This window comes from Chryseobacterium sp. DT-167 (assembly GCF_058310155.1).
In genome coordinates, this window is sequence record NZ_JBZEEQ010000003.1 from 115,344 (window position 1) to 172,894 (window position 57,551).

Here is a 57,551-nt window from a genome sequence, read left to right on the forward strand (position 1 = left end):
ATAAACAGACTATTATTTCATATTGATTATTTTATTAAAAGCTTTACCACCTTGTTCTACCGTGATAATGTAGTTTTCAGCTGTATTGGGGTTTAGATCAAAAGTCAGATCCAGCTCACCATCTGTTGCAGATTTAGTTGAGTTGTAATAGATTGTATTTGAAAAATCTGATACAGTAATCTTTACAGCAGTTTTTAAACCAGAGAAATGCAGTTTTGCTTTATTTCCGTCTACAGAAAATTCAGGTTTTGCAATTTCTGCTACAGGTTTCTTATCAATGTTTACTTTCTTATCAGCACTTACATTTATTTTATATTTCTCAATTTTCTGATCAGATTCTACGATTAAATAATAAATTCCGGAATCAAGATCTTTAAAATTGTAAGATTTTGAAACATTCTCGTCTGAATTCAAAGCTTCAGAAAGTAATTCGCCATCGTTGTCACTGTAGATTGTTACAGAGACATTCTTTGCGTTTGCCACTTCAAAGGTTACCGTTTCTGCTTCGTTTTTTCCAAATGAAAGAGAAAAGTCCTTTTCTTTACTCATCGCACTCATTGAGATAGATAAGAAACCGATCATCAAAACTGATTTAAATACTTTTTTCATAATAGTAATTTTTCACTTGTTAATACTGCAAATTTAGATCAAACCTCAACGCCATTCTACTATACAATTTTCTTATATATGTGTTATTTTAACCTTAAGATTAATTATTTAAATAGTATTTGTTAATTTTGCATACAAATAATCATATTAAAATGAAACATTCGCATCCCGCCTTTGAAGCCGTAAAACCCAATCTGGGAAGCAGTTTTACAAGTTTGAAGTTTTTAAAAAACGAAAATATCAAGTCTCACGTCTGGCATTATCATCCTGAAATTGAGCTCATTTTCGTCTGTGGAGGTTCAGGAAAAAGACAAATCGGAAGTAATATCTCTTATTTTTCAGATGGGGATCTTGTTTTAATGGGAACCAATCTCCCTCATTGTGGCATGACCAACGAAAATACCAACAACGACTATGAAATGGTCATCCAGTTCAAACCTGATTTTTTGGGCGAAGAAATGTGGACTTTACCTGAAATGCAGAAGATTGCTAATTTATTGGAAAAAGCAAAAGCAGGAATTGTATTTTCCGAAAATATCAAGAAAGAAATAGGGCTAAAAATTGCAGAAATGCACGAATTGTCTTCGCTGGATAAGCTGATGAAATTTATTAAAATTCTGGAAGAGCTTGCCTCTACAAACGAATACAGAATTTTAAATGCCGGGAAATATTATCTTCAGACGCAGGTGGAAGATAATGAGAGAATCAATCACATTTTCAATTACGTAAAAGATCATTTTAAAGATCAGATTACCTTAGAAGAGATCTCTGATCTGGCAAGCATGAAAGTGCCTTCATTCTGCCGTTATTTCAAGAAAATTACCAATAAGACTTTCACTCAGTTTGTGAACGAATACAGAATTACCCATTCCCTGAAACTTCTCGCCGAACAACCGTTGAGTATTACTGACGTCTGCTTTGAATCGGGTTTTAATAATTTCAGTTATTTCAACAAAACTTTCAAAGAATATACCGGGAAAAGCCCGTCTCAGTATAGAAAAGAATTTAATTACTTATTAGATTAAGCACTTTGATATTACAAATTCAAATACCTCAACCACGTCACTTCGAGTAGGTTTTTGAAGAAAACCGTATCGAGAAGCTGATTATTATCAAACAAAAAAACCGCATTCAGAGAATACGGTTTTATATTTTTAAACTGTTGCTACAGCAACTTTTATTTTCAAAAAAATTAGTCAGCCATCACTTCACCAGACTTTCTGAAGATAAAGTTTCCATAGATATGTCTTCTGGCAAAACGGCTTGGAGAATCTGCATTCACCATTTTAATGTAGGTATTTCTTGGAACTCCGATGTATTCAAACATTTTTCCGTTCAAATGCTGAACTTTCAAAATCGATTTTTCAAGATAGAAATCCTGAATATTAGATTTCGTGATCGTTTCAGTATATTCTTCTTTATATTTTTCCTGAGTTTCAGGGTTGATGCTTACCAAAAAGTGATAGGCTTCAATGATTGATTTGCTTTTTTCTTCTGCAGCCAGTTTCCCTTCTTCATCATTGATAAATTTATCAGGATGCGTATCTTTCATCGTATTCCTGTAGATTGTTTTTAAATCTTTTAACGTAGCAGTTTTATCTACCCCAAGAAGTTTTCTGTGTTCGCCTATTCTTTTCATAACGGATGATCCTTTTTACGGGATGCAAAATTAGGCTTTTTAATTGAGAAAAGCGTAACTTATTCATTATTAATTTATTTGGAAACAATGTTTTAATTAAAATTAATAAAGTATTTGATAAAAATAGTTCTAATGCAGTGTATTATTGGCGGTATTAATGTATATAATCTCGGGATTTTTACCATCAAGATCTCTTTTTGATCTGCCAAATAATCCAACTTCAAGATCATTTGGAGATTTATTTTCAATTTCAGTGGGAGAAACATACGTGTACATTCCGTATCCGTGACCTGCAACAATCCAACCTTCGGTTTTTAATAAACGGATTGTATTAAAATCTCCTGCAGGTCCTCCTGCAAACACAGGTCCGAATTCTTTCATCATAACAATTGCTTCATCATTGATATTTTTCACCTGTGTAATATCATCAAAAATAATATAAGTACCATTTTTGAAAAGTACCCAATCCTGAAATTTAGGGCTTATTGATAATTTAACGTTCTCAATTAATTCTTTCTCACTCATTTTATTAGATTTTTTTTGAGACTTATTATTTATTGTGTCATTGATTTGTACTTGATCAGAACTAATATTTACAACCTCTTTATTCTTCATTTTTGGATGACAAGAAATTAGTAAAATTAATATTGAACTTATATAAATATTTTTCATGATTTTATTTTCCTTTGAAATTCAGCAAAAGCCTTAAAACTCTCAGAAAACCCCAGATGAAAAATCGCATCAGCATAAATGAAAATCATCACATAAAATGGAACTTCCTGCAAAGGCGTAAAGGTTGATGAGAAAATAACTGAAAGAGCAAGAATAATCGTAAGCGAGAATAAAATAATAGAAAGAATTCGTGCCCAGTTTTTACCGATATAAACTAAATATAAAAGTCCTACTGTCAGACAAAAGCGAATGATTTGTGAAATTAGTTTTTTAACATCAAGTTCTGGAACCGAAGATTGATAGAAATAAATGGTATATAAACTCACCAACAAAATTGCAGCAAAAATAGAAAAAGTTCTTCTCTGACCTTTTTTTTCCAATGGATTCATCTACGTTTTTTTCTAAGTTTAGTTTTCCTGATCAAGATAGGTCAGTTTAGCATCTTTCACAAATTCATCAAAACTCATATTTTTAGTAGCTTTAGAATTCGTTAATTCTAAAAGATAAATGACTGAGTTCGGAAGATTTCTGTTTCTGGTTGACAATCGGAATCGTTTTACCTTTTCATTTACATCTAAAAAAGGAAGTTCAGAAATTTTGACTGAAACATTATTTACATCAAAAGATGCTTTCGGATCTTTTTGCAGTTTTAAAAATCTTTTCTGAGTTTTATCGGTAGTTTCATCAAGAAATTTATTCATCTGGTAATCCGTAAGAAGTTGAGGATAAACCAGTCCTTGCTGTAAGACAGAAACAGTTAATTTATCAGCTTTTTCAAAAAAAAGCGCTTTATTATCAAAAAGAATATGGTTATCTTTTGTAATGATTTTACCCTCAAACTTTTTATAATTTTTCTTTTTGTATTCATTTTTAAAATGCTGAACAGCGTGTTGATCTCTTGAACTCAATACTTCTTTTTTCTGTCCAAATACTGCAACAGAAAATAACAAACAAAGTATTACAGAAAACTGAAGTTTCATAATTTCTATTTTTTATAAATATTTTACAACCTGTTTTTGATACGCAAATGCTGAAGCAGCATAATGGTTTTTGCATCTTTGATCTCACCGGAATCAATCATTTCAAGGGCTTTTTCAAAATCAATTTCAAGAACCTCAATGTCTTCACCTTCATCTTCAAGACCGCCACCGTTCGTTATTTTCATTTCACTTGAATATTCGGCAATGAAAAAATGCAGAATTTCTGTGACAGAACCCGGTGACATATACGCTTCAAATATTTTCTCGACTTTTGATATTTTATAACCGGTCTCTTCTTCAGTTTCCCTTTTGATGCATTCTTCAGGATTGTCATTATCCAGCAAACCTGCGCAGGCTTCGATCAGCATTCCTGTAGAATTTCCGTTAATGTAAGTCGGCATTCGGAACTGTCTCGTTAAAATTACTGTTTTTGTGGCTGTATTGTACAATAAAATAACAGCGCCATTTCCTCTGTCATAGGCTTCTCTGCTTTGAGATTCAACGGTTCCGTCTTTTTTCTGAATATTGAAAGTGACCTTTTTCAAAGTATACCAGTTATCTGACAAGATTTCGGTTTTTTCAATATGTATGTTTGGATTTTTCATAGATTTTACAATCTTGATAAGATATTTTTTTTAATTAATTTTCAGTTAAAAGATTTTTTAATGCCGGTGTTAATTCAGGGAATTTAAATTGAAATCCTACACTTTGAAGCTTTTCGGAAGAAGTTCTGGAACCTTCAAGCAGTGCAACAGACAATTCGCCAAAGATAAGTTTCATCACAAATTCAGGAATGTTTGGCATAAACATAGGTTTATCTAAAACTTCCGCAATTTCTTTCGTAAAATTTTCATTGTCAGTATGTTGAGGTGCAGAAGCGTTGTAAGCTCCATTCATGCTTTCGTTTTTTAGAGCAAATTCATAAACCGAGCAAAGATCATCAATATGAATCCACGGAATATATTGTCTTCCTGTTCCAATTGGCGATCCGATTCCAAGTTTCACAGGAACCGACATCTTTTTCAAAGCACCTTCTTTTTCGGAAAGCACAATTGATGTTCGTACTTTTACAACTCTCTCCGCAGTACCTTTTTCTAAAAATTCGTCTGCTGCTTTCTCCCAAAGAATAACAACTTCACTCAGGAAATCATTTCCTTTTTCATCATCTTCTTTAAATATTTTTTCGGAAGTAATCGCTCCGTAAATTCCAACCGCAGAAGCCGAAATGAAAGATTTTAATTGAATATTTTTCTTTTCTAATGTTTCTAAAATCAATTTCGCAGAATCAACACGGCTTGAGATGATTTCTTTTTTTCTTTCATCTGTCCATCTTTTTTCCGAAATATTGGTTCCGGCAAGATGAATGATGTGATTGACGTTTTCAAATGCACGTTCATCAATAGTTCCTTTTTCAATATTCCATTCAAAATCATTTTCATGTTTTTTAGTTCGTGTCAGAAAGCGAACAGAATATTCGTTTTCAAGTTTTTTGGCTAAAACTTTTGCGACAGATCCGCTGGCTCCGGTGATTACTACAACTTCTTTCATGTATTGATTTTGGAATTTTTTTTAATTCTTAACAATTAAAATATAATCTTCGTCTAAAACTTTATAACCCTGATCGTAAACAAATTTGTATTCCGACCCGTTTTTATAGACTTTGATTTGCGTAAAATAATTAAAATCAAAACCTAAGCCATCAAGTTTTGACTTGGCAATTTTGGTTTTTCCTTCGATATTGATGTCGCTCAAGATACGGTAATTTCTGCGGAGTTTATTATTCACATTCCGCATCAGATTGCTAGAATCTTTGTTTTGCTTGTTGTTGTAAGCATTTCTACAGGCGTCATTGCAGAATTTTTTATCTGATCTTCCAATGATTTTTTCGCCGCATTCGAGACAGTCCATAATAATTAATTTTTCAAAGAGTGTTTGTGTTTTTTATGAAGAAGTTTTTTCCACTTATTGCTTGTAGGATAACTTCTGTTTTTTGTGATATTATTAAAAAATAAGGCGACCAAAAGTAAAATAATACATCCCGACAAAACAGGAGATAATACATACCAATATCCCAGTTCAGGAATTTTACCAGTTGAGGTCACAGCAATCAAAGCTGTTGCGCCACCTGGAGGATGAAGTGTTTTGGTATATTGCATTAAAACAATTGAAAGTGCAACAGCCAAAGGAGCGGAAAGCCATAAAATATCAGGAACAATCTGATAGACAGTAACTCCAACCAAGGCAGAAAGTACATGCCCGCCAACAAGATTTCTAGGTTGAGCAAGCGGACTTTGAATTGCTCCGTAAATCAAAACACTTGATGCGCCGAACGAACCGATAAGAAAAACATTTTCCTGCTCCAACAAATAATGAGACTGCAAAAAAGCGATGATTCCAATTCCAAAAAAAGCACCAAGAAACGACCAGAAATGTTCTTTATAATCGACAAGCGTTTCTCTATAAATCACATATTTTGATACACGGTAAGTTCTTCGTAGTGTCTTCTTCACAGTTTGGTATTAAAATTTAAATATACAAAATATCCATTTGAAAACGGATGGCAATTTCATTTGACAAATAAATTTAGCTTGAATTAATTTTTTATTGTCAGAAAAAAGTTCCAATTTTGCGCAATCAATGGGGTGCTGCACGATTGCGGCTGAGATGATACCCAGGAATCTTCCACACCTGATCCGGATAATACCGGCGTAGGGAATTTGATTTTATCATCTCATCATTTAATTTTATAAAAGTTAATTTGATGCAGGAAATTTTACAACAGACAACCTTGCCTGAATGGTTTGGGGTCTTCTTTTCGGTTTTTCAGGTTTTATTAGCCCGAAAAAACAACTCAAACAATTATCTGTTTGGTATTGCAGGAGTTTCACTCACGCTTTATGTAATGATTACCTCTAAACTTTATGCAGAGTTTACGCTCAATCTTTACTATTTAATCATGAGCATTTACGGTTGGCTTTACTGGAAATTTGGAAAGCGAAAATCTGAAACTGTGATTTCCGAAACAACAAAGAATGAAAAATTAATTACTGTTGGAATTGTCATTGGAACTTTCAGCCTTTTCTGGTTTTTTCTGACGCATTTTACCGATTCTGATGTTCCGATTTGGGATTCTTTGGTCAGTGCTTTTGCGTGGGCAGGAATGTGGTTGATGGCAAGAAGAAAAATTGAAAACTGGATTTTACTGAATCTCAGCAATATCATTGCAATTCCTTTATTGATTCACAAAGATCTTTATTTGTATGCAATTTTAACGGCTTTCTTATTCATCATCGCTATCTCTGGATACCTGGAGTGGAGAAAAATAATTAATAAAAAAGAGAATGCTTACGCCTGAAGAAATCAAAAAAGAAATGTTGGGAGCTTCTGAAGTTTCTGCGTCAATCATGAATCAAATTCATCATGAAAGATTGCTTCAGATTTGGGTTCCGAAAATCTATGGCGGATTGGGTTTTCGTTTGAAAGAAGGTTTGTCTGTATTGTTTGATTGGTCAAAAATCGATGGAAGTTTAGGTTGGATGTTGACTTTATGTTCGGGAGCCAATTTTTTCTCAAGAAATTTACATCCGAATATTGCTAAAGAATTTTTTGCCGATTCAAAAACCTGTTTCGGAGGTAGCGGAATGATCGGCGGAACTGCCGAAAAACAAAACGACGGAACTTTCACGATCAACGGGCTTTGGCATTTTGCAACCGGAGCGCCACATTTAAGTCATTTTACTTTAAATGCTACATTAACTGAAAACGGAATTCCTTTGCTTGATGAATCTGGCTGTGAAATCGTTCGTTCATTTGTCATTTCCAAAGATCAGGCAGAAATTATTCCCAACTGGAAATCGATGGGGATGAAAGCAACCGGAACCTATTCTTTTAAAGTTGACCATGTAAAAGTTTCGGAAGATTACAGTTTTGTTTATGATGAATTTTTTACTGATGATGCAATTGACAAAATTCCGTTTAGAGTTTTTGCAGATTTGACTTTGCTGGTCAATTATCTTGGAATGGCTTCTCATTTTTCGGAGGAAGCGATTAAAATTCGACCTCAACTTGATTTAAAATTGTTTAATCAAAACATAGAAAAGCAAAAAGAAAATGTAATGCATTTTGCAGACGAGATTGAAGATATACTGAATGATTTCGAATTAATAAATTTTGAAAAGCAGACAGAAATTCACAACTACTCGACAGATTTGGTCGAAAGTTTATCGCATCAGATTTTGGAGATTTATTTTCAGTTGGGAATCAAAGCAACGCATACAGATTCTGTTATTTATCAGATTTTTTGTGATTATTTTACGGCAACGCAGCATTCTAATTTTAGGAGAGAGTTTGTGGAATCTTAATTATTTGTTGGGGTTAAATAAATTTATTTCGCCATTTTGGTGATTTTATGATGGTAAGAAATAAAAGTGCAAATATGCAATTTTGCCTATTTACAGTTTAGTTTATTATTTGTTGTATTTCTGTAAGCAACGATTGTTTCTCTCCTTCAGTCAAGTTGTTGTTAATTCCATCCAATGCATATTCAATTTGATGTACATCTTGTTTACACCATTTAATCATTCTGTTAATCCCACTTTGAGTAATTATTCCTTCTTCGTTTTCAAATTTGGGAGGTGAGGACAAATGAACCAATTTAGTATAATTCTTCAAAACAAGAACTACCTTCCTATTATCTTCTTCTTGTTGCAATCCATATTTTATAAAATGGGTAGAGTCAAAGCATACAGCTTTAATTTGTACGCCATCAAATTCTGTCTGATCATGCTCGTCAAATATCCACCATAGATATTCTTTACCATCGACATAGGTTCTACTTTTATTTTTCTTGCTTATTGCCATTAATCGTTTTCTAAATTAAACATTTTATATCCATATCGTTTTTTTTTAAAGGAGTTGCAGGATTCAAATATACATAATAAAATTTACTGGAATTAAAATATTGCGTTTGTTTAAGTGGTTGATTTTTAAATGTAAATTAGTTTTCAAACGACTACAAACGTATTCAAATAATTTTCACCCGATTAAATTTCGAAACTTGAAGAATCTTTGCAACAGAGATTTGAGAAAACAGTGAACGTCTCTTATCTGAATAATTAATTAAAAAAATAAAAGTTATGTCACTAAGAAACAAAGTTACCCTAATTGGTCACACAGGAAAGGAAGTAGAAATGATGTCATTCGACAACGGAACTCTAAGAGCTACAGTATCATTGGCAACAAACGATCATTACACCAATGCAAAAGGTGAAAAAGTAGAAGAAACACAATGGCACAGTTTGGTTGCGTTTGGAAAAACTGCCGAGATCTTTCAGAAGTATGTTCCGAAAGGAAAAGAAATTGCCATCGAAGGAAAGATTACTTACAGATCGTATGATGATAAAGACGGAGTGAAGAGATATGTTACAGAAATAAGAGTAGATGAGCTTTTACTTCTAAGCGGAAAATAAATGTTAAATTCTAAAATCACAAATGATGAATATCAAAGTTTTAAAAGTAAGAATTGCAGACGAATTCTTGCTGCAAGATCAAAAAATGATTGATGATTTTCTAAACAATCACGAGATTGTAAAAGTAGAAACAGCTTTTGTACATGATGAAAGTTTCTGGTCTGTAGTTTTGTATTTTAATGAATATAAAACTGCAGTCAACAAAAATGTTGTCAAAGATTCAAAAACTGCAAAATATTCTGCTGAAGACGAAATGCTGAATCCAGATGAAATAGTAATTTTAGATGCCTTAAAAATCTGGCGCTCGGAAAAAGCAAAAGAACAGAATCTTCCATCTTATTTTATTGCAACCAATAAAGAACTCATTTCTGTAGCAAAGTACAAACCTGCAAAAATTGAAGAACTGCTTGACATAAAAGGTTTCGGAAAACATAAAATTGAAAATTATGGCGAAGAGATTTTGGAAATCTTAGAAAGTGTATGATTATTCTCAAAATAAAATACAAATGATCAAGTGAAAGTCCGGAGAAATTTTATCTCCGGCTTTCCGGGTGTTAAAAGTCCTTTCAATTCCTTATTTTTGCAAGCAATTATTCATTACCCATTATTTATACTGATTAAATATGAAGCCAAGCTTAGCAAAAGGAACGAGAGATTTTACTTCATTGGAAGTTTCTAGAAGAAAATACATCATCAATATATTACAGAAGAATTTCGAATTGTTCGGATTTCAGCCTTTGGAAACTCCAAGTTTTGAAAATCTTTCCACGTTGACAGGGAAGTATGGAGAAGAAGGAGATCGTTTGATTTTTAAGATTTTGAATTCAAGCATTAATGAAGCTAAAGATGATAAGAAAATTCAGATGCAGAATGATTTTCAGAAAGCTTTAGATAAACCTTTCAGTTCAGAAAGTCTTACTGATAAAGCACTTCGTTATGATTTAACAGTTCCTTTCGCAAGATTTGTTGCCATGAATCATGGGAAACTGACTTTCCCGTATAAACGTTATCAGATCCAACCGGTTTGGAGAGCAGACCGTCCACAAAAAGGAAGATTCAGAGAGTTTTATCAGTGTGATGCCGATGTTGTAGGAAGCGAAAGTCTTTGGCAGGAAGTTGATTTGGTGCAATTGTATTTAAAATCTTTTGCTGAATTAAAAGTTTCGGTAACCATTCACATCAACAACCGAAAAATTCTTTCAGGTTTGGCAGAGTATGCCGGAATTACAGATAAGTTGATCGACTTTACAGTAGCTTTAGATAAACTGGATAAAATTGGTAAGGATGGAGTCGTGAAAGAACTTTTGGAAAGAGGTATTTCACAGGAATCAATCGATAAATTAGATTTCTTATTTAGTCAATCCAATGATGCTTTGGAAAATCTTCTTCAGTTAAAAGAAAAATTTGCAGGAAACGAAACGGGATTAAAAGGTGTCGAAGAATTGGAATTTGTTCTGACTCAGTCGGTAAATTTAGGAGTTGATATTCAGAATTTAGTTTTTGATATTACTTTGGCGCGTGGATTAGATTACTACACCGGAGCCATTTTCGAAGTAAAAGCTGACGAAGCCCAAATGGGTTCTATCGGCGGCGGCGGAAGATATGATAATCTGACTGAAGTTTTCGGAGTAAAAAATGTTCCCGGAATTGGAATTTCTTTTGGCTTAGACAGAATTTATTTAGTGATGGAAGAATTAAATCTTTTCCCTGAAGATGCTACTTCAAACGTAGAATATCTTTTTGCTAATTTTGGAGGAGAAGAAACTTTGGAAGCTTTAAAACTGATCATTCAGTTAAGAGAAAAAGGAATTTCCGCAGAGCTATATCCTGAAAGTTCAAAAATCAATAAACAGTTTACGTACGCTGAAAAGAAAGGAATTAAAAATCTTGTTTTCTTAGGTGAAGAGGAAATTAAGAATAGAACAGTGACTTTTAAAAACCTGAAAGCTGGAGAGCAAAAGACAGTTTCTTTGGAGGAGTTTTTAGGGTAAGAATTTTGAATTTCGAACGAAAAAAATATTATAGCAATAATCACCTTTTCTTTATTGGAATGGTGATTATTATGTTAATATACGCTTTGTATACAGATAATAAATATCACAAAACTACTGAAAATGGTGTGAAGAGTTCACATATTGTTACACGTCAAAATTGTGGGAATTACCGAAGAAGCTCATGTAGTGTAGTAATTAATGTGGATGGAAAAGAATATTCAATAAAACTAAGTTTTAAAGCTTGTTCATATTTTTCTGAGCAATCAACAATCAGTGTTTATTACCTTAAAGAATATGATGAGTATATTTACAAAGTAAAAGATTACAAAGATAAGTTTAAGAGCGTATTTCTATTTCTACTGATTTCATTATTGCCTTGGACTTATTACCATAATCGCTATATTTCTAAACATTTAAAGATAAAAAAAAACAAAAACCAATGAACGAAAAATCAAGATTAGAACAAATAAAAGACGAACTCGATAAATTAGATATAAATCCTACATTTTTTGCGAGAAAAGAAATCCGCGAATTACCCAATATTCTTTCTACAGACGAAAAAATTGTTTATCTAGTCGAAGGAAGAAACAAGACATCAAAACATCACATCATTTTAGTGGGAACCGACAGAAGGCTGATTTTTATCGATAAAGAATTTATGTACGGATTGAAAGTTGAAGACTATTCTTACGATAAAGTAGCTTCCATTCAGTACGAAACTTCATTGATGTTAGCTTCAATTGATGTGAACGTTTCCGGATATATTGTAGAAATAGATGGAGTAGGAAAGTACGAAGCAGAGTTATTTTGCGAAAAAGTAAGAGATTTCATGTCTCGTCCAAAAGAATTTTCTCAATCTAAGTCTGAACCAACTATTCTTGATCAGTTAGAACAGCTCGGAAGATTAAAAGAAAGTGGTGTTTTGACAGAAGATGAATTTATTGATCAGAAGAAAAAACTGCTTGAAAAACTATAACTAAATCATGAAAAACTATTTAGAAATCAACAAAAACTCATGGAACGCAAGAGTAGAACCCCATCTGGAATCAAATTTCTACTTTGTCGATGAATTTTTAAAAGGAAGAAATTCTTTAAATTCTATCGAACTCGAACTTTTAGGCGATATAAAAGGAAAAACTATTTTGCATTTGCAGTGTCATTTTGGTCAGGATTCTATTTCCATGTCGAGGTTGGGTGCAAAAGTTACAGGGATTGATTTATCGGATAAAGCAATTCAGGCTGCGAAAGATTTAGCTGAAAAATGCGAAACAGATACTGAATTTATTTGTTCAGATGTTTACGATCTACCCAATGTTTTAGACCAAAAATTTGATATTGTTTTTACGAGTTACGGAACAATTGGCTGGTTGCCGGATCTTGATAAATGGGCAAATGTTGTCAGTCATTTTTTAAAACCTGACGGAGAATTTATCATGGCAGAATTTCATCCCATAGTTTGGATGTACGATGATGATTTTAATGGAGTTGCCTATAATTATTTTAATGAAAAGCCCATTATAGAAACCTCTGAAGGAACCTACGCAGATACTTCGGCAGACATTGTGCAAGATTATATTTCCTGGAATCATCCTTTGTCTGATGTTTTGCAAAATCTGATCAATAAAAATTTAATTGTTGAAAAATTTCAGGAATTTGATTGGTCACCATATCCATGTTTTAAGCATGTTGACGAGTTCGAAAAAGGAAAATGGAGAATCAATAAATTCGGAAACAAAATTCCAATGGTTTACGCCATAAAAGCAAAGAAAAAGTCATCATAATTGATGACTTTTTCCTTATATAAATGTAAATAATATTAAAATATGTTATCTGACCTTAGATGTTTGAAGCGGTATCTTCAACTTTGGTTTTAGCTTCATCAAATTTACTCTGAGCCTGAGAAGCTACATCATTTGCTTTGGATTTCAGATCATTTCCCCATTTGTTGAGGTTATCTTTTGCACTGTTGATTTTGTCTTTTACAGCTTGTTGCTCTTCCGGAGTAGACTTTTTATATTTCCAATATGCAAGTGCTCCAATTCCTAGTAATGCTAATAATCCATTTGTCTTATTTCCCATGATTTCTGATTTTAAAAGTTATATTAAATTGTTATACAACTAAGTATGTAAAATACGTGCCAAAAAATAAATGGGATTGATAAATAAATGTTAAAATTTAATTAAAGATTTCAAAATTTTTACCGTCATAACTTGCAAAAACCATTGTAGGATAAGAATCCTGATGATATATGTTTCCATCTTTATCAATCGCAATTGCTCCTGCAAAACCATCGATTGTTTCTAGCTCAGCGAATGTTTTGTCAAAAGCCTGTTTCAGATTCATTCCGTCTGTCACTCTAGTGACGATTTTTGTTGAGGTTGCATTGCTTACAATGTCTTCACCGACCCCTGTACAACTTACGGCACAGAATTCATTGGCATAATTTCCTGCAACTGTTGCAGAATCTGAAATTCTTCCCGGAATTTCGAAGCCTTTTCCTCCCGTTGAAGTTGCAACAGAGAGTTTTCCTTCTTTATCTAATGCAACACAGCCAACTGTTCCTTTTCCGCCAGTTTTTAATTTAGCTTCATATTCTTTTCTTCGCTGAGGAATTTCAGTTGAAAAGTTTTCAAAACCGTGTTCATTAGCGTAATTTTTAGCACCGCTTCCACCCAAAACTCTGTCATCTTCTTTCATTAATTCTTTAGCTACAAAAATCGGATTTTTCACATTCTGAATATTGATTACTCCGCTCATTTTCTGAGTTTCACCATCCATAATTGCAGCACTCATTCGGATAATTCCATCGCTTTGAATCTGTGAGCCGATTCCGGCATTATACAATTCATCATCTTCCAAAAGTGAAACTGCATAAGCAACTGTATCAAATGCTGAATGCGATTCTAAATATTGATAAGTCTTTTGAGCAATTTCTTTTAAAGAATTTTGTTTGGCAACTTTTACATCATGGCTCTGATCGCTTTCAGAGAAAAAACCGCCGTGTATTATGATTTTCATAGAGTGTATTTACTTTTAAATATATAAAAAAAGTGAAGAAATCTTCACTTTATACTTTATGTTTGAGGTATAGGATTAAACTGAGAATTTTCTATCGTCAGTTTTCTTGTCGTTAAATCATAATGATCGTTCATCGACATTACGTGAACGGTAAGATTATCAATTGAAATTGGCTCACCCAAATTGATATTGGTAAGATTGGTGTCTTTTATAAATCTTCCGTCAACAATAATTACCAATCCGGAACCTACAGCCGTCATTGTATCATTATAAATAAAAAGTCCGGTATCTTCACCTAAACCAATTCCTAAAGTTCTCGGATTATTAACAACCGCCTGAAAAAGACGACCGATTCTTCCTCTCTGTACAAAATGTGTATCAACAATCACATTGTCAATTAATCCTAATCCTTGTGTAGTTTTTATTTCTCCTTTTAGAAGAGCTTCAGAACTGCTTCCCTGATAAATCATATTTTCAGAAGCAGCAGCAGCACCTGCAGAGGTTCCGGAGTAGATAAAATCCTGCTCCATATATTTCAGTAAAATCGTATCATGAAATCTTGTACCGCCAAGAATAGAAGTTAATCTCAATTGATCACCACCGGTAAACATGACAACATCTGCAGCATTTGCTCTTGCAACAATAGCATCAGAATTGGCTTCTTCACGGTTATGTATATCAAGAATGTTGACATTTTTTGCTCCTAAAAATTCAAAAGCCTTTTTATATTCTGCACCTACAATTTGGGGAATTTGTGATGCAGTTGTGATTACCTCAATGATTGAGTTTTCTTTATTTTTTGATTCAGTGATGATTTTTCTTAAAATTCCTCTTTCAAAAAAGTTAAGATTTTTTTCAATATTCTGATCGTAATCGGTTTCTGAGAAACTGCCTTTATTAACAGCTCCCCCGATAATAATTAATTTTCCAACAGGTTTCATAGCTGGCAAAGTTAGAAAATTATTAATTGTTGAGAAAATTTCAAGGGAGTTTTAATGCATTTGTATTGATTTTAAATTGATTGTGAAATTTAAAGTTTTTTAATAAATCTTTAACGACACTGTGGTTTTTTTTAAGGTTTTACATTATCTTTGATTTTAAAAGATAATTTTATTAATATAAATTTCGGCACTAAATTATGAAAATTGAGAAGATACAAGCTTTGAGGGGTCCTAATATTTGGAGTATTAGAAGAAAGAAGTTGATACAGATGCGTTTGGATCTTGAAGAGATGGAGAATTTTCCTACCAATAAAATTGAAGGATTCCGTGAGAGAATAGAAAATCTGATTCCTTCATTAATTACTCACAGATGTTCTGAAGGTACCCACGGAGGTTTTTTTCACCGTATAGAAACCGGAACATGGATGGGGCACGTTATAGAACATATTGCTTTAGAAATTCAGACTCTTGCAGGAATGGATTCCGGATTTGGAAGAACACGTGAAACAAAAACTCCCGGAGTTTACAATGTTGTATTCGATTATATCGAAGAAAATGCCGGTATCTATGCTGCCGAACAGGCTGTGGAAATTGCCCGTGCTTTGATAGACGGAAATGAATATGATATCAATGCTTGTATCCAAAGACTAAAAGAAATCAGGGAACGAGTACGTCTAGGTCCTTCTACCGGAAGTATTGTAGAAGAAGCGGTTTCCAGAAAAATTCCTTGGATCAGATTGGGAAGCAATTCTTTGGTACAATTGGGTTATGGAGTCAATCAGCAAAGATTTCAGGCTACCATTACAGGGAATACGAGCTCAATTGCAGTAGATATTGCGTGCAACAAAGAACTGACAAAAAGAATGCTTCACGAGGCAGCAATTCCTGTTCCCATCGGTGATTTGGTTACCAATGAAGAGCAATTGCAAAATGTCATTCAGAAAATTAGCTATCCGATCGTAATCAAACCTTTAGACGGAAATCACGGGAAAGGTTCTTCGATCAACGTGAACGATTGGGAAGTTGCAAAAACAGGTCTCGAACATGCTCAGAAATATTCTAATAAAGTAATCGTTGAAAAATATGTTACAGGATATGACTTCCGCGTTCTGGTTATTAATAATAAAATGGTTGCAGCAGCCAGAAGAGTTCCTGCCCATGTAGTGGGTGATGGTGAGATGAATCTTCAGCAATTGATTGATAAAGAAAATCAGGATCCGAGAAGAGGCTACGGTCACGAAAATGTTCTTACCGAAATTGCTGTTGACAAAGACACTACAGAATTGCTTGATAAACTTCATTACACTTTATCATCAGTTCCTCAAAAAGGGGAAGTTGTTTATCTAAAATCAACCGCAAACCTTTCAACAGGCGGAACTTCGATTGATGTTACTGATATGGTACATCCGGAAAATATCACGATGGCTGAAAGAATTTCTAAAATCATTGGTTTAGATGTTTGCGGAATTGATATTATGGCAGAAAATCTTACTCAGCCGTTAAAAGAAAGTGGTGGAGCAATTATCGAAGTAAATGCTGCTCCCGGTTTCAGAATGCATTTAGCACCAAGTGAAGGTCTTCCGAGAAACGTTGCGGCTCCGGTTGTAGATATGTTGTATCCTCAAGGAAAGCAGTTTACCATTCCAATCATTGCAGTGACGGGAACCAACGGTAAAACGACAACGACAAGACTTATTTCTCATATTGTTAAAAATAACGGATACAGAGTAGGTTTCACAACTTCAGATGGTATTTATATTCAAAATACAATGCTGACGAAAGGCGATACTACAGGTCCTATTTCTGCTGAATTTATATTAAAAGATCCAACGGTAGAATTTGCAGTTCTGGAAACTGCAAGAGGTGGAATCCTTCGCTCTGGTTTAGGTTTTTCTCAATGTGACATCGGAGTTTTAACAAATATTAAAGAAGATCATTTAGGTTTAAATGACATCCACACCCTTAAAGATTTAACCAAAGTAAAAAGGGTAGTACTCGACAGCGTAAAGAAAAGCGGATGGAGTGTTTTGAATGCTGAAGATGAGTATTCAATGAGAATCGTCAATGATTTGCCAAGCAATGTAGCGATTTTCAGTTTAGATGAAAATAACGAACACATCAAAAAGTTTGCGAAGGAAGGACGTACGACCTGCGTTTATGAAGAAGGCTACGTTACAATCAAAAAAGGTGACTGGAAAATCAGAATCGGAAAAGCAAAAGATTTCCCGATTACCATGGATGGTAAGGCAAGATTCATGATTGATAATGTTTTGGCAGCAAGTTTAGCATGTTATCTGTATGGGTTCGGGATTGAGGATATTTCAAACTCACTTCGTACATTCATCCCAAGTGCGCAGCTTACACCTGGAAGACTGAACGTTTTTAAATTTAAAAATTTTAAGGTACTGATCGACTTTGCTCACAATCCTGCAGGATATGAAGCGATTGAAGATTATCTTAAAAATGTAGAATCAACCAAGAAGATCGGTATTATTTCAGGAGTTGGAGATCGCAGAGACGAAGATATCAGATTATGCGGTAAAATTGCAGGCAGAATGTTTGACCATATCATTATAAGAAATGAAAAACACCTTAGAGGAAGAACTGAGGAAGAAATTAATGGTTTGATTATCGATGGAATGCAGGATTCTGGAAGAGATGTGAGTTATGAGACGATTCCAAAAGAAATTGATGCTCTAAAACACGCTATGGGAATGGCTGAAGAAGGTACTTTCATTACTGCTTTGAGTGATGTGATTTCTAATGCCATAGATTTGGTGCAGGAATATCAGGCGAGAGAATTGCTTGAAGATGGAAAGGTTTAATTAAAAATAAAAGAGTTAAAATTTTCGGCGGCATCAAAAATGCCGCCGAAATTTTATAAAAATATTTTATGAAAGTAAGATTTAATGATCGTCAAAATTTTAAAAACTTAGATGACTATTTGGTCATAGGGTTTGGTTTTGATGAGAACAATTCGCGATTTTATTTTATTGCTGATGATAACTTCTGTATTCATCGGATGTTTACTTTGGAAGATTATATTATTGATGGTAGCCTCGCAGATTACATAAGGCGTGATAATTTGAATGGAGGAAGAGAGTTTTATTTAGAAAATGCCATAAATGATTTGCGAAAAGATCTCATCGATTATAATTATATAAATAATCCTTATTATGACCATATAAATAATCCGTATAAGAATTTTAAATATTTTGAAAATAAAGGTTATCCAATTTCAGAAGAATATGAGCGAAGAATATTAAATGAGCAGGCAAAATTAGATCGTATCGAAGGATTTTTAATGTTTGCAAACAGATATCTTTTAGTAAATTTCGGAAGAGCTAGTTATTCAGAAGGCTTTGAATTTTTTAAAGGTAATTCGTTAGACTATTTACTCGAAAAAAAGACGGAAGAGCCATATTATTTACCAGTAATTTACTACGAAAGCGAACTTAAAGAATTTATAGAAAAACTTTTAAATGAGCAAGAAAAGCGGAACTATTATGCCGATATGTTAGCAGGATTGATTAAAGCAATCTTCTTAAGGGATATAACATCTGTTCAAAGAATTAAAACCTTCTATTATGATTGTTTTGTAATAGAATATGAAAATAGTTTTTATAGCTTGTGCAAATACTGGACATCCTAAAACAAAACCTCAGAAATTTCTGAGGTTTTTTATGGTTTGAATTTTATTCTTCTACAAAAAACGCATTAGAACTTCCAATCCAGATGGCATCTTTTTTATTGAAATCAACGTTAACCATTGCTGCCTTCGTCATTCTCCCTAAATTCTCTAATAAAATAGGACGCTCATCTTCATCTCTCCAAATGTAAAGCAAACGAATCTCTGCCTTTGAAAATTCTCCGTTGATGTCTTCGAAAATAGGTTCGTAAGTAACTTTTCTTTGCAAAATATAGTTTTCTTTATCTTCAATCGCGTCTGTAATTTCTTTTGTCGGATTTAAATTAACTCCGCTTCCTGCGAATGAAAATAATGGTTTTAAGACAAAGTTTTCAAGATTTTCAGTTTCAGGAAATTGATGTAGAAAATAGCTTTTCGGAACGAACTGATGTTTCAGCATCGGTAAAAGAAATTTTGAAATTTTAAAAAACCAGTTAGGGTGAGTGATCCAGTTTACGTCTGCTTCTTCACGGAAATCAAATTCAAGCTGAAGATCAGGAATTCTATCTAATTCGTCAAAAATGACACGGTTGTAAATCCTGTTGATTTGAATCTTTTTACCTTCATGTTCGTAAAATAATTTTTTGCCTTCTTTTTTCACTTTCGTCAGGCAAACTGTCTTTATTCCCAATAATTTCTCAGTTAAAGCAAAATCTATTGCCGTCTTTTGTTTTTCAGGAAAAATTTCAAGTAAGATAACATTTTCAGGATTTTCGTTACCAACAATCAATTCTTTCAAATAATTTTGAAATTCTTCCTGTGGCATTTTACTCTTGATTTCATTTAAAAACGGATAAACTTCACAAAACGTTTCCTCAAAAACTTTCTGAAAAGCATACAAAGAAGGGAAGGCTTGTAGCTCAATGAGTTGAGGTTCTATTTCGCCGTTTTCGCTTTTGCAGATTCCAAAATCTATCGTGAAAAAGTGTGGCTGTTTGGTGTCATTCGGGACTTTGCAGTTTTCGGGAATGGCTTTTTCTAAAGTACCTTCCGGTAAAGCTTTGATTTGATCGATAATACTTTCACTCGCATCAATAAGTTTGTCCTTAAACTCATTAGTAAGAAACATCGGGCTTTCGGAAAGCCTGAAAGAAGGTGTTAAGCCGCTTTTTTCTTTTAAAATTTCTTTGAATTGTTCATATTTTTCCTGAGTAAACTCCTGATTAAACTGTTTTCGGTATTTTGAAATCATATTTCTTTTTCTTTTGTGATTTAAAAAATCGAGCAATTGTGCCCGATTTTATTGATTGCTTTATTTTTTGTTAAAATTTATGCCATTGCTTCAAGATCTTTCAAAATGTTTTTTTTTGCTAATCTCAAAAATCTTGGAAGAATCTGTGACTGGGTAAGAAGAATTTTTTCTTCATCATCCATTCTGTCAATAGTTTCCAGATATTTTTCCATCCCGAAATTTTCGATCATGGCTTGTCTGTTTTTTTCATCTTTAAGGTTCTCAATCATTCCTGCAGGGTTTGCTTCAGGATGAAACTGGGTTCCGAAAATCTCTTCTGAAAAACGAATCGCCATCACAGCTCTTTCTAGATTTACATGAGGACGGAATTTTTCAATTGCCACGATTTTCATTCCCAATTCTGTAAAACGATTATGATCCGGCTCTATAAATTGATACGCTCTCGAATCTACTGCGTAGAAAGGTTCTGGCAGATTTTTAAATAAAAATTCCTGCTCACCAACTTCCGTTTTATGTACAGGCATCACACCGAATGAATAAGAATTTCTTTTGCAGATATTTCCCAATTTCCAGTGAATGCTTGCTAACTGAAATGAATGACAGATTAAAAACAGAAATTTTTTAGCTTCATTCTGTTGATTGTATTTGTAAACTGAGTCTAAAAAATCAGCAAATTTCTGTTCCCATTCATGACCTTCTCTATGCGGATTTCCCGGACCTCCCGATGAAATAAAAATGTCAAAATCTTGAATATTAGGAATTTCATTTTTAAATCTTACATCAAAAACTTCAATGCTTATATTTTCTTCAGATTGTTGCTGAAAGGCTTCAGATATTTCTTTAATATTTTTAAATCCCTGATTCGCCTGATTATTATTCATATCCAGCAAAGCAATTCTTACATCTCTCATAACTTCATATTTTATGCAAAGTTATTAAAAATATTATGAAGCATTTCCGCCATGAGTGATTCCGTATTCGGTCTCAGAGATCATATAATCAACGACTTTCTTCAGATCACCGGTTTCTTCGAATACTTTAAGCTGTCTGTCGGCACCTGTTCCGTTTTCTAATATTTTCCACGCATATTCAACTTCTTTCCTGCATCCTAAATCGTCTACTACATCATCGATGAATTCAAGCAATTCTTTTAACAAATCTGGATAAGGTACAGATTCTTCCTTACCAAAATCAATTAAATGAGAATGAATTCCGTCTCTTGACGCGCGCCATTTATTTTCATTGAGCAATAATCTTCTGTAACTTCTGAAACTTAAATTCTGTTGATGCAATTTGTAAATTTTAGCTACTAAACTTTGCATAATTGCAGCCAGACAAACCGTTTCTTCGATTCTCAACGGCATATCGCAAATTCTGAATTCAATCGTAGGGTAGAATGGGTGAACACGCAAATCCCACCAGATTTTCTTGGCATTATCAATTGTTCCGGTTTTCACCAAAAGATCAACATAGCTGTCAAATTCCGCCAAAGAATTGAAGTAACTTGGAATTCCTGTTCTTGGAAATTTAACGAAAATCTCTTGTCTGTAAGATCTGAATCCTGTATTTCTGCCAATCCAAAAAGGAGAATTTACAGAAAGCGCATAAACGTGGGGAAGAAAATAACGCATCACATTCTGAATTCTTACCCCTTCTTCACGATTGGGTATTCCGATGTGAACATGCAGACCAAAAATAAGGTTTCCACGGGCAACGTCTCCCATATCGTCAACAATTTTGTTGTAACGTTCGCCGTTTGTGATGGTATTGTGTTCCCAATTTGAAAACGGATGTGTTCCGCCACCGGAAACGCGAAGTCCTTGTTCGTGAGCTGTATTGATGAGGTGTCTTCTGAGATTTGTCAGTTCAGCCTGTGCTTCCTGAATGTTTTGGCAGATTCCGGTTTCCATCTCAATCATTGATTCGTGCATTTCGTGTTTTAAGTTTTCGCTTAAAACAGCTTTTCCGCCTTCGATGATTTTTGAAACATGAGAAACCAAATCTCTGCTTTCTAAATCGATAATCTGATATTCCTCTTCAATCCCAATAGTAAACTGATGCATTTTTTTCCTGTGTTTTGTATGGTTTTTATTTTACTGAATCTTTCACGAAAGTTCCCCAAGAGATATTTTGTTTTCCCGGAACATATTCTTTAGCTTTTTCGATTGCCAATTTTGCAGAGTGCTCAACGATCCATGCGAAGTTTTCTTCTCCTACAGAATTTCTGTCAGCATCTGGTGCAGGATTACAGAAGTCAATTGCGTAAGGAATTCCGTCTCTTACGGCAAATTCTACGGTATTGAAATCATATCCCAAAGCTTCATTCATTGTAATCGTATAATCATGAATAACTTTTAACAATTTTTCTAAATCTTTCCCTTCTGTCTGATGCGTAGTTGCATATCTCAAATGATGTGGATTTCTCGGCTCATAAGGCATAATGTGAACATATTTTTTGCCTAAACAATATACTCTGTAATAATCCTGAAATACAATTTCTTCCTGTACCATCATCACCAACTGCTCCGTTTCAGAAAGTTTGTCCCAAAGATCTTCCGGACTTTCTACTCGGTAAACACTTTTCCAGCCACCACCGTCATGAGGTTTCATATAAGCCGGGAAACCAACATAATTGAAGATATAATCCCAATCATGCGGAAATTTCAGGTTTCTGAATGATGTTTCCGAAGTGTCGGTTGGTCTTTCGTATGAAGGCAGCAAAACTGTATTGGGTAATGGAATTCCTAGTTTAGACATCAATGCATTGTTGAAAAACTTTTCGTCTGCGCTCCACCAGAATGGATTGTTGATGACGTAAGTTCCGTTCAATGCAGCGTTTTTAAGATACGCTCTGTAAAAAGGAACATCCTGAGAAATTCTGTCAATAATAACCGCATAACCATAATCTGCACCTTGCTCCAATTTATCGATTGTTACTGCTTCTGCAACTATTTCTCCTTTTCCAAGTTCGTTTACTTTATCTATAAATGCCCACGGAAAAGTGTCTTCCATACCAAATAAAATTCCTACTTTTTTTGCCATAATTTGTTTTTTAATGTTTTAATATTTTGAATAGTTTTAATTTTAAGAAAAGAATGTTCCAATAAAGGTTGGGAATGCCATTCTCCAGAGTGGCCAGTCGTGGTTGATCCACCTTTTTTCATCATACCAAAAGTCAATTCCTTTTGCACGGAGAATTTCTGCCATTTCTATATTTTTGTCTTTGCAGATATCTTCGTCTGAAGTACTTAGAACAATATGCATATGTTTGTATTTCCATGCTTCATCGTTTTTTACAAATTCTCTCGGGCAGTTAAAATATACAAGCTCGTCAGAATATCCATCCATGAAATTTCTGATGCTGAACGCTCCGGAAAGACTGAATAAATGAGAAACTACGTCTGGAAACCTGAAAGCAAAATTAGAAGCATGATACCCTCCGAAACTTGCTCCGGCAACTGCAACTCGATGAGTCTGATGCAATTTCTGAATGTACGGTACAAATTCCTGAATCAGAAACTGTACATATTTTTCATAATTTCTGATTCTTTGCTGAGGCGAAATTCTATCATCGTAAAAACTCCACGCATCAATTGTCTGAATGTTGTATAATTTTACTTTCCCCTGCTCAACAAACCAATTGATGCTGCTGTTCAGATGAAAATCATGATTTTGAGTATATTGTCCCTGCGAAGTCGGAAACATAATAATCGGATAACCGAAATGTCCTGTAACTTCTACTTTAAGGCTTGTTCCTAAAATATTTGAGTAATAATCTGTGTGTTCTATATGTGGCATGTACTATAGATTTTGATTTAAATTTAATTGAAGTTTTCTCAATTTAATTAATTATCACCAAGCTCTAAATTAATATAGTAAATTTATTAATGAGCTGAATTTCAATTAATTTAATAATAACTAATCGTTACGCAGTTGGTTTTTCTTTTGGCGGAATAATATTGAGAAGATGGGCATGAATTTTTTCTGCAGCACGATCCAGTCTTTCTACCACTTTCTCAGAATCTTTCGATTTATAAACGATTCCTACATGATAATCTATCGGAAGAAATTTTACCACTTCTTCACATTCAAATTCATTATAATCCGGTTCTTTATCTTTAATTAAAGCAACGATCAATCCTGAATAATATCCTGTAGGTTTAGAAACTTCATAGTTTTTGCCTCTCAAAAGTGCATCTTCTATCTTTGCCCATTCGCGCCAGATGTTGATATTGCTTGATGCTTCTACCAGATCCGGAATGTGTGCACCTCCGACTCTCGAAGATGTTTCAAGGAAATACCATTTTCCGTCTTCTTTTCCACGGATAAATTCTGTGTGAGTTGCCCCGTTCATGAGACCAAAATTCATCAGAACTTTAGAATTGGCTTGATCCAGAGCAATAAATTCTTCAGAATATCTTCCCAAAGTTTTAGTTCTGAAAACACCGCCTTCATGCGAAACCTCCATCGGCGGAGCAAGATATTTTGAAGCCGATGTAAAAACAATTTTTTTATTAAAAGTGAGACTGTCAACATGATAGACATCACCGGGTTTAAAGCTTTCCAATAGAAAAAGATGACGTTCCTCTCCCAGTTTTTCCAGAGCGGTCCAAAGTTCATCCTTATTTTTCAGTTTTTTTATTCCGGATGCAGATGCTTCAGATCTTGGTTTTAAAACCCAGGGTGCGCTTACTTTATTGGTGAAATCTTCAACTTCCTGATCGTTAAAAACGGCTGTAAACTCAGGAACATTGATTCCTGAATCTTTCGCTTTCTGACGCATTGCCAGTTTGTCTCTAAAATAGCGGTGTGTAGTCTGTCCCATCCCCGGAATACGGAATGTTTCGCGGATTAATGCGGCTTTTTCTACATCATAATCATCTAATGCAATGACAGCATCAACTTTTCGGGTTTTCATGAGGTGCGAAAATCCCTGAACAAGATGATCAAGATTCCAGACAGACGGTTTCATTTCGGGCATATAGAAAACCTCATCAATAGCATGCCATGGCCAGTTTTTTTCCTTGAGATTTTCAGATGTAACCAGGATTACTTTATTTCCGAGCTTTTTCATTTCGTCCATAAAATCATAACCCTTGTAATAGCACGAAATGCATACAATAGTTTTCTCCTCCATATAATGTTTTTTAATTCTTGATGAATATTCAAAAATAAAAGCAATTTTTTATTGATGTTTTAATGTTAAAAATCAATATTCCATGCGTATTTGAAAATCACTAATCAATTATACAGAGATTTTTTGAAATAAACTAATTTTTAGTGATAATTTTCAATTAAATCAGCTAATAATTGCACACCATAACCTGTTGCAGCCTTATCTTTTGCATATCCTACATTTCCAAAGGCAACACCGGCAATGTCTAAGTGAGCCCAGTTTTTGTGCCCTTCTATAAATTCTTCTAAAAATTTTGCCGCAACAATACAGTCACCGATAGGTTTCATTGAGATATTTTTAAAATCAGCTACATCAGATTTAAAATCATCTTTCCAGATATCCCATAGAGGTAAATTCCATAATCTTTGGTTGGTTTTATCGCCCGTTCTGATCAGTAGATTTTTCAAATTTTCATTATTTGAGAACATGGCTCCGCAAGTATCACCAAACATTCTTACCGAACTCCCTGTTAAGGTTGCAAGATCAATTAAAACATCTGTTTTGTAATTTTTAGACATATATGAGAGTCCGTCTGCCAAAGTCATTCTTCCTTCTGCATCGGTATTCAGAACTTCTATCGTTTTTCCGTTATAAGCTTTGATAACGTCGCTTGGTAAATAGGCATTTTCGGAAACAGCATTGTCTGTGATTGGTAAAATGGCAATAATGTTGACGGGCAATTTCATTTGCGAAGCATAAATCAAAGCACCGATTACGGCTGTTGCACCGCCCATGTCAGATTTCATGTAATGCATATTGTCGGATGCTTTGATGGAGATTCCGCCGGTATCAAACAAGACACATTTCCCGACCAAACCAATAGTTTTGGCGTTTTTTACAGTTGTTTTGTATTCTAAAATAGTGAATGCGGCGTCGTAAGCGCTCCCCTGATTTACAGAAAGGAAAGCGCCCAAACCTAATTCTTCACATTTTTTTCTGTTGAATACAGTGTATTTTAGTTCATTTTTTTTGGCTAAATTTTTCAGATAAGCATTGACAGCATCCGGTCTTTTTAAATTGGCGGGTTTGTTGAGCCAATCCTGACAAGCGGTTTGTCCTTCACAAATTGCATCGGCTCTGTTGCTTATATTATCTAATTTTTTCTGACTTAAATTTCCAAAATGAAATTCAAATTTATCGTTCCAGAATGGATGGTTTTTCTCAAAAGGGTAATTGTAAGTTCCAAGAAAAAGTCCTTTTATGAATTCTTCAAACTGTTTTTCATTGATGAAATCTGCTAAAATTAAAGTAGAAACTGCCAGGAAATTTTTCTTGTAACTCTGAGAAAATTTCGTTGCGACCTGCTGAAATTCAAAATTCTGCAGATCAGACTTTCCAAACCCTATGAAATAAGTGATGGTTTCTTCTTTTGCATCGATGAAAATTTCATTTTTCTTTCCTGAAAAAAAGAGCAGTATATTTTTGGAGTATTTCTTGCTGTTTTCTTTCCATGATTCTTCTGTGAATAGTTCGAAAATCTGCGTGTAGTTCTTATTTCTTTTATTTAATAATTTCATAATGTTTTAGTTTTCTATTGTATCCTGATGCGGGGTAACTTCCACAGGATTTTCTGTATTGTTGTAAAATAACCATTCAATCGCTCTCGGAAATTCCTGCGACCAGTAAAATTCATTGTGAGAACCTTCAGGATTGATATTGGTTTTAAATTCGAAATCAAAAAGATTTTTCTTTTCCCATCTTTTCAGATAATTTTCAAAAACCTGAATTCGTTTCACCATTTTAGAGCCTTCCTGTTCTCCACCATAAAGATAAATTTTAGTTTTAAACGGAACTCTGAAACTCATCATTGGAAAATTATTATTTGGTTCAACCCAAAGTGAAGGGGAAAAAATCAAGAGCTTTGAGTAAACTTCCGGATACAAAAATCCACTGTAAATGCTGATCAGTGCTCCCAGGGAACTTCCGCCGATTCCTGTGTTTTCGCGGTCTTTTTTGGTGCGGTAGTGCTCATCCACAAAAGGTTTTAAGGTGTCTGTGATAAAGCGGATGTATTTTTTGCCTTCAGACCCGTTTGCAATATTGTCATTATCAAAAATGTATTCTTTAATTCTTTCTTCACTTCCGTGTTCAATGGCAATAATAATCACATCTCCACGACCATATTCTGCCAGAATTGATAGTTTTTTGTCGATTTCCCAGTTTCCGTATGGGCTTCCTTCATTGAACAGATTTTGAGCATCCTGAAGATAAAGCACCGGATATTTTTTGTCTGAAACATAATAATCATAAGGCAAAAGTGCCCAGACTTTACGGTGTCTTTCAAGCTGAGGAATATAGAATTCTTCTGAAATAATCTCAACAATAGGAAAGAATTCCTGTTTAAATGGTCCCCAATTAAACCTCCATTTTTCTACGGTATGCGAAAAAGTTCCTTCTGACTTCTGTACTTTTTTGTTTGGCGTAATGCTTCCGTATTTGTCAAGTTCTACATTTTCCCAGCCTCCTTTTGTGAATTTAAATTCAACAATCTCCGGCAAGAATTCATCAGCTATTTCGAGGTAATAATTGTTTTGATCTGTCTGTATCAGTTGATAACGCTGGTCTTTGGGATTCCAGATATTGAAGTTACCCGTTATAAATATCGGTCTTTCATCTGCTTCCTCTGTGTAAAGTATAAACTTCATTTTTGTGTTTAAAGCTAAATAATTCGTTAAGCCGATAAATGTATAAAAATCTTTTTATGTAAGTTATTTAAAATTAATAAAAAAACTAAACTTTTACCAGAGAAAAATTCATATATTTGATAGTCATCGAAACTACTAAATAAGCCGGTTAACATAATATTCTCTGGTCTTTGTAAGATAGTTAATGATGCTGTCGGGTTAAAAAAACACTATGATGAACTCTGTAAAAACGTATACGCTTTTTACTGATCATGATGTATATCTCTTTAGGGAGGGGAAGCATTATCGTCTGTACGAAAAATTTGGGGCACATTCAGTTGAAAAAGACGGAGTGAAAGGAGTGTACTTTTCAGTCTGGGCTCCCAATGCCAAAAAAGTTTCGGTGATTGGTAATTTTAATAACTGGAATCATCAGGATCATATTCTTTTCCCAAGATGGGATGGGTCTGGGATCTGGGAGGGCTTTATTGCCGGTCTTACCTGGGGAACTCTTTACAAATATGCGATAGAAAGCTTAGGGACAATTTTAGAAAAAAGTGATCCTTATGCTTTGAGCTGGGAACAGAATCTCCAGGCTGCTTCATTGGTTTCTACAACATGGTACGAATGGGATGATGATCTCTGGCTTGAAAACCGCTGGAAAAAAAACAGTCTCGAATCTCCCATTTCCGTATACGAAATGCATTTGGGATCTTGGATGAGAGACATCGATAATCCTGAAAGATTTCTTAATTACAGAGAAATTGCTGCGAAATTGGTTCCTTACATTAAAGATTTGGGCTTTACTCACGTAGAATTCATGCCTGTGATGGAATATCCGTACGATCCGAGTTGGGGATATCAGATTACCGGTTTTTTTGCTGCAACTTCCCGCTTCGGTTCGCCACAGGATTTAATGTTTTTAATTAATGAGCTTCACAAAAACGATATCGGAGTTATTTTAGACTGGGTTCCTTCTCATTTTCCCGGTGATGCCAATGGTTTGCATCGTTTTGACGGAAGTTATCTTTATGAGCCTGAAGATCCACGCAGAGGCTTTCATCCGGACTGGAAATCTTACATTTTTAATTATGGAAGAAACGAGGTTAAATCTTTTCTGATTTCAAATGCCATGTTTTGGCTTGACCGTTATCACGCAGACGGTCTGCGTGTAGATGCAGTAACATCGATGCTTCATCTTGATTATTCAAGAAATGAGGGCGAATGGGAACCAAATATTTACGGCGAAAACGTCAATCTTGAAGCCAAAGCTTTTCTGCAGGAATTCAATACTGCAGTTTACAAAGAATTTGGCAACAGTATTATTACAATTGCAGAAGAAAGTTCAGATTTTCCTTTACTGACAAAACCCGTTCATGACGGCGGAGTAGGTTTCGGGATGAAATGGATGATGGGCTGGATGCACGATACGCTGGATTATTTCAAAGAAGAATATGAAAACAGAAAAAATACTCATCATAAACTGACATTTGCATCAATGTATATGTACAATGAAAATTATATGATGCCTTTGTCACATGATGAAGTTGTACACGGAAAGGCGAGTCTTATTTATAAAATGAAAGGTGATGAATGGCAAAAATTTGCCAATCTGCGGGCTTTATTTGTGTATATGTTTACTCATTCTGGTGCAAAACTGCTTTTCATGGGAGATGAATTCGGACAGACCGGTGAATGGAATTTTAAACAAAGCTTAGACTGGCATTTGCTGGATTTTCCCGTTCACAAAGGTTTGCAGAATTTGGTTAAAGATTTGAATCATTTATATAAAAACGAAACAGCCTTTTACGAAAATCAGTTTAATCAAAATGGGTTTGAATGGGTAGAAGCTGATGATACTGATAATTCGGTATATATTTATTTAAGAAAAGGAAAGAAAAGAGATGATGTTTTGATGGTGATTCTCAATCTTACTCCAAACTGTTTTGATTATAAAGTTGGCGTCAATGCCGGAACTCATTGGGATGTAATTTTCAATTCCGATGATGTAAAATATGCCGGAAGTGGGGTAGAAAGTATCGTTTTCAAAGAAGAAAATGAAGAATGGATGAACAGACCGAAATCAGTTTCCCTGAAATTGCCGCCACTTGCAGGAATCGTTTTGAAGATGAAAAAAGATAAAAAGTATAAGATTCAAAGAATAAAGCAACACAAAAAATGATTCAGGTTTCAGATATTTTAGGTAAAGATTATGATGATATCAAAGATTTAATCATAAGAACAGACTTTGATGAGGAAACGTTAAAATCGTTTTCTGATGCTGGTATTAATCCACCTTTGACTGACGCAAAACTCAAAAAAGAAATTTATTTTTTTGAGATTAAAATTGAGAGGAACAAGATTTCTTTTTTCGAAAATAAAGTTTTTGAAATTCTTTTTGTTTGTGACAGACAGAAAACTGCTTACATTATTCAGGATCTTTTAAATCAGAATATTTTTGAATTTAAATTTTATACTAATAAGCAGATTGAAAATACTGAATGGTTAAATAAGGATGATGATTCAGAAGAGGGATTTTTAGAATGGAAATTCAAAAGATTTGAATTCGATAATTCGTTAGTTTTTGACGTTAATAATCTTGATATGTATAGTCGTATAACATTTCATTCAGAAAAATTAAGTATCATTATTAAAAATCAGATTATTGATGATGAGGCTGTATATTTATTTGAGTTAAATCAAAATCTTAATAAAAGTTTTTAAAGATAATTTCTTAAAATAATTAAATTATAAAATAAGAATGACAATTTATCACCTTAGCACAGAATGTTATCCCGTAGCCAAAGTCGGAGGTTTAGCAGATGTTGTGGGAGCACTTCCGAAATATCAGAATAAGATAAAAGATGTTGATGCCAAAGTAGTAATGCCGTGGTACAACAAAGCTTTTATATACGATCATGACTTTGAAGTGGTTTTTGACGGCTTCATTCATCAGGGGCAAAATATGCTTCAGGTTCAGGTAATGAAAGAGAAAACAAACACTTTAGGTTTTGAGTTGTTTTTGGTTAAAATTCCCGGACTTTTAGATCGCGAAAATCCTTACGGATATCAGGACGAAAGTTTTCAGTTTCTGGCTTTTCAGCACGGCGTTTTGCATTGGCTGACTGCAATGAAGATTCGTCCGGATGTTCTTCACTGTCACGATTACCATACAGGATTGGTTCCCTTTATGGTAGAGCATTGTCCTGAATTTGGTTTTTTAAAAGGTGTGAAGACCATCGGAACGATTCATAACGGAGAATATCAGGGAATGATGCTTTGGGATATGATGCATTTCATGCCCGCATTTGATCATTACAAATGGGGACTACTAGACTGGAACGGGTTTATCAATCCTTTAGCAAGTATGATCAAATGTTCTCATGCATTCACTACAGTTTCGGAAGGGTATCTTGAGGAACTTTTTGTAAGTTTTAAAGGTCTTGAGAGTTTGGTGAGAGACGAGTTTGGTAAAGCGTACGGAATCATCAACGGTATCGATACCGATGTTTGGAATCCCGAAACCGATCCTATGCTTGATTTTAATTTTAATAAAAAAAATGTTCTTAAAATTAAAAAGAAAAATAAACAAAAACTTTGCAAAGAATATGGTCTGAATCCTGATTTACCGCTTTTTGCGTTCATAGGAAGATTTGCTACAGAAAAAGGAGCAGACTTGCTTCCTGAAGTGGTATGGAGAAGTATCAAGCAGACTTATGGTTCGCTTAATATTATGGTTTTAGGTTCCGGGAATTCTTATATTGAAGATAAATTAAAGGAATTAAACTACGTTTACGCCAATTTTGCTACAGATATAGGATATAAAGAATATTTGTCTCACAAAATATACGCTTCGGCAGATTTTTTGTTGATGCCTTCGAGGGTAGAGCCTTGCGGTCTCAATCAGATGTATGCAATGCGCTACGGAACGGTTCCTGTGGTAAGCTATACCGGTGGATTGAGAGATACTGTGAAAGATATTTCTACTGGCGGTTCAGGATTAAATTTTACCTATCCGGGAGTTGATGATATTATTCATGCAATGATTCGCGGTTTAGCAATTTATAATCAGAAAAAAGCAATGGACGACCTTGTGCTTTCAAATATGAATTTTGATTTTGCATGGGAGAAATCTGCAGAAAAATATATAGCTTTATATAAGAACTAAAATTTCAGAATTTAAAGATTAAATTATTTAATTTAAGCGTAAAATAGTGTTAAATTTTTCGCATTGAAGAATGATTGAAATGTAATTAAGAAGTCAAAAAATATACTAATAATAAGGTAAACCACAAATAAATTTATGAATCCAAATGTTATTTCAATCGTTTTAGGAGGGGGAAGAGGTACAAGGCTTTTCCCGTTAACATACTCAAGATCAAAACCTGCTGTACCCATTGCCGGAAAGTACAGATTGGTTGATATCCCCATTTCAAACTGTTTAAATTCAGGATTAAATAAAATCCTAGTTTTAACGCAATTTAATTCGGCATCATTAAATGCTCATATCAAAAACTCATATCATTTTGATATTTTCAGCAAAGGGTTCGTAGATATTTTAGCTGCCGAGCAGAATGTAGAAAACGAAAGCTGGTTTCAGGGAACTGCCGATGCAGTGCGCCAATCGATGAAGCATTTGGAAAAATACGATTATGAATATATCTTAATTCTTTCCGGAGATCAGCTGTATCAGATGGATTTTAATGCCATGCTTGATTTCCATATTGAAAAAGGAGGGGATGTAACGATTGCAACCATTCCTGTACATGCAAAAGACGCCACAGGATTCGGAATTCTAAAATCTGATGACGAAGGCAATATCACATCATTCATTGAAAAGCCAAGTTATGAGCTTTTAGATGGTCTGCAGTCTGAAGTTTCTGATAAAAATAAAGCTGACGGAAAAGAATATCTCGCCTCAATGGGAATTTATATTTTTACTAAATCTATCTTAAAGAAAATGTTTGAAGACGGAGCAGGAGACGATTTCGGTAAAGATATCATCCCTAGTTCTATTGGTAAATACAGTACTTTAAGCTATCAGTATGAAGGTTACTGGACGGATATTGGAACCATTGAGTCTTTCTATGAAGCAAACCTGGATCTTTGCCAGGATTTCCCTCAGTTTAATCTGTTTTCATCTTCCCCGATCTATACCAGAGCGAGAATGCTTCCGCCTTCAAAAATCAACGGCTCTTATGTAAGTAAGGCTGTTTTTGGCGACGGCTGTATCATTTTAGCGGATAAAATTGAAAATTCTGTGATCGGAAACAGAACGAGAATTGATAAAGGCAGTACAATTGTTAACTCATATGTAATGGGAGCTGATTTTTATCAGAATACCGCCGAAATTGTTATAAATGACAGGCATGGTCTGCCAAATATGGGAATCGGAAAATACTGTTATATTGAAAAAGCAATTCTTGATAAAAACTGTTACATCGGAGATAATGTAAGGATTATCGGAGGTAAACATCTCAGTGACGGAGACTACGGAACGCACTCTGTACAGGACGGAATTGTCTGCGTGAAAAAAGGAGCAGTTTTGCCTCCCGGAACTCATATCGGATAAATTTTTAACAGATTATAAGAATAAATAATGCTTTTGTTATTCTGTAGGAATTTCAATAGCTCTTAAATTTAAATATTTAAGTTCCAGCGGAATGACAAACATTGTTTCTGGAACATATAAATTATAATATTAAACAAGTTCTAAATTAATAACACAAGAGTGATCAATATATTGGTCACTTTTTTTATTTGTCTTACTTTTGCGTGATGCGTTTTTTCAAAATCATAGCCGTAATTGTCATTTTCCTTTTGGGAGCTTATGCTGTTTCCATGTATTATTTCGTGGATGAAAGCAAAAGCTTCAAAGTAGAGAAAGAAGTAGATTTTCCTTTGGATAAAGTGTATAATCAGTTTAATAATCTCCAGCATTTTACAAGGTGGAATAATTTCTTTACGAGTTCAAAAACCATTACCATTGATTATTATACACCATACGAAGGGCAGGGAAGTGCGATCAGTTATAATGATCCTAAGAGCGAAGACGGCGGCGAAATGTTTATCCGTTATGAAAACCCAAAAAAAACATTGAGATATCAGCTTTTTGAAGATGAAGATGAAAATCCGACTTTAATTGATGTTAAATTCACACCTCTGTCTGCTGAAAAGACAAAAATTACCTGGTTTGTACACACTCCGAAATTATCTGTTTTGACGAGAGCTCAAAACTTCTGGACGGAAGATAAATTCACCGAAAATATTGAAAAAAGTATGGTGAATCTAAAAAACGTTTTAGGAAATAAAGTGTCAAAAGACAACCAGTTGGCTTCCATAAAATACGATAGTTTGATGGTTGAAAATGAAGAGGCGAGAATGCTCTTGGGAATCAGTGTAAGCACTTCAAATAAAAAAGATGCATTGTACAGAAATATTGTGATGAATTATAATAAAGTCTACAATTTTGTGACGATGGATTTAGGTAAAAAAGATGACGAATTTGGTTATCCGGTTCTGATTACAGACGCAGACAATTTTAAAGACAATGAGGTTTCTTATTATTTCGGAATTCCCCTTTCAAAGAAATTTGGGGTAAATGATAATAATTTTAGTTTCAGATCTGTCAATCCCACCCAAAATTATGTGATTTATTACAAAGGAACCTATGCCGGAAGAGTAAAAGCAATACAGCAGTTAATGCAAAAAGCAAAAGCCGACGAAATGAGATATGGCGACATTTATCAGACTTTTATAGAACAGCCTGCAGTAGATAAAGATGTCAATATGAAGCTTTCTCTATCTGTTTATAAATAAATATGATACAAATCATTTCTTTATATTTTTTTTAATAGTTTGGCACTGCCCAAAGTCGGTTTTTTTTATTAAATTTGAAGATTAATATTACTAACAAAATTTAATAATAGATAAACTGTAATAATGGACAGATTTTCATTCCTAAACGCAGCTCATTCTCAGTTAATTGAGGATTTATACCAACAATATTTAAAATACCCGGACTCTTTAGAACCATCATGGAAAGCCTTTTTTCAAGGCTTTGATTTTGCATTGGAGAACTATAGTGATGACGACAGTATTCAGACTGTACAGAATTCTGTAAACTCTGCACCTGCAGTTCAGCAAATTTCACAGGCAGCAGCCAATGGTGAGGTCCCGGAGCATATCAAAAAAGAATTTAAGGTGGTAAATCTTATCGAGGCTTACAGAACGAGAGGTCACTTGTTTACAAAAACCAATCCTGTCCGTGAAAGAAGGCATTATACGCCAACTTTAGATATAGAAAATTTTGGTTTAGATCAATCAGATTTAAATACAAAATTCAACTGCGCTACAGAAACAGGCATGAAAGGTCCTGCAACTTTACAGGAGCTGATCAGACATCTTGAAACAATCTACTGTGATTCAATTGGTGTAGAATATACTTACATCAACAATGTTGAAGAGAAAGACTTTATCAAACAGTGGATTCAGGTAAACGAAAATCATCCAAACCTTAATGCCAACGAAAAAACTGAGATTTTACTAAAATTAAACCAGGCTGTAGCATTTGAAAACTATCTTCACACAAAATTTGTAGGTCAGAAAAGATTCTCACTAGAAGGCGGTGAAACCCTTATTCCTGCTTTGGATCAGCTGATTTCAAGATCTTCTCAATTAGGAGTTGATGAGGTTGTTCTTGGGATGGCTCACAGAGGAAGATTAAATGTTTTATCTAATATTTTCGGAAAATCTTACAAACAGATTTTCTCAGAATTTGAAGGAAAAGAATTTGAAGAAGATGTGTTCTCAGGGGACGTTAAATATCACTTAGGTTCATCTAAAAAAATAAAAACGGCATCAGGAGAAGAGGTTTCTATTAACCTAACTCCGAACCCGTCTCACTTAGAAACTGTATCAGCTTTGGTAGAAGGTATTTGCCGTGCAAAAGTAGATGACAGATATAAAGGAGATTTTTCTAAAATTTTACCAATCGTTATTCACGGTGACGGAGCTCTTGCCGGACAGGGAATTGCTTACGAAGTTGCTCAGATGATGACTCTGGAAGGTTACAAGACAGGCGGAACTGTTCATATTGTTGTGAACAATCAGGTTTCGTTTACTACCAATTATGCTGATGCAAGATCTTCAACATACTGTACAGACATTGCTAAAGTTACAGAATCTCCTGTAATGCACGTAAATGCTGATGATGCTGAAGCGGTAGTTCATGCAATCCACTTTGCGGCTGATTTCAGAGCGAAGTTTGGTAAAGATGTATATATTGATTTATTAGGCTACAGAAAATATGGTCATAACGAAGGGGATGAGCCAAGATTTACACAACCTAATTTATATAAACTAATTTCAAAACACCCGAATCCAAGAGAAATTTATAAAGATAAATTGATTCAGGACAGCGTGATTTCTGATGAAGTTCTTAAAACGATGGAAACTGATTTCAAAACTCTTTTAGATAAAGATTTTGACGCTTCCAAAGAGATTGAAAAAAACGTAATGGATTTATTCATGTCAGAAGACTGGACTAATTTCCCGATTGCAAAAAGAGGAGCCGTTCAGAATGCTGTTGATACGAAATATGATTTAGCTAAATTGAAAGAGTTGGCAATCAAAATGTCTACACTTCCTGCTGATAAAAAATTCATCAATAAAATTACAAGACTTTTTGATAACCGTCTGAAAGCGATTGATGCCAATTCTTTAGACTGGGCATTAGGAGAATGGTTGGCTTATGCTACATTGCTTACAGAAGGACACAATGTAAGAATTTCCGGTGAAGATGTGGAAAGAGGTACTTTTTCTCACAGACACGCTGTCATTAAAACTGAAGATACAGAAGAAGAATATATTCCACTAAGACATATTTCTGAAAACAGATTTGATGTATTCAATTCCCATCTTTCAGAATATGGAGTTTTAGGATTCGATTATGGTTATGCAATGGCATCTCCAAATACATTGACGATTTGGGAAGCTCAGTTTGGAGATTTCGTAAATGGAGCTCAGATTATTGTTGATCAATATCTAGCTGCTGCAGAAGAAAAATGGAAGATTCAGGACGGTTTGGTGATGTTATTACCTCACGGTTCAGAAGGGCAGGGAGCAGAGCACTCTTCAGCAAGACTGGAAAGATTCTTAACACTTTGTGCTAATGAAAATATGGTTGTGGCGAATATCACTTCACCTGCAAACTATTTCCACCTTTTGAGAAGACAGTTGAAATGGTCTTTCAGAAAACCATTAATTGTAATGAGTCCGAAATCTTTGCTAAGGCATCCTAAAGTGGTTTCTCCGCTTGAAGATTTCTCAGAAAAAGGATTCCAGCCTATTTTAGATGATCCTACAGCTGATCCTAAAAAGGTTGAAAAACTGGTATTGTGTTCAGGTAAATTGTACTTCGAATTATTAGCTAAAAAAGAAGAATTAAATTGTGAAAATGTTGCGTTAGTGAGATTTGAACAGTTGTATCCTCTTCAGACTGATGCTATCGATGCTGTTTTTGCTAAATATGAAAACAAGAAATCCATTATTTGGGCTCAGGAAGAACCGGAAAACATGGGAGCCTGGTCTTACATCTTAAGAAATTTCAGAGATACAGGAATTCAGGTAATTTCTCCGGTTGCAAGTGGTGCTCCGGCTCCCGGAAGTCACAAAATGTTTGAGAAAAACCAGAACTTGGTGATCAACAGAGTTTTTGACAGAGATGATGCTCCTGCAAAAAGACCTGTTACCGCTTAATTTAAAATAATATTCAATTAAAAAATAAAAAATACTCAATATGTCAATTTTAGAAATGAAAGTTCCTTCACCGGGCGAATCAATTACAGAAGTTGAAATTGCAACTTGGCTTGTAAAAGATGGTGATTACGTAGAAAAAGATCAACCTATCGCTGAAGTAGATTCAGACAAAGCAACTCTTGAATTGCCTGCAGAACAAAGTGGTATCATCACTTTAAAAGCTGAAGAAGGTGACGTTGTACAGGTAGGTCAGGTAGTTTGTTTAATTGATATGGATGCTGCTAAACCTGAAGGTGGTGCTGCTCCTGCTGCAGAAGCTCCAAAACAGGAAGAAGCGCCTAAAGCTGCTGAACCTGCAAAACAGGAAGAAGCTCCAAAACCAGCTCCTGCTGCTCCTCAATCTTATGCTACAGGTTCTCCTTCTCCGGCTGCAAAGAAAATTCTTGACGAAAAAGGAATTGATGCTTCTCAGGTTTCAGGATCTGGAAGAGACGGAAGAATCTCAAAAACTGATGCTGAACTGGCTGCTGTTCCTGCAATGGGAGGTAACTCTTTAACAGCTACAGGTACAAGATCTACAACAACAACAAAGCTTTCAGTTCTTAGAAGAAAAATCGCTCAGAGATTGGTTTCTGTAAAGAACGAAACGGCAATGTTGACGACTTTCAACGAAGTTGATATGTCTGAAATTTTCAGATTAAGAAAGCAATATAAAGAAGAATTTGCACAGAAGCACGGTGTAGGACTTGGTTTCATGTCTTTCTTCACAAAAGCGGTTACAAGAGCTCTTAAATTATATCCGGATGTGAATGCATCAATCGACGGTGATTTTAAAATTAACTACGATTTCTGCGATATTTCAATTGCAGTTTCAGGTCCTAAAGGATTGATGGTTCCTGTATTGAGAAATGCTGAAAATATGTCTTTCAAAGGTGTTGAAGCCAACATCAAAGACCTAGCGGTAAAAGTAAGAGACGGTAAGATTACAGTTGACGAAATGACTGGTGGTACATTTACAATTACAAACGGAGGTACTTTCGGATCAATGTTATCAACACCAATTATCAACCCTCCTCAGTCTGCAATCTTAGGAATGCACAATATTATCCAGAGACCGGTTGCAGTTGATGGGCAGGTAGTAATTCGTCCGATGATGTACGTTGCGATGTCTTACGACCACAGAATTATTGACGGAAAAGAGTCTGTAGGATTCTTGGTTGCTGTAAAAGAAGGTATTGACAATCCTGTTGAGTTTTTACTTGGCGGTGATGAGAAGAAAGGATTAGAGCTTTAATTGATTATTTCAATATAAATTTACAATCTCGCCTTCCTAAAAAAAGGCGAGATTTTTGTATCAGATAAAAAAACGAACAAAATGTTTTCAAAAATTACTTCGAATATTAAGGTGTCTGTGACGCCTGAATATGATAGCAAAAATTCGTACCCTTCTGAAAACCGATTTGTTTTTAAATACAACATCGTGATAGAAAATGAAGGTGACTTCCCGATAAAAATTCTGAAAAGAAAATGGCTGATTTTCGATGTAGGATTCGGGTTTACAGAAGTTGTAGGGGATGGTGTAATCGGTCTCACTCCGGAAATAGTTCCTCATGATCAGTTTGCTTATTTTTCTAATGTAATGCTGCGTTCGGGAGTTGGAAATATGAGCGGCAAATATTTGGTGAGAAATGAAGAAACGCAGGATAATTTTGAAATTGATATTCCTAAATTTAATCTGCTTTCGGCTGTACTTATCAATTAAAGAATATCTGACTAAAGTTTTTTTAGCTTAGATTGGAAACTCTCACGAATTTCCTCATTCCTGGTGATGAATAGTTTTTCAAAAGCCAATAAAGAAATTCTCGCACAGGCTTCTGCATCGTCTCCGGCTCTGTGGTGGTTAAATTTGATCTGATGTGTTTCTGCCAGATGTTTTAAGCCATATTTTGGGAGATAGTTCCAAGATTTTTTTGCCAACTGAATGCTGCAGAGATAGTTTAAATTAGGTTTAAACATTCCATAATAATCAAGACAACTTCTTAGAACTCCTGCATCAAAGCTCGCATTGTGGGCGATCATTAAAGTTCCGTACATCATTTCCTGTACTTCATACCAAATTTCATCAAAAGTCGGTGCATCTTTTACATCATTTGGCAAAATACCATGCACATCAATATTTCTTTGATTAAAATAGGGGAAACTGGGTGGTTTGATGAGCCATGTTTTGGTAGAGATAATCTGCGAATCTTCAACCACGCAGATTCCCAGCTCGCAAGCCGAATGTCTTTCGTGGGTAGCCGTTTCAAAATCTATTGCGCAGAAATCCATTTATAGATAATTTCAATTTTTTTTACCTCATAAAAAATGCTTAAAAATAAGCCATTCAGTTTGATAGTAGTTTTTAATCTGATTATTTTGTCTAAGTTTTAAAGTTCCGGGAATGTGTATGTAAAAGCCAAAATGTCCCCGTAGAACAGCCCAAAGATGAGATAAACCATTCTTGTAAGCAAAATAAAAAGCTGCCGCCCCATCGAGAATCATTCTTGAAAACAATACCCAAACCAGATTTGGAAACGGTAAATTTTTCAACATCATTGAAAGATTATTTCTGATGTTTAAAAAAGTTTTTTGAGGACTTTGTTTGTTTAAAGTTCCGCCACCTACGTGATAAACTTTTGATTTTCCGGTATAGTATATTTTTTTACCGGAATTTTTTAATCTCCAGCACAAATCAATTTCTTCCTGATGGGCAAAGAATCTTTCATCAAAGCCATTTTGTTCCCAAAAATCTTTAGATCTGATAAATAAACAACATCCCGAAGCCCAGAATATTTCAGACTCGTCATCATATTGACCTTTGTCTTCTTCCACATCGTCAAAAATACGGCCTCTGCAATAAGGGTACCCTAAATTATCAATCAATCCGCCTCCGGCTCCGGCAAATTCGAAATAATTCTTATTTGTAAATGATAAAATTTTTGGCTGAATTGCTGCAATTTGAATGTCTTTTTTAAACAAATCTAAAATAGGATCAATCCAGTTTTCTGTCACTTCTACATCGGAATTCAGAAGACAGTAAAATTCTGCATCAATTGATTTTAAACCTTCATTATAACCACCTGCAAAACCGTAATTTTTATTATTTCTTATGATTTTGACTGTGGGAAATTGAGTTCGAAGAAAGTTGACAGAATCATCCGTAGAAAAATTATCAATAACACATACTTCAGCATTTTGGGAATAGCTGATTACGCCTGGAAGAAATTTTTCAAGCCAGCTTTTTCCGTTCCAGTTGAGAATGACAATCGCTAAATTTTCTGACATTAATGTTTAAATTTTTTCTGAATCAAACGTTTTGATAGAATCCTGATATTTCCACTTTCTGTGTGACCAGAGATAATTGTCGGGCCTTTTTTTAATGGTATTTTCCAGTAAACGATGAAACTTTCTGACCACCTCATTATTGACGAATTTTTCGCCGTCTGGCTCGATTCTGTAATAATTAATCTGGTAATAACCACGTTTTACTTTCTTCATTTCAGTATAAAGAAATACCATGTCCATTCTTGTCGCCAATTTATCATAACCGATAAAAGCGGGTGTTCTTTGATTAAGAAATTCTAAACCATAGTTGACATGCGAAGAATGCGGAGTCTGATCGGCAACGAATAAATAGATCGAATTGCCGTCATTTTTATTCCTGAAAATATTAAGAATCACTTCATTGGCTTCTAAAGCTACATTGCCAAATTTGCTTCTCACTTTTTTCATCTGATCTTCCCAGAAATTACTGTTTACTCTTCTGTAAACCGGATGGCAATTTTCCTGAGGAACGATGGTCGCCAAAGTGTTCATCCACTCCCAATTAAAGACATGACCTGCAAGTAATATAATATTTTTCCCTTCTGCCTTTGCTTCGTGAAAGAGATGCTGATTGATATGCTGCATTCTTACCTTAGTCTCTTTTTCAGACATAGTGAAAGACTTAATCGTTTCAGCTAAGTAATCTGAAAAATTTAAATAAAATTTCTTTCTTATTTCCGCAATTTCTTTAGCCGATTTTTCAGGGAATGAATTTTTAAGATTCTGTGTAATGATCTTCTTTCTGTAACCGACAAAATTATAATTTAAAAAGAAAATAATGTCCGAAAAAATATATAATATTTTAAGCGGCATCTTCGAAATTAAGTAAAGTATTTTGATCAGAAAATTCATAAAGTCTACAAATTTAGCAATAATAAAATTATGGTTTCATTTTTGCTGAAAATAAGTATTATTTTTTTAATTTTATGGTATGAAATCGCCGTGTTTTAAACGCACAAATACCGATTGCGCGCGATTGCATATGCCTTTAAAACAATTATAGTCTAGTTATGAAAAAGATTTCAAACAACATAGCAATCCTGGGATTTCTCTTAATCGGAAGTTTAGTGTTTGCTCAAAATACAAAAGAAATTCCGACAGTAAAAAAATCTGATGATAAAGCTTTAATAGTAAAAACTGATCAGCAGGAACTTGAGGCTAGGAAAAAAGCTGCTGAAGAAAAAGCCAAACTCCCAAAACCCTATGATGCCAAAGCCGATGCTGAAAAAGATATTGAAAATTTGGTAGCAAAAGCTAAAAAGGAGAAAAAAAATATTATGATTCAGGCAGGAGGAAACTGGTGCATCTGGTGTTTGAGATTCAACCAATATGTACAGACAACTCCTGAGCTTAAAAAATTGGTAGACGATAATTATCTGTATTACCATCTGAATTATTCACCGGAAAATAAAAACGAAAAAGTTTTTTCTAAATACGGAAATCCGGGAGATAAATTTGGTTATCCTGTGTTTATTGTCTTAGATCAAAACGGAAAGATGATTCACGTGCAGCAAAGTGATGTTCTGGAAGAAGGAAAAGGGTACAGTCTTGAAAAAGTAAAAGAATTTTTCAGTACCTGGACTACAAAATCATAACAATAAAACCGAGAATTTTCTCGGTTTTTTATTTATAAAAGTTTCTTGATCCATTTGATTTTATTTTCAGAGTAGGGAGGATATTTCAGATCCGGTTCGCCCCACGTTGCTCTATCTAAAACTGCTTTTTGATGCGAAAAAGTCTCAAAACCGAATTTTCCGTGATAACTTCCCATTCCTGAATTTCCGACTCCGCCAAACGGAAGATTGTCGTTTCCTAAATGCATGACTACATCGTTGATACAACCGCCTCCGAAAGATAATTTTTGTGTAAACAAATCTTTTTCTTCATTATTATTGGTGAAAAGATATGCTGATAAAGGCTTTTCAAATTCTAAAACTGAATTTAAAGCCTGATGAAAATTGGTAAATGAAATTACCGGAAGTATCGGGCCAAAAATTTCTTCCTGCATGACATCATCTTCCCAGTTGACATTATTTAAAATGGTTGGTTCAATGTAAAGATTTTCTTCAGTATATTTTCCTCCAAGATAGATCTTATCAGGATTAATCAGTTGGACCAGTCGTTCAAAATTTTTCTTGTTGATAATTTTTGTGTATTGTTGAGAATCTGGCTCATATTTAAATTCGTTGATATATTTTCTCAGCATTTCTAAAAATTGCTCTTTCACAGATTCCGCCACTAAAATATAATCTGGAGCAACGCAGGTTTGTCCGGCATTTAAAAATTTGCCCCAAACAATTCTTTTGGCAGCAACTTCAATGTTTGCTTCTTTAGTAACAATGACAGGCGATTTTCCACCTAACTCTAATGTTACAGGTGTCAAATGTTCTGCGGCAGCTTTGTACACGATTTTGCCAACCTTTGTGCTTCCGGTGAAAAATATTTTATCAAATTTTAATCTTAAAATTTCTGTTGTCTCATCAATTCCGCCCTCAAAAACGTAAATGTATTCCGAAGGAAAATTTTCATTGATGATTTTCGCCATTGCTTTCATCGTATTTTCGGCAATTTCACTTGGTTTCAGAATACAACAGTTTCCGGCAGCAATTGAGGCTGTTAAAGGCGATAAAGAAAGTTGGTAAGGGTAATTCCAGGCACCAATAACTAAAGTACAGCCAAGAGGTTCAGAGTGGATTTTGCTGGTCGCAATCTGATTCGATAAATTGGTCGGTACTTTCTTTGGTTTTGAAAGTGAATTTAAATTTTTTAAGTAGTAATCAATATCTTTAAGAATAAATGAAATCTCTGTAACGTAGGTTTCAAACTGAGATTTTCCGAAATCTTTATGAATTGCTTCATACAATAGGTTTTCATTCTGAATAATTAAATCTCTCAGCTTTTCGAGATACATTTTTCTGAATTTTACATTCTTCGTTTTTTGCGTGTTGAAAAATTCCCTTTGGGAGTGGATTATATCTTGATAATTCATTCTTTATTTATTGAAAATCAATTACGGTAAAAAATATGCCAAAGTATAGCCATAAAAAAACCACTTCGTAAGAAGTGGTTTATATATTTGAGAAAATCTCTTTAGAATCTTAAGCTTCTTCAGAAGGAGTTTCTTCTACTGCAACTTTTTTAGGAGCAGCTGGTTTTGGAGCTTCTACCGGAGCATCAGATACTACATCAAACTCGAAGTTGTACTCTACATTTCTGTGAAGTCTTACAACTGCAGTTACTTTACCAGTTCTCTTAATCGTGTTTCCTGGGATTTTGATGTATTTCTTCTCAACTTGTACACCAGCTTTAGCCAATGCTGCAGAAAGATCTGCATTGTTGATAGATCCGAATAACTTGTCACCAGAACCTACTTTTGCAGGAATAGTAACAGAAGTTTTCTTCAATTGATCTACTACAGCGTTTGCAGCAGCAACCAATTTAGCTTCTTCTTCTTTTCTAGCTTCCAAAGTAGCTTCTAAAGTCGCTTTGTTTTTTGGTGTAGCTAAAAGAGCAATTCCCTGAGGTAACAAGAAGTTTCTTGCGTAACCTGGTTTTACATTTACTGTATCGAATTCAAGACCTAAATTTTCTACGTCTTTTTTAAGGATAATTTCCATTGTTGTTGTCCGTTTTTTAGTTTTAGAGAAAAGAACAAAGAAAAAAGAAAAAAGACTGTTGTCTTAAAAATTATTTCTTTTCTTCAATCTAAAAATCGTTAGAATTAATTATTTATTCAGCAACTTAAAAAAAGAGAAAAAGATCAAAAATCTTTTCTCTTTTCTCTTGTTTCTTTTTTGTCTTATTTTAATAAGTCAGCTACGTAAGGCATCATTGCAAGGTGTCTTGCTCTTTTGATAGCCGAAGAAACTTTTCTTTGGTATTTTAAAGAAGTACCGGTGTATCTTCTTGGTAAAATTTTACCTTGTTCGTTAACGAACTGTAATAAGAAATCAGCATCTTTGTAATCAACGTGCTTGATTCCGAATTTTTTGAATCTACAATATTTCTTTTCAGATTTTGTATTGATATCAAGTGGAGTAAGGAATTTTACTTCAGATTCACCTCCAGCAGAGGCTTGTTTAGCCATATCATCTATTGCCATGTCTTTGTCTTTTTTAAATTTGGGTTAGTAATTAAGCTCTTGAAGCTTTTAGTTTAGTTCTTCTGGTTACAGCGTACTCTACAGCGTGCTTGTCTAGTTTTGTAGTCAGGTAACGAATTACTCTTTCGTCACGTTTGAATGCCAATTCTAAGTCAGCAACTACAGTTCCTTCACCTTTAAACTCGATCAAAGTGTAGAATCCATTCTTTTTTAATTGAATAGGATAAGCTAATTTCTTCAATCCCCAATTTTCTCTAGTGACAATCTCACAGTTTTTTTCTTTAATAAGATCTTCAAATTTTTTCACTGCTTCCTCCACCTGAGCATCAGATAGAACGGGAGTTAAAATGAAAACAGTTTCGTAATTGTTCATAATGTAAATGAATTTGTTAATTATTTCGAGGTGCAAAAATATGAATTATATTTATAATACACAATAAATGAGATGTATTATGACGAAATTAATTCAATGAAATGGTTTAAATCAATTTAAAAATTAAAATCTAAATAGCCTCATCTTTTTTATTTCTGATTTCAGTAAGGAAATTAACTTTCAAAACATCATATAAAGAATGCCTGCTCACTAAAATTGAAGCAATGGAAGAAACCATTCCTGCCAACATCAGGTGGAAAATCAATGAATGTCTGTCAGTCATTTCCAAAACGATGATTGCTGAAGTAAAAGGAGCTCTTGTAATTCCTGTAAGAAATGCCACCATTCCTGCAAGAATTACCACATTGGTTTCATTTGGTGTTAAATGAATTGCCCCTGAAATAACCGAACCGATACTTGCACCTGCCGTCAAAGCCGGAGCAAAAATTCCACCTGCGCCACCAGAAGTAAAAGACAGGGCAGGACCCAACATTCTTAGAATCGGAACATACCAGTCTTCATGCTTATTCTGAGTGAAAAGTACACGTTCCATAATTTCTTTACCCGAACCCAAAATTTCTTTACTGATGAAGAAGGAAATAAAAGCGATAATTAAAGCACATAATATTAAAAAGGCTACATTAGCTCTGTCGGTTTTTAATTTTCTTTTTTTCCAGTCATTTATTTTAAGCATGGTTACCGAAAGCTGGCTTGCTAAAATTCCCGCAACTCCGGCTACTAAAATAATCGGAAACATGACCATCAGTGAAACATCATTTGTCTTGGGATAGCCTAAATATAAATAAGAACCAGCCAGAGTCTGTGCAGTAAGACCTGCAATAATCACCGCTGTAAAAAGGGCTGTTTTAAAATAATTGATGTGTGTTTTTGAAAGTTCTTCCACAGCAAATACGATTCCGCCGAGTGGAGTGTTGAAAGCGGCTGCCAATCCGGCTGCAGCTCCGGTCATAATCATGTTTTTCTTTGAGATTTTTGGCCACCATTCCGGAAGATATTCATTGACTTTTCTGAAAATTGAGCCTGCGATCTGAATAGTTGGTCCTTCTCGTCCAACTGCACCTCCTCCGATGACTAAAATTACTGAAGAGATAATTTTAAAAACAATGATCTTTAAACTTAAAAGACTTCTGATTTTGGTGTGTTCTTTAGGATTTGCCAATTCTACCGCTGCCATTACCTGCGGAATTCCACTGCCTTTTGCATTAGGTGCAAATTCTTTTACCAACCACCATGACAAAACGAAACCTATTGGTGCAACGATAAAAATCATCCAGTCGTGCCAATCAAGCATCAAGTGTAATAGCTTTTCACCCCAGGCAAAAATCTTAGCATACATCACGGCAAAAAAACCGGTAATTATTGACCCGATCCAGAAAGGAATGGCCTGAAGAAGGTTGTGCTTCAGTTGTTCGTTTCGGATGTTGTCGAATGATTTTTTAAGACTGTTTCGTAAGTAGATGAAAATTCTACGCATACTCCAAATTTAATTTAATTTTTATGAATATGAAAATTTTAGATGTTAATGATGTTTAATAATTTCGATATTTATAATTACTGATGTTATTATTTAATCCAATAAAAATTTTTAAGAGTAGTTATGATCAGTAATTAACGAGAAGTTTGTCATGCCGTGAACATCTCTACAAAGTTTATTTAGATTCCTGTGGAATGACAAAGATGCTGTTACAATATTTAAAAGTCCTGATCAAAATTATTTATTCAATAGCCTTTTTATTTATCATCAAACGCTACGTTTGTCATCCCGGAGGAATCTAAACAACATATATAAAAGCCGTACCGAGATGCCTTCGAAACGACAAACTTTGTGTACTAAACAAAAAAACCTCCGAAAAAATTTCGAAGGTTATATTTAAAAGTATTGGCAATTACTCATTACCGATTACTCCATTACTTATATTTCTGTGTTCAGATCCCAGTTTTGAAGGTAGTCATGAACATGTTTCAGCATCATTCCGCCTAAAGAACCATCTACCACCCTGTGATCGTAAGAGTGAGACATGAACATCAACTGACGGATTGCAATAACATCACCATCTTTAGTCTCAAGAACGGCAGGTTTTTTAACGATTGCTCCGATTGCCATAATCGCAACCTGTGGCTGTGGAATAATAGGAGTTCCCATAAGGTTTCCGAAGCTTCCTACGTTAGAAATCGTATATGTTGCACCTTGAGTGTCTTCTGGTCTTAATTTTTTGTTTCTTGCTCTGTAAGCCAAATCGTTGATTGCTTTTGCAAGACCTGAAAGTGATAACTGATCTGCGTTTTTGATTACGGGAACGATAAGATTTCCGTCTGGTAAAGCGGTTGCCATACCGATATTGATGTTTTTCTTTTTGATGATATTGTCACCGTTAATCGAAACATTGATCATTGGGAAATCCTGAATAGCTTTTACGATTGCTTTTACGAAAATTGGCATGAAAGTCAGTTTTTCACCTTCACGTTTTTCGAACATATCTTTGTTTTTGGCTCTCCATTTTACAACGTTGGTAACGTCAGTTTCGATGAAAGATGTCACGTGAGGAGCAATATGCTTTGCTTTCACCATGTTTTCAGCGATGATTTTTCTCATTCTGTCCATAGGAATGATTTCGTCACCTGCAGCTACAGAAATCGTAGAAGCCGGAGCTGAAGTCACCGCTGGTGGAGTAGACGCTGTCTGAACCGGAGCCGCTTGTTGCTGAGTTGTTTGTTGTGGTTGGTTTCCTCTGTTGGAAACGTGTGATAAAATATCTTCTTTGGTGATTCTTCCTTCCAAACCGCTTCCTTTGATGGTTTTTAGTTCAGTTTCAGAAATATTTTCCTGTTGCGCAATAGATTTTACAAGTGGAGATAAATAAAGGTCTCCCGAAAATTCTACATGAGAAGTAGTAGTTGGATTTAAAGGCTCTTCAATTGCTTTAATGGTTTCTGCATCCGGAGCTGAAGTTTCAGTTTTCACTTCTTCTGTAGCTGTGCTTCCGCTTTCTCCTTCAATTTCTAAAATAGCGATGGCTTCACCTACTTTTGCAACTTCGTCTTTTTGTTTAAGGATTTTTACGATTTTCCCCGAAACTGGTGTCGGAACGTCTGAATCTACCTTGTCTGTTGCAATTTCTACTACCGAATCATCTTCTTTTACCTGATCACCTTCATTGAATAACCATGTGATCACCGTAGCTTCCATCACGCCTTCACCCATAGAAGGAAGCAATAATTTGTATTCTGCCATTTTCTAATTTTAGATTTTGACAAATATATAAAAAAAATCGGTTTTTTTATGAAATAGATAATTTTAGAAAAATTCGATGTAAATATTTTCTCCGACGTTTAATCCGAAAAGGGTTTTGGCACCGTTCTTTTTGCTGCCTTTGTAAATGGTCAGTTCCAATTGTTGGCTGTCGTTGAAAATGGCTGCGGATTGCCCATGGTATTCGGTTTCTCTGTCCCAGTCGGTAACCACTTCGGTGTGGCTTGAATAAATTTTTGATAAACTCAGATTTCTGAACTTTATGGTAAATTTTTCAAAACCTTTAGCCAGAGTTTCAAAGAATTCTTTACTGATATTTGATATTATGTTTCCGAAATTATCAATGTACATTACTTCACCGATGATCATTTTTTCGGCTTCATTGTATACTGGTTTAGGAAATAAAAGCTGTTTGACATCCTCAATTTTTCTTCCGATTACTTCCGGAAGTCCACCATTCGCCAAATGTACAGCAACGGGAACGAAAACATCTGTCGAAGTAAAATTGACAACATCATCAAATCTGTTGTTTAAAGTAATTTCGTAGATTGCTTCAGGTTTAATGTCAAAAAAAATCAAACTCAACAAGCCATTGTCTGCCGCCAAAAAATAAGATCCGTCAGCTTTATAAAGAATATTTTTTCTTGATTTATGAAAAAAACTGTCAACGGCAATAATGTGAATGGTTCCTTTAGGAAAATAGCGATACGCATTTCTTACAATATAAGAAGTCTGAATAAGGTTATATGCCTGAATATCATGACTGATATCGATACTGTCTACTTCAGGATTCAAAGACAGAATTTTCCCTTTCATAGCCGAAACTCTGTAATCTAAACGTCCAAAATCTGAGGTGAGGGTAATAATTGACATGAATAATCTGATAGAATTGCAAATTTATCTAAAATAAAGGAAAAGATTTAAATATTGTGGATAAGAATTTGATTTAAATCTGAAAAAAAACTTTTAAATTTAAAATCTAAAATAAAATATTTGCATGTTTGAATTAACGTATGATTTAGAAGGTATTGATTCAAAAAACTTCTATGGTGTTAACAACCAATATTTCAATTTAATAAAATCCAGCTTTCCGACCCTTAAAATCACAGGCAGAGATCACCATATTTTTGCAATGGGTAATCAGGAAGCTCTTGATATATTTAAACAGAAACTCGATGACATCGTCAGTTTTATTTCCAAAAACAATTCTATCGGTCTCAAAGACATCGAAAATTTTCTTAACCTGAAAGATGAAAATGAAAAACACCTGGTTTTTGATCAGGATATTATTGTAAAAGGAGTTAACGGAAAAATTATTAAAGCCAAAACAACCAATCTTAAAAGACTGGTAAAGGAAACCGAGAAGAAAGATATGGTTTTTGCGATCGGACCTGCAGGAACGGGCAAAACGTACACAAGTGTTGCTTTGGCAGCAAAGGCTTTGAGAGATAAAGAAGTGAAAAGAATTGTTCTGACAAGACCTGCCGTGGAAGCAGGGGAGAGTCTTGGTTTTTTGCCGGGGGATTTGAAAGAAAAACTTGACCCTTATTTACAGCCTTTGTATGATGCGCTCAGAGATATGATTCCTCATGAGAAATTGGAGGGTTTTATGGAAAAGAAAATTATTGAGGTTGCTCCGCTTGCATTTATGAGAGGGCGAACTTTAGATGATGCGTTTGTAATCTTGGATGAAGCCCAGAATACAACCCATGCTCAGATGAAAATGTTTCTGACGAGAATGGGGATGAATGCTAAATTTATCATTACAGGTGATCCAACACAGATCGATTTGCCGCCAAAACAGCATTCAGGTCTTAAAGAAGCCATGAGAATTCTGAAAGATGTAAAAGAAATAGGCTTTGTTTACCTTACTGAAGAAGATGTTGTAAGACATCCTGTGGTAAAGAAAATCATTCTTGCGTACAATGAAGAAGATAAGAGGTCTAAAGAATAAGTTTTTTTAAGTTTTGATATTTTTTTTGAAAATATTTTGTCATTCTATAAAAAGTGATATATTTGACCTCTTAAAATTTGTTAAAACTTTAAACTATGAAAAAATTATTATTGGTTGCTTCTGTCGTTTTAATGGGAGTTGCAGTTAAAGCTCAGGAAACAAGGTTCGGTGTAAAAGCAGGATATTCTTTTACCACCTTAAAAGTTGATGGAGATCAGGATGACTTGGAGGAAAGAAGTACAGATCCTTCACATACTTTTTATGTTGGTGGACTAGTAGAACATAAATTCAGTGATACATTTGGTATTCAGGGAGAATTGTTATATTCACCTCTAGGTGGAAAGGAAGACTATAACGTGAGTGAGGGACAGGTTTATTTTAGAGAAAAAACAAAAATTACTTTTGGAACTCTATTAATTCCTGTTTCTGCAAAATATTTTATTACTGAAAATCTTTCGGTAGCTTTAGGTGCAAGTTTTGGAGTAATTCTTTCTGCAAAGCAAAAAACTGTTGTAGATGCGGGTATTGGTATTCCTGGTTTGGAACTTGAAGGAGATGATGATGTAGATATTAAAGATGAAGTGAATACTTTGAACATTGCTCCTTTTTTAGGTGCAGAATTCATGTTGGAAAACGGTTTGTTCTTTGATGCAAGATATAACTATGGTGTATCAGATCTTTCTAAAAGTGAAGGAAAGATTACCAACAGCTTCTTACAAGTTGGTGTTGGTTTCAAATTCGGAGGAAACTAAGATTTAAAAATTAATAAATATAATAGAGCAGGGCAAATTTTGTCCTGCTTTTTTTATGGTGTGGTACCTTGCGGCATTTATTTTGCTGTAGAGAATCATTAATTGATAATAAACTTTAAATAATTAGAAATGAAAAAATTACTATTATTAGGTGCATTCGCATTGTTTGGAGGAGCAGCTCAGGCGCAGGAAGGGTTCAAATTGGGAGGTCACATTGGTGCTCCGGTTGGTGATGCAGCAGATTTTGCTTCATTCACATTGGGTGTTGATGCGGCATATATGTGGACCGTGATGAAAGGCTTAGATGTTGGTATTGCAACGGGATATTCACATTTCTTCGGAAAAGACAGATGGGAAGATTTCGGTTTTATCCCTTTGGCGGCTTCAGGAAAGTATAGATTTAATGGTTTGCCTCTTTTCGTTGGTCTTGATCTTGGTGGAGCGATTTCTACTAAAGATGGTATCGACAGCGGTTTATATGTGTATCCGAAAGTAGGATTTCAGTTGCCTAAAGCAGAAATCTATTTAGGATACCAAAATATAGGCAGTGAAAGAGGGGATTTCGACAGAGACAGAAGAGTAGATTCCAATTTTGGAGCTGTCAACTTAGGAATCAATTTCTTTTTAAAGTAAAATATTTTTAAAACAGGTCATATTAAACTCCAATTGCAGAATTGGAGTTTTTTATTTGCTTTCTTTAAATTTTATTTAATTAATTCTCACTGATTTGATTTTAATCCGAAAAAGTCAATGTTCATGGGTGATTTTTATCATGTTAACAAATTTTAATATTAGATTTTGTCATTATACATTTGCACTCAGAAAGTATAAAATTATTCAAAATGAAAAAATTATTGATTGCAAGTGCTGTTGCACTTTTCGGTTTATCAAACGCTCAGATCGCTAAAGGAACTGTATATTTATCAGGATCTGTTGGTTATTCTCAGGAAGAAAATAATAATGATAATTCAAAATTAGAAAGCTTCAACGTTCTTCCTACAGTAGGTTATTTCGTTGGAACAAATACTGCAGTTGGTTTAGGAGTAGGTTATACTAACAATAAAGCAACTCTTACAACTACAGGTAATGTTGGAACTACATTTTTTACTAACGAAAGCACACTTACTCAAGATGCATTCGTAGTAGCTCCTTTCGTGAGAAAATATTGGACTTTGGGTGATAAATTATATATCTTCGGTCAATTACAAGTTCCTATGGAATTCGGTAAAGTTAAAACAGAAGATACTACAGTAAGTTCTTTAGGAACAAATTCAAGCTCTTCTGAAGAAAAATACACTTCTGTTGGGGTGACAGTAAAACCAGGTTTAGATTATTTCTTAAATAAAAACTGGACTATTGAAGCTACAATCGGTGAATTTGGTTACAACAACTTTAAGCCGGAAAATGCTGAAGCGATCAACAACTATAACTTCGGTTTAAACTTATCTTCAGTTACAATCGGTGTTAAATATGTATTTTCAAAGTAATTAACAGTTACTAAAAACATACAAAAATTAAGTCCTGAGTTAGTTCTCAGGACTTTTTAAACTTAATAAAAACTTTTAAACTACCATTAAAATGAAAAAACTATTACTTACTGGTGCAGTTGCACTTTTCGGATTATCAAATGCTCAGATGACTAAAGGTGACTGGGTATTCAGTGGAAACACAGGTGCTGGATTTAACAATGTAAGCACAAAATTTAAAGCAGAAGGAATGTCTGAAGACGGACCCAAAGTGAGCACTTTTTCTGTATCACCTTCTGTAGGATATTTTGTTATTGATAAATTAGCAATCGGTATTGAAGCAAATCTTTTGACTGCTACAACTAAATATGACGGTGATAAATCTACTACAACAAGTTTTTCTATCATGCCAAATGCAACATATTATTTTGTAAATGACAGCAAATTAGTACCTTATGTTGGTGCAGGAATAGGATATGCATCTGTGAAAAACAGTGGAGAAACAGAATTCTTAGGTGAAACTTTCAGTGATGAGACTACAACAGATGGTCTTGCATGGAAAGCCAAAGCTGGAGTTACTTATATGGCTACTCAGTCTTTAGGTATTAATTTAGGCGTTTCTTTTGATCAGTTTTCAAACAAAGAAACGTATTCAGGTGTTGATGTAAAAACTCAGGTAAATACTTTTGGTGTTAATTTAGGTTTTTCTTATTTCCTGAAATCTAAATCTCAGAAAACAGATAAATAATCTCTCACTTTGATTTAAAATAATAATCCGATTCAAAACTGAGTCGGATTTTTATTTATATAAAAAAACTCCCGAAATTCTGGGAGTTATATATTTAAAAATCTTGTCAAATTATTTTCCAAACATTCCGCCCATTCCAGGCATATTTGGCATTTTGCTCATCATCTGCATCATTTGTTTTCCTTGAGGTCCCTGCATCATTTTCATCATTTTCCCCATTTGGTCAAATTGTTTCATCAAAGCATTCACATCTTCAATTTTTCTTCCTGCACCTTTAGCAATTCTGCTTTTTCTCTGAGTATTGATGATAGAAGGTCTTCTTCTTTCTTCAGGAGTCATCGAATAAATAATAGCTTCAATATGTTTAAATGCATCATCGCTGATCTCAACATCTTTAATGGCTTTCCCGACTCCCGGAATCATTCCCATTAAGTCTTTCATGTTACCCATTTTCTTGATCTGATTGATTTGCTTCAAGAAATCATCAAAACCAAATTCATTTTTAGCAATTTTCTTATGAAGTTTTTTTGCTTCCTCTTCATCAAACTGTTCTTGAGCTCTTTCAACCAAAGAAACAACGTCTCCCATTCCTAAGATTCTGTCGGCCATCCTTTCCGGATAGAAAAGATCTAAGGCTTCCATTTTTTCTCCTGTGGAGATAAATTTGATTGGCTTTTCTACTACCGAACGAATCGTTAAAGCAGCTCCACCTCGGGTATCACCGTCTAATTTCGTTAAAACAACTCCGTCAAAATTCAAAGCTTCGTTGAAAGCTTTCGCCGTATTTACAGCATCCTGACCTGTCATTGAGTCAACAACAAATAAAGTTTCATTTGGCTTAATGAAATAATGAACTGATTTGATTTCGCTCATCATCTGCTCGTCAATTGCTAAACGACCAGCTGTATCCACGATAACAACATCGTGACCATTAGATTTAGCAAAACTGATCGCATTTTCAGCAATCGTAGAAGGATTTGTTGCGCCTTCTTCAGTATAAACGGGAACACCGATTTGTCCGCCAAGCACTTTCAACTGATCAATTGCAGCAGGACGGTAAACGTCACATGCAACCAATAAAGGTTTTTTATTCTTTTTAGTTTTTAAATAATTAGCAAGTTTTCCAGAAAAAGTAGTTTTACCCGAACCCTGAAGACCGGCAATTAAAATTACAGACGGTTTTCCAGAAAGATTGATTCCTTCCTGAGAACCTCCCATTAAATCTACCAGCTCATCATGTACAATCTTCGTCATCAACTGTCCCGGAGTAAGAGAAGTAAGTACGTTCTCACCTAAAGCTTTATCCTGAACTCTTTTTGTAAGATCTTTGGCAACTTTATAATTAACGTCGGCATCTACCAATGCTCTACGGATCTCTTTTACGGTTTCCGCAACGTTGATTTCGGTAATTTTTCCACGTCCGGAAAGATTGTGAAGTGCTTTGTCTAATTTATCCTGTAAACTATTGAACATATTGATTGTAAATTATAGTGTGCAAAAATAAGGAATTTTTAATTATTTATCATATATAGTATAAAGAGATTTGTTTTGAATGTAAATTATAATCTTATTTTTGCAAAATGAATTTTTGGGATAGCTTTATTGTCATTTCTTTAATAGCAATTTTGAATATTATCGTATTTATAATATTTAAAAAATATCTATACGGGAAAGAAAACGCCGGAATGAAATTTCTGACACTTAATATTTCTAAAGATTTATTGTGGCTGATCATTTCATTATTAATAATAGAGAAGACAAAAAATAATTTTTTATTGATTATAATTTGCTTTATCGTTGCATCTGTAACTATATATGCGCCGGTAATAAAGCAGATTAACAAATCGTGATTTTTTTGATGATAAATATCAATTTTTAATATTGGTAGAGTTTAATAAAATCAATATATTTGCACACGATTAAAAAAGAGATATGAACAGAAAAGTTTCTTCATTATTTTTCGCATTTTTATTTGTGTTTATGAGTAGTTTTGCCGCTGCACAGCACGAGACTGAAGGTGAAAAATCAGCTGAAAAGGTAGAGCATGCAGAAGGCGACAAGCCCTTCAATGCTACAAAGATGATCATGGAACACATCAGTGATTCAAACGAATGGCATTTATGGACTACTAAAGATGAAAACGGAAAAGAAGATCATTTTTCTATCCCATTACCTATTATTATTAAGGATAATACAGGATGGCATACTTTCTTGTCTAGAGACATTGCACACGGTCACGAACATGATGGTTATACTTTACACGAAGGTCAGGTAGTTTCTACTAAAGGAATCGAAAAAGCAACTCTTTTTGCCGTGATTTCAGGAAAACAAAAAGCAAGCGATGTGTTTTTTGATATGTCAATTACAAAGAATACGGCATCAATGTTTTTATCAGTAATTTTTATGCTGATTATTTTCTTAGGAATGGCTAAAAATTATAAAAAATCTCAGCTTCCAAAAGGAGCAGGGAAATTATTAGAGCCTGTGATTGTATTCATCAGAGACGAAGTGGCTATTCCAAACATTGGTTCTGTAAAGTATAAAAGATATATGCCTTATTTATTGACTGCATTTTTCTTTATTTGGTTCAATAACTTATTCGGATTGATTCCTTTCTTTCCTGGTGGAGCTAACTTAACAGGAAATATTGCAATCACTTCAGTTTTGGCAATCATTACATTATTAATTACATTATTCAGCGCCAATAAAGATTACTGGAAACACATCTTTATGCCACCGGTTCCATTATTGTTGTATCCAATCATGGTTCCAATCGAAATCATCGGTATCTTTACAAAGCCTTTCGCTTTAATGATGCGACTTTTCGCAAACATTACTGCAGGTCACATTATGATCTTGGCGATTATCTCTTTGATCTTTATCTTTAAATCACCATTCTTAGGATTTGCATCTGTACCATTGGCATTATTTGTTTCTGTATTGGAACTTTTGGTTGCGGCATTACAGGCATATATCTTTACAGTATTGTCAGCATTGTTTATTGGTATCGCAGTTGCAGAACACGATCACGATCATGCACACAACGATGATGACAGTGTAGGTCACGACACAATGGTAGCTTAATTAAACGAAAATAATTTTAACTAAATATTTATTTATTATGGACATCACAACTGGAACAGGATTAATTTACGTAGGTATCGGTTTAGCAGTATTAGGAGTAGGTCTTGGTATTGGTAAAATCGGTGGGCACGCTATGGATGCTATCGCTAGACAGCCAGAACAAGCTGGTAAGATTCAAGGAGCAATGCTTATTGCTGCAGGTCTTATCGAAGGTGCTGGTCTTATTGCGATTATCTTTGGTGCTTTCATCAAGTAATTATCCTCAGAAAAAATATTCTTAGCAGTGAAGCGGTTGGCTGCTGCTAAGGATTTTTAAAAAAGATATCCATAAATTATTACATTAAAAAAAGAATTACAGATATGGGAATTATAGAACCTGGAATTGGACTTTTGTTTTGGATGACGCTTACATTCGCTATCCTATTATTTATCCTTGCTAAATTTGCTTGGAAACCAATTGTAAATGCAGTAAATGACAGAGAGGCTTCTATCGTTGATGCTTTGAATCAGGCTAAATTGGCTAAAAAAGAAATGGAAGATCTTAAATCTGATAACGAAAGAATTATTCGTGAAGCTAAAATTGAAAGAGATTCTATCCTTAAAGAAGCCAGAGAAATTAAAGACAGAATCGTAGGAGAGGCTAAAGATGTTGCTAAAGCTGAAGGTGATAAAATCAT

At 34.5% G+C, this 57,551-nt stretch carries 59 protein-coding genes (1 of these 59 only partly in view); 27 read left to right on the top strand and 32 right to left on the bottom strand.

What is annotated here, in order from left to right; genetic code table 11:
• Window positions 1-12: 12 nt before the first annotated feature.
• Entirely contained in the window at window positions 13-609 is a 597-nt protein-coding gene (locus tag AC4FQ5_RS05240) for a T9SS type A sorting domain-containing protein (protein ID WP_491141442.1), read from the bottom strand.
• 152 nt (window positions 610-761) lie between these two features.
• On the opposite strand from AC4FQ5_RS05240, the gene AC4FQ5_RS05245 reads away from it, so the two are divergent.
• Window positions 762-1,634, top strand: a complete 873-nt coding sequence (locus tag AC4FQ5_RS05245; RefSeq protein WP_491141443.1) for an AraC family transcriptional regulator — start codon at window positions 762-764, stop codon at window positions 1,632-1,634.
• Window positions 1,635-1,801: 167 nt separating this feature from the next.
• On the opposite strand, the gene AC4FQ5_RS05250 is transcribed toward AC4FQ5_RS05245, so the two are convergent.
• From AC4FQ5_RS05250 to AC4FQ5_RS05285, 8 genes are all read right to left on the bottom strand, one after another.
• Complete coding sequence (locus tag AC4FQ5_RS05250; protein WP_491141444.1) at window positions 1,802-2,248, bottom strand: KTSC domain-containing protein; 447 nt, start codon at window positions 2,246-2,248, stop codon at window positions 1,802-1,804.
• Window positions 2,249-2,377: 129 nt separating this feature from the next.
• Window positions 2,378-2,773 (bottom strand): hypothetical protein, encoded by a 396-nt coding sequence (locus AC4FQ5_RS05255; protein ID WP_491141445.1) that lies wholly within the window; start codon window positions 2,771-2,773, stop codon window positions 2,378-2,380.
• A gap of 143 nt (window positions 2,774-2,916) precedes the next feature.
• Window positions 2,917-3,300, bottom strand: a complete 384-nt coding sequence (locus AC4FQ5_RS05260) for a hypothetical protein (RefSeq protein ID WP_491141446.1) — start codon at window positions 3,298-3,300, stop codon at window positions 2,917-2,919.
• Between the two features lie 27 nt (window positions 3,301-3,327).
• Entirely contained in the window at window positions 3,328-3,900 is a 573-nt protein-coding gene (locus AC4FQ5_RS05265) for a hypothetical protein (protein ID WP_491141447.1), read from the bottom strand.
• A gap of 23 nt (window positions 3,901-3,923) precedes the next feature.
• Window positions 3,924-4,505, bottom strand: a complete 582-nt coding sequence (gene nudK, locus AC4FQ5_RS05270) for a GDP-mannose pyrophosphatase NudK (protein WP_491141448.1) — start codon at window positions 4,503-4,505, stop codon at window positions 3,924-3,926.
• A gap of 34 nt (window positions 4,506-4,539) precedes the next feature.
• Window positions 4,540-5,448, bottom strand: coding sequence for a TIGR01777 family oxidoreductase (locus AC4FQ5_RS05275; RefSeq protein ID WP_491141449.1), 909 nt, complete (start codon window positions 5,446-5,448; stop codon window positions 4,540-4,542).
• Window positions 5,449-5,469: 21 nt separating this feature from the next.
• Window positions 5,470-5,811: a hypothetical protein gene (locus tag AC4FQ5_RS05280; protein WP_491141843.1), complete on the bottom strand. Its 342-nt coding sequence runs from the start codon at window positions 5,809-5,811 to the stop codon at window positions 5,470-5,472.
• 2 nt (window positions 5,812-5,813) lie between these two features.
• Entirely contained in the window at window positions 5,814-6,410 is a 597-nt protein-coding gene (locus tag AC4FQ5_RS05285) for an HPP family protein (protein WP_491141450.1), read from the bottom strand.
• 248 nt (window positions 6,411-6,658) lie between these two features.
• Here AC4FQ5_RS05285 and pnuC point away from each other — a divergent pair, with 248 nt between their 5' ends.
• Window positions 6,659-7,255 (top strand): nicotinamide riboside transporter PnuC, encoded by a 597-nt coding sequence (gene pnuC, locus AC4FQ5_RS05290; RefSeq protein ID WP_491141451.1) that lies wholly within the window; start codon window positions 6,659-6,661, stop codon window positions 7,253-7,255.
• Entirely contained in the window at window positions 7,242-8,261 is a 1,020-nt protein-coding gene (locus AC4FQ5_RS05295; RefSeq protein WP_491141452.1) for an acyl-CoA dehydrogenase family protein, read from the top strand. The genes pnuC and AC4FQ5_RS05295 overlap by 14 nt, the downstream gene beginning before the upstream one ends.
• Window positions 8,262-8,358: 97 nt before the next feature.
• On the opposite strand, the gene AC4FQ5_RS05300 is transcribed toward AC4FQ5_RS05295, so the two are convergent.
• Window positions 8,359-8,760 (bottom strand): hypothetical protein, encoded by a 402-nt coding sequence (locus tag AC4FQ5_RS05300; RefSeq protein ID WP_491141453.1) that lies wholly within the window; start codon window positions 8,758-8,760, stop codon window positions 8,359-8,361.
• Between the two features lie 275 nt (window positions 8,761-9,035).
• Between AC4FQ5_RS05300 and AC4FQ5_RS05305 the strand changes: the two genes are divergently transcribed.
• From AC4FQ5_RS05305 to AC4FQ5_RS05325, 5 genes are all read left to right on the top strand, one after another.
• On the top strand, window positions 9,036-9,368 hold the full coding sequence (locus AC4FQ5_RS05305; protein ID WP_491141454.1) for a single-stranded DNA-binding protein: 333 nt from the start codon (window positions 9,036-9,038) through the stop codon (window positions 9,366-9,368).
• Between the two features lie 22 nt (window positions 9,369-9,390).
• Window positions 9,391-9,852: an HRDC domain-containing protein gene (locus AC4FQ5_RS05310; RefSeq protein ID WP_491141455.1), complete on the top strand. Its 462-nt coding sequence runs from the start codon at window positions 9,391-9,393 to the stop codon at window positions 9,850-9,852.
• Between the two features lie 139 nt (window positions 9,853-9,991).
• Entirely contained in the window at window positions 9,992-11,359 is a 1,368-nt protein-coding gene (hisS, locus tag AC4FQ5_RS05315; RefSeq protein WP_491141456.1) for a histidine--tRNA ligase, read from the top strand.
• A 442-nt stretch (window positions 11,360-11,801) separates the two neighbouring features.
• Complete coding sequence (locus AC4FQ5_RS05320; RefSeq protein ID WP_491141457.1) at window positions 11,802-12,338, top strand: PH domain-containing protein; 537 nt, start codon at window positions 11,802-11,804, stop codon at window positions 12,336-12,338.
• Between the two features lie 7 nt (window positions 12,339-12,345).
• Window positions 12,346-13,143 carry a class I SAM-dependent methyltransferase gene (locus AC4FQ5_RS05325; RefSeq protein WP_491141458.1) on the top strand — a complete coding sequence of 266 codons (798 nt, stop codon included), beginning with the start codon at window positions 12,346-12,348 and terminating at the stop codon, window positions 13,141-13,143.
• A gap of 55 nt (window positions 13,144-13,198) precedes the next feature.
• Here AC4FQ5_RS05325 and AC4FQ5_RS05330 read toward each other — a convergent pair whose 3' ends face one another.
• The 3 genes from AC4FQ5_RS05330 to AC4FQ5_RS05340 all read right to left on the bottom strand — a co-directional run bounded on the left by AC4FQ5_RS05330 (window position 13,199) and on the right by AC4FQ5_RS05340 (window position 15,322).
• A complete protein-coding gene (locus AC4FQ5_RS05330) occupies window positions 13,199-13,441 on the bottom strand; it encodes a YtxH domain-containing protein (protein WP_300351240.1) in 243 nt (80 codons plus the stop codon).
• Between the two features lie 97 nt (window positions 13,442-13,538).
• Complete coding sequence (locus AC4FQ5_RS05335; RefSeq protein WP_491141459.1) at window positions 13,539-14,381, bottom strand: isoaspartyl peptidase/L-asparaginase; 843 nt, start codon at window positions 14,379-14,381, stop codon at window positions 13,539-13,541.
• Between the two features lie 56 nt (window positions 14,382-14,437).
• On the bottom strand, window positions 14,438-15,322 hold the full coding sequence (locus tag AC4FQ5_RS05340) for a cyanophycinase (protein WP_300351245.1): 885 nt from the start codon (window positions 15,320-15,322) through the stop codon (window positions 14,438-14,440).
• A gap of 197 nt (window positions 15,323-15,519) precedes the next feature.
• On the opposite strand from AC4FQ5_RS05340, the gene cphA reads away from it, so the two are divergent.
• Together cphA and AC4FQ5_RS05350 are read left to right on the top strand one after the other, a co-directional pair.
• Window positions 15,520-18,147: a cyanophycin synthetase gene (gene cphA / locus AC4FQ5_RS05345; RefSeq protein ID WP_491141460.1), complete on the top strand. Its 2,628-nt coding sequence runs from the start codon at window positions 15,520-15,522 to the stop codon at window positions 18,145-18,147.
• A 68-nt stretch (window positions 18,148-18,215) separates the two neighbouring features.
• Entirely contained in the window at window positions 18,216-18,974 is a 759-nt protein-coding gene (locus AC4FQ5_RS05350; protein WP_491141461.1) for a hypothetical protein, read from the top strand.
• Between the two features lie 43 nt (window positions 18,975-19,017).
• Here the strand turns inward: AC4FQ5_RS05350 and AC4FQ5_RS05355 are convergent, their stop codons facing one another.
• The 8 genes from AC4FQ5_RS05355 to AC4FQ5_RS05390 form a co-directional block, all read right to left on the bottom strand.
• The gene (locus AC4FQ5_RS05355; RefSeq protein ID WP_491141462.1) at window positions 19,018-20,202 is read right to left on the bottom strand and encodes a hypothetical protein; all 1,185 of its coding nucleotides are present in this window, start codon (window positions 20,200-20,202) and stop codon (window positions 19,018-19,020) included.
• A 77-nt stretch (window positions 20,203-20,279) separates the two neighbouring features.
• Entirely contained in the window at window positions 20,280-21,113 is an 834-nt protein-coding gene (locus tag AC4FQ5_RS05360; protein ID WP_491141463.1) for a type 1 glutamine amidotransferase, read from the bottom strand.
• A gap of 33 nt (window positions 21,114-21,146) precedes the next feature.
• Complete coding sequence (locus tag AC4FQ5_RS05365; RefSeq protein ID WP_300351257.1) at window positions 21,147-22,265, bottom strand: carboxylate-amine ligase; 1,119 nt, start codon at window positions 22,263-22,265, stop codon at window positions 21,147-21,149.
• Window positions 22,266-22,290: 25 nt separating this feature from the next.
• Complete coding sequence (locus tag AC4FQ5_RS05370; protein ID WP_491141464.1) at window positions 22,291-23,244, bottom strand: ATP-grasp domain-containing protein; 954 nt, start codon at window positions 23,242-23,244, stop codon at window positions 22,291-22,293.
• A 42-nt stretch (window positions 23,245-23,286) separates the two neighbouring features.
• Complete coding sequence (locus AC4FQ5_RS05375) at window positions 23,287-24,000, bottom strand: alpha/beta hydrolase-fold protein (RefSeq protein ID WP_491141465.1); 714 nt, start codon at window positions 23,998-24,000, stop codon at window positions 23,287-23,289.
• Between the two features lie 127 nt (window positions 24,001-24,127).
• Window positions 24,128-25,339 (bottom strand): ATP-grasp domain-containing protein, encoded by a 1,212-nt coding sequence (locus AC4FQ5_RS05380; RefSeq protein ID WP_491141466.1) that lies wholly within the window; start codon window positions 25,337-25,339, stop codon window positions 24,128-24,130.
• Window positions 25,340-25,479: 140 nt separating this feature from the next.
• Entirely contained in the window at window positions 25,480-26,895 is a 1,416-nt protein-coding gene (locus tag AC4FQ5_RS05385; protein WP_491141467.1) for a M17 family metallopeptidase, read from the bottom strand.
• Between the two features lie 6 nt (window positions 26,896-26,901).
• A complete protein-coding gene (locus tag AC4FQ5_RS05390; protein WP_491141468.1) occupies window positions 26,902-28,023 on the bottom strand; it encodes an alpha/beta hydrolase in 1,122 nt (373 codons plus the stop codon).
• Between the two features lie 214 nt (window positions 28,024-28,237).
• Here AC4FQ5_RS05390 and glgB point away from each other — a divergent pair, with 214 nt between their 5' ends.
• The 8 genes from glgB to apaG all read left to right on the top strand — a co-directional run bounded on the left by glgB (window position 28,238) and on the right by apaG (window position 39,523).
• Window positions 28,238-30,184, top strand: coding sequence for a 1,4-alpha-glucan branching protein GlgB (gene glgB / locus AC4FQ5_RS05395; protein WP_491141845.1), 1,947 nt, complete (start codon window positions 28,238-28,240; stop codon window positions 30,182-30,184).
• The gene (locus tag AC4FQ5_RS05400) at window positions 30,181-30,726 is read left to right on the top strand and encodes a hypothetical protein (RefSeq protein WP_491141469.1); all 546 of its coding nucleotides are present in this window, start codon (window positions 30,181-30,183) and stop codon (window positions 30,724-30,726) included. Before glgB ends, AC4FQ5_RS05400 begins: the two co-directional genes overlap by 4 nt.
• Window positions 30,727-30,763: 37 nt before the next feature.
• Window positions 30,764-32,170, top strand: a complete 1,407-nt coding sequence (locus tag AC4FQ5_RS05405; protein WP_491141470.1) for a glycogen synthase — start codon at window positions 30,764-30,766, stop codon at window positions 32,168-32,170.
• 135 nt (window positions 32,171-32,305) lie between these two features.
• On the top strand, window positions 32,306-33,574 hold the full coding sequence (locus AC4FQ5_RS05410) for a glucose-1-phosphate adenylyltransferase (RefSeq protein ID WP_491141471.1): 1,269 nt from the start codon (window positions 32,306-32,308) through the stop codon (window positions 33,572-33,574).
• A gap of 206 nt (window positions 33,575-33,780) precedes the next feature.
• Entirely contained in the window at window positions 33,781-34,821 is a 1,041-nt protein-coding gene (locus tag AC4FQ5_RS05415) for an SRPBCC domain-containing protein (protein ID WP_491141472.1), read from the top strand.
• 123 nt (window positions 34,822-34,944) lie between these two features.
• The gene (locus AC4FQ5_RS05420) at window positions 34,945-37,761 is read left to right on the top strand and encodes a 2-oxoglutarate dehydrogenase E1 component (protein WP_491141473.1); all 2,817 of its coding nucleotides are present in this window, start codon (window positions 34,945-34,947) and stop codon (window positions 37,759-37,761) included.
• Window positions 37,762-37,801: 40 nt separating this feature from the next.
• Window positions 37,802-39,055 carry a 2-oxoglutarate dehydrogenase complex dihydrolipoyllysine-residue succinyltransferase gene (gene odhB, locus AC4FQ5_RS05425; protein ID WP_491141474.1) on the top strand — a complete coding sequence of 418 codons (1,254 nt, stop codon included), beginning with the start codon at window positions 37,802-37,804 and terminating at the stop codon, window positions 39,053-39,055.
• Window positions 39,056-39,136: 81 nt separating this feature from the next.
• Window positions 39,137-39,523: a Co2+/Mg2+ efflux protein ApaG gene (gene apaG, locus AC4FQ5_RS05430; RefSeq protein ID WP_491141475.1), complete on the top strand. Its 387-nt coding sequence runs from the start codon at window positions 39,137-39,139 to the stop codon at window positions 39,521-39,523.
• A gap of 11 nt (window positions 39,524-39,534) precedes the next feature.
• On the opposite strand, the gene AC4FQ5_RS05435 is transcribed toward apaG, so the two are convergent.
• The 3 genes from AC4FQ5_RS05435 to AC4FQ5_RS05445 are packed head-to-tail and all read right to left on the bottom strand — an operon-like array spanning window position 39,535 to window position 41,976.
• Entirely contained in the window at window positions 39,535-40,089 is a 555-nt protein-coding gene (locus AC4FQ5_RS05435; protein ID WP_491141476.1) for a 3'-5' exonuclease, read from the bottom strand.
• A gap of 27 nt (window positions 40,090-40,116) precedes the next feature.
• Window positions 40,117-41,085 (bottom strand): glycosyltransferase family 2 protein, encoded by a 969-nt coding sequence (locus tag AC4FQ5_RS05440; protein WP_491141477.1) that lies wholly within the window; start codon window positions 41,083-41,085, stop codon window positions 40,117-40,119.
• A 6-nt stretch (window positions 41,086-41,091) separates the two neighbouring features.
• Window positions 41,092-41,976, bottom strand: coding sequence for a lysophospholipid acyltransferase family protein (locus AC4FQ5_RS05445; RefSeq protein WP_491141478.1), 885 nt, complete (start codon window positions 41,974-41,976; stop codon window positions 41,092-41,094).
• A 158-nt stretch (window positions 41,977-42,134) separates the two neighbouring features.
• On the opposite strand from AC4FQ5_RS05445, the gene AC4FQ5_RS05450 reads away from it, so the two are divergent.
• Window positions 42,135-42,719, top strand: coding sequence for a thioredoxin family protein (locus AC4FQ5_RS05450; protein ID WP_491141479.1), 585 nt, complete (start codon window positions 42,135-42,137; stop codon window positions 42,717-42,719).
• A 32-nt stretch (window positions 42,720-42,751) separates the two neighbouring features.
• Here the strand turns inward: AC4FQ5_RS05450 and AC4FQ5_RS05455 are convergent, their stop codons facing one another.
• From AC4FQ5_RS05455 to AC4FQ5_RS05485, 7 genes are all read right to left on the bottom strand, one after another.
• The gene (locus AC4FQ5_RS05455; protein WP_491141480.1) at window positions 42,752-44,113 is read right to left on the bottom strand and encodes an aldehyde dehydrogenase; all 1,362 of its coding nucleotides are present in this window, start codon (window positions 44,111-44,113) and stop codon (window positions 42,752-42,754) included.
• A 109-nt stretch (window positions 44,114-44,222) separates the two neighbouring features.
• Window positions 44,223-44,741, bottom strand: coding sequence for a 50S ribosomal protein L9 (rplI, locus tag AC4FQ5_RS05460; protein ID WP_491141481.1), 519 nt, complete (start codon window positions 44,739-44,741; stop codon window positions 44,223-44,225).
• Between the two features lie 182 nt (window positions 44,742-44,923).
• Complete coding sequence (gene rpsR / locus AC4FQ5_RS05465; RefSeq protein ID WP_262989655.1) at window positions 44,924-45,226, bottom strand: 30S ribosomal protein S18; 303 nt, start codon at window positions 45,224-45,226, stop codon at window positions 44,924-44,926.
• 31 nt (window positions 45,227-45,257) lie between these two features.
• Entirely contained in the window at window positions 45,258-45,599 is a 342-nt protein-coding gene (rpsF, locus tag AC4FQ5_RS05470; protein WP_264750155.1) for a 30S ribosomal protein S6, read from the bottom strand.
• A 130-nt stretch (window positions 45,600-45,729) separates the two neighbouring features.
• Window positions 45,730-47,094 (bottom strand): chloride channel protein, encoded by a 1,365-nt coding sequence (locus AC4FQ5_RS05475; protein ID WP_491141482.1) that lies wholly within the window; start codon window positions 47,092-47,094, stop codon window positions 45,730-45,732.
• Between the two features lie 438 nt (window positions 47,095-47,532).
• Complete coding sequence (locus AC4FQ5_RS05480; RefSeq protein ID WP_491141483.1) at window positions 47,533-48,852, bottom strand: dihydrolipoamide acetyltransferase family protein; 1,320 nt, start codon at window positions 48,850-48,852, stop codon at window positions 47,533-47,535.
• Between the two features lie 63 nt (window positions 48,853-48,915).
• A complete protein-coding gene (locus AC4FQ5_RS05485) occupies window positions 48,916-49,743 on the bottom strand; it encodes an SAM hydrolase/SAM-dependent halogenase family protein (protein ID WP_491141484.1) in 828 nt (275 codons plus the stop codon).
• A 124-nt stretch (window positions 49,744-49,867) separates the two neighbouring features.
• Between AC4FQ5_RS05485 and AC4FQ5_RS05490 the strand changes: the two genes are divergently transcribed.
• From AC4FQ5_RS05490 to AC4FQ5_RS05510, 5 genes are all read left to right on the top strand, one after another.
• A complete protein-coding gene (locus AC4FQ5_RS05490; protein WP_491141485.1) occupies window positions 49,868-50,824 on the top strand; it encodes a PhoH family protein in 957 nt (318 codons plus the stop codon).
• Between the two features lie 95 nt (window positions 50,825-50,919).
• Window positions 50,920-51,576, top strand: coding sequence for a porin family protein (locus AC4FQ5_RS05495; protein WP_491141486.1), 657 nt, complete (start codon window positions 50,920-50,922; stop codon window positions 51,574-51,576).
• Between the two features lie 129 nt (window positions 51,577-51,705).
• Window positions 51,706-52,209, top strand: a complete 504-nt coding sequence (locus tag AC4FQ5_RS05500; protein WP_491141487.1) for a hypothetical protein — start codon at window positions 51,706-51,708, stop codon at window positions 52,207-52,209.
• A gap of 209 nt (window positions 52,210-52,418) precedes the next feature.
• Window positions 52,419-53,063: an outer membrane beta-barrel protein gene (locus tag AC4FQ5_RS05505; protein WP_491141488.1), complete on the top strand. Its 645-nt coding sequence runs from the start codon at window positions 52,419-52,421 to the stop codon at window positions 53,061-53,063.
• Window positions 53,064-53,154: 91 nt separating this feature from the next.
• Window positions 53,155-53,790 (top strand): outer membrane protein, encoded by a 636-nt coding sequence (locus AC4FQ5_RS05510; RefSeq protein ID WP_491141489.1) that lies wholly within the window; start codon window positions 53,155-53,157, stop codon window positions 53,788-53,790.
• A gap of 111 nt (window positions 53,791-53,901) precedes the next feature.
• Here AC4FQ5_RS05510 and ffh read toward each other — a convergent pair whose 3' ends face one another.
• Complete coding sequence (ffh, locus tag AC4FQ5_RS05515) at window positions 53,902-55,263, bottom strand: signal recognition particle protein (protein ID WP_491141490.1); 1,362 nt, start codon at window positions 55,261-55,263, stop codon at window positions 53,902-53,904.
• Window positions 55,264-55,722: 459 nt separating this feature from the next.
• Here ffh and atpB point away from each other — a divergent pair, with 459 nt between their 5' ends.
• From atpB to AC4FQ5_RS05530, 3 genes are all read left to right on the top strand, one after another.
• On the top strand, window positions 55,723-56,874 hold the full coding sequence (gene atpB / locus AC4FQ5_RS05520; protein WP_491141491.1) for a F0F1 ATP synthase subunit A: 1,152 nt from the start codon (window positions 55,723-55,725) through the stop codon (window positions 56,872-56,874).
• A gap of 37 nt (window positions 56,875-56,911) precedes the next feature.
• Complete coding sequence (locus AC4FQ5_RS05525; RefSeq protein WP_056014715.1) at window positions 56,912-57,130, top strand: ATP synthase F0 subunit C; 219 nt, start codon at window positions 56,912-56,914, stop codon at window positions 57,128-57,130.
• Between the two features lie 104 nt (window positions 57,131-57,234).
• Window positions 57,235-57,551, top strand: partial view of a F0F1 ATP synthase subunit B gene (locus AC4FQ5_RS05530; RefSeq protein ID WP_267599232.1) — the 5' portion only. It continues 178 nt past the right edge of the window; 317 of the gene's 495 nt are visible here — the first part of the coding sequence; it begins with the start codon at window positions 57,235-57,237; its stop codon lies beyond the right edge, outside the window.

Excerpts from the sequence above, each read along its gene's own strand:
- AC4FQ5_RS05305 (WP_491141454.1), top strand. The coding sequence starts at position 9,036 with ATGTCACTAAGAAACAAAGTTACCCTAATTGGTCACACAGGAAAGGAA.
- AC4FQ5_RS05505 (WP_491141488.1), top strand. The coding sequence starts at position 52,419 with ATGAAAAAATTATTGATTGCAAGTGCTGTTGCACTTTTCGGTTTATCA.
- AC4FQ5_RS05500 (WP_491141487.1), top strand. The coding sequence starts at position 51,706 with ATGAAAAAATTACTATTATTAGGTGCATTCGCATTGTTTGGAGGAGCA.
- nudK (WP_491141448.1), bottom strand. The coding sequence starts at position 4,505 with ATGAAAAATCCAAACATACATATTGAAAAAACCGAAATCTTGTCAGAT.
- atpB (WP_491141491.1), top strand. The coding sequence starts at position 55,723 with ATGAACAGAAAAGTTTCTTCATTATTTTTCGCATTTTTATTTGTGTTT.
- AC4FQ5_RS05375 (WP_491141465.1), bottom strand. The coding sequence starts at position 24,000 with ATGCCACATATAGAACACACAGATTATTACTCAAATATTTTAGGAACA.
- AC4FQ5_RS05385 (WP_491141467.1), bottom strand. The coding sequence starts at position 26,895 with ATGAAATTATTAAATAAAAGAAATAAGAACTACACGCAGATTTTCGAA.
- ffh (WP_491141490.1), bottom strand. The coding sequence starts at position 55,263 with ATGTTCAATAGTTTACAGGATAAATTAGACAAAGCACTTCACAATCTT.
- AC4FQ5_RS05350 (WP_491141461.1), top strand. The coding sequence starts at position 18,216 with ATGAAAGTAAGATTTAATGATCGTCAAAATTTTAAAAACTTAGATGAC.
- AC4FQ5_RS05330 (WP_300351240.1), bottom strand. The coding sequence starts at position 13,441 with ATGGGAAATAAGACAAATGGATTATTAGCATTACTAGGAATTGGAGCA.
- AC4FQ5_RS05485 (WP_491141484.1), bottom strand. The coding sequence starts at position 49,743 with ATGTCAATTATTACCCTCACCTCAGATTTTGGACGTTTAGATTACAGA.
- AC4FQ5_RS05365 (WP_300351257.1), bottom strand. The coding sequence starts at position 22,265 with ATGCATCAGTTTACTATTGGGATTGAAGAGGAATATCAGATTATCGAT.
- AC4FQ5_RS05415 (WP_491141472.1), top strand. The coding sequence starts at position 33,781 with ATGCGTTTTTTCAAAATCATAGCCGTAATTGTCATTTTCCTTTTGGGA.
- AC4FQ5_RS05450 (WP_491141479.1), top strand. The coding sequence starts at position 42,135 with ATGAAAAAGATTTCAAACAACATAGCAATCCTGGGATTTCTCTTAATC.
- AC4FQ5_RS05495 (WP_491141486.1), top strand. The coding sequence starts at position 50,920 with ATGAAAAAATTATTATTGGTTGCTTCTGTCGTTTTAATGGGAGTTGCA.
- AC4FQ5_RS05440 (WP_491141477.1), bottom strand. The coding sequence starts at position 41,085 with ATGTCAGAAAATTTAGCGATTGTCATTCTCAACTGGAACGGAAAAAGC.
- AC4FQ5_RS05335 (WP_491141459.1), bottom strand. The coding sequence starts at position 14,381 with ATGAAAATCATAATACACGGCGGTTTTTTCTCTGAAAGCGATCAGAGC.
- AC4FQ5_RS05355 (WP_491141462.1), bottom strand. The coding sequence starts at position 20,202 with ATGATTTCAAAATACCGAAAACAGTTTAATCAGGAGTTTACTCAGGAA.
- hisS (WP_491141456.1), top strand. The coding sequence starts at position 9,992 with ATGAAGCCAAGCTTAGCAAAAGGAACGAGAGATTTTACTTCATTGGAA.
- AC4FQ5_RS05340 (WP_300351245.1), bottom strand. The coding sequence starts at position 15,322 with ATGAAACCTGTTGGAAAATTAATTATTATCGGGGGAGCTGTTAATAAA.
- AC4FQ5_RS05265 (WP_491141447.1), bottom strand. The coding sequence starts at position 3,900 with ATGAAACTTCAGTTTTCTGTAATACTTTGTTTGTTATTTTCTGTTGCA.
- odhB (WP_491141474.1), top strand. The coding sequence starts at position 37,802 with ATGTCAATTTTAGAAATGAAAGTTCCTTCACCGGGCGAATCAATTACA.
- AC4FQ5_RS05390 (WP_491141468.1), bottom strand. The coding sequence starts at position 28,023 with ATGAAGTTTATACTTTACACAGAGGAAGCAGATGAAAGACCGATATTT.
- AC4FQ5_RS05360 (WP_491141463.1), bottom strand. The coding sequence starts at position 21,113 with ATGAGAGATGTAAGAATTGCTTTGCTGGATATGAATAATAATCAGGCG.
- AC4FQ5_RS05300 (WP_491141453.1), bottom strand. The coding sequence starts at position 8,760 with ATGGCAATAAGCAAGAAAAATAAAAGTAGAACCTATGTCGATGGTAAA.
- AC4FQ5_RS05455 (WP_491141480.1), bottom strand. The coding sequence starts at position 44,113 with ATGAATTATCAAGATATAATCCACTCCCAAAGGGAATTTTTCAACACG.
- rplI (WP_491141481.1), bottom strand. The coding sequence starts at position 44,741 with ATGGAAATTATCCTTAAAAAAGACGTAGAAAATTTAGGTCTTGAATTC.
- AC4FQ5_RS05490 (WP_491141485.1), top strand. The coding sequence starts at position 49,868 with ATGTTTGAATTAACGTATGATTTAGAAGGTATTGATTCAAAAAACTTC.
- AC4FQ5_RS05320 (WP_491141457.1), top strand. The coding sequence starts at position 11,802 with ATGAACGAAAAATCAAGATTAGAACAAATAAAAGACGAACTCGATAAA.
- AC4FQ5_RS05410 (WP_491141471.1), top strand. The coding sequence starts at position 32,306 with ATGAATCCAAATGTTATTTCAATCGTTTTAGGAGGGGGAAGAGGTACA.
- AC4FQ5_RS05480 (WP_491141483.1), bottom strand. The coding sequence starts at position 48,852 with ATGGCAGAATACAAATTATTGCTTCCTTCTATGGGTGAAGGCGTGATG.
- rpsF (WP_264750155.1), bottom strand. The coding sequence starts at position 45,599 with ATGAACAATTACGAAACTGTTTTCATTTTAACTCCCGTTCTATCTGAT.
- rpsR (WP_262989655.1), bottom strand. The coding sequence starts at position 45,226 with ATGGCAATAGATGATATGGCTAAACAAGCCTCTGCTGGAGGTGAATCT.
- AC4FQ5_RS05400 (WP_491141469.1), top strand. The coding sequence starts at position 30,181 with ATGATTCAGGTTTCAGATATTTTAGGTAAAGATTATGATGATATCAAA.
- AC4FQ5_RS05405 (WP_491141470.1), top strand. The coding sequence starts at position 30,764 with ATGACAATTTATCACCTTAGCACAGAATGTTATCCCGTAGCCAAAGTC.
- AC4FQ5_RS05250 (WP_491141444.1), bottom strand. The coding sequence starts at position 2,248 with ATGAAAAGAATAGGCGAACACAGAAAACTTCTTGGGGTAGATAAAACT.
- AC4FQ5_RS05295 (WP_491141452.1), top strand. The coding sequence starts at position 7,242 with ATGCTTACGCCTGAAGAAATCAAAAAAGAAATGTTGGGAGCTTCTGAA.
- AC4FQ5_RS05275 (WP_491141449.1), bottom strand. The coding sequence starts at position 5,448 with ATGAAAGAAGTTGTAGTAATCACCGGAGCCAGCGGATCTGTCGCAAAA.
- AC4FQ5_RS05475 (WP_491141482.1), bottom strand. The coding sequence starts at position 47,094 with ATGCGTAGAATTTTCATCTACTTACGAAACAGTCTTAAAAAATCATTC.
- AC4FQ5_RS05445 (WP_491141478.1), bottom strand. The coding sequence starts at position 41,976 with ATGAATTTTCTGATCAAAATACTTTACTTAATTTCGAAGATGCCGCTT.
- AC4FQ5_RS05370 (WP_491141464.1), bottom strand. The coding sequence starts at position 23,244 with ATGGCAAAAAAAGTAGGAATTTTATTTGGTATGGAAGACACTTTTCCG.
- AC4FQ5_RS05420 (WP_491141473.1), top strand. The coding sequence starts at position 34,945 with ATGGACAGATTTTCATTCCTAAACGCAGCTCATTCTCAGTTAATTGAG.
- AC4FQ5_RS05245 (WP_491141443.1), top strand. The coding sequence starts at position 762 with ATGAAACATTCGCATCCCGCCTTTGAAGCCGTAAAACCCAATCTGGGA.
- AC4FQ5_RS05255 (WP_491141445.1), bottom strand. The coding sequence starts at position 2,773 with ATGAGTGAGAAAGAATTAATTGAGAACGTTAAATTATCAATAAGCCCT.
- glgB (WP_491141845.1), top strand. The coding sequence starts at position 28,238 with ATGAACTCTGTAAAAACGTATACGCTTTTTACTGATCATGATGTATAT.
- AC4FQ5_RS05310 (WP_491141455.1), top strand. The coding sequence starts at position 9,391 with ATGATGAATATCAAAGTTTTAAAAGTAAGAATTGCAGACGAATTCTTG.
- apaG (WP_491141475.1), top strand. The coding sequence starts at position 39,137 with ATGTTTTCAAAAATTACTTCGAATATTAAGGTGTCTGTGACGCCTGAA.
- AC4FQ5_RS05325 (WP_491141458.1), top strand. The coding sequence starts at position 12,346 with ATGAAAAACTATTTAGAAATCAACAAAAACTCATGGAACGCAAGAGTA.
- AC4FQ5_RS05380 (WP_491141466.1), bottom strand. The coding sequence starts at position 25,339 with ATGGAGGAGAAAACTATTGTATGCATTTCGTGCTATTACAAGGGTTAT.
- AC4FQ5_RS05525 (WP_056014715.1), top strand. The coding sequence starts at position 56,912 with ATGGACATCACAACTGGAACAGGATTAATTTACGTAGGTATCGGTTTA.
- AC4FQ5_RS05435 (WP_491141476.1), bottom strand. The coding sequence starts at position 40,089 with ATGGATTTCTGCGCAATAGATTTTGAAACGGCTACCCACGAAAGACAT.
- AC4FQ5_RS05510 (WP_491141489.1), top strand. The coding sequence starts at position 53,155 with ATGAAAAAACTATTACTTACTGGTGCAGTTGCACTTTTCGGATTATCA.
- AC4FQ5_RS05240 (WP_491141442.1), bottom strand. The coding sequence starts at position 609 with ATGAAAAAAGTATTTAAATCAGTTTTGATGATCGGTTTCTTATCTATC.
- cphA (WP_491141460.1), top strand. The coding sequence starts at position 15,520 with ATGAAAATTGAGAAGATACAAGCTTTGAGGGGTCCTAATATTTGGAGT.